Below are 47,385 nucleotides of genomic sequence, written 5' to 3'. Positions count from 1 at the left end.
AACGCCATCTCCATATCGAAGGCCAGGAACAGCAGCGCATAACCGGCATAGCGCGCATGATAGCGCACCCAGACCGGATCGCGCGACAGGGTGCCGGCGGTGGCGGGCACGTCCTTGCCGGGTTCCGCGCGCGCGCGCCCGATGGCCCGCGCCAGCCCGTAAAGGCTGAGCACGAGACCGAACACACCGACACTCAGCCCGAAAAGGATCGCGTATTGGGAAAGCTCCCTCATCCTTGGCACCTCCTATGGGGCTCTCGAATCCCATTCAGGTTAGGGGTTTGATCTCTGCGGCACAATCACGCCAGCGCCCGCGCTGCCGTCATGCAAGGACGCGGCGCGGTGCCGATCATTACAGATCTCCGAGACATCGGGTTACGGGACGTAGAGGGCAGAGGTCGCCATCCGGTTCCGTCAGATTGCGCTTGCGGCGGCGGGCGCCGATGACGGGGCCAGGCGGGTCCAGGCCTCGTATTGCGACAGGAACACCTGGCCGTTCAGGGCGGTAAGGAAATCGCTGCGGTGCAGCCGGTCCATCACCGGGCCCTTGACCTCGGAGAGATGCAGGCCGACGCCCATGTCGCGCAGCCGCAGGTTGATCGCCTCGAGGCTTTCCAGCGCGGAATAATCAACCTCGTTCACCGCCGAGAACATCAAGACCACGTTGCGGATGTCGCAGCCCTCGGTCACGCGTTTCTGGATCAGGTCTTCGAGAAAACGGGCATTGGCGAAATAGAGGCTTTCATCGACGCGCAGGCTCACCAGGGTCGGGTCGGTCTCGACCGAATGGCGATGGATATTGCGGAAGTGCTCGGTGCCCGGAACGCGGCCCAGTTCGGCGACATGGGGCCGCGAGGTCCGGTAGAGATGCAGCAGCACCGAAAGCGCAACCCCCGCGGCCACGCCGATCTCGACACCGAGGCCGAGGGTCAGCACAATCGTCACCGCGACGGCGGCGAAATCGGCGCGGGCATAGCCCCAGGTCTTCTTGAGGATCGAGAGGTCCACGAGGCTGAGAACCGCCACGATGATGGTCGCCGCGAGGGTGGCCTTGGGCAGGTAATGAACCAGCGGTGTCAGCGCCACGGCCGCAATCGCCAGCCCAAGCGCGGTGAAGATCCCGGCGGCGGGCGTCTCGGCCCCGGCGTCGAAATTCACCACCGACCGCGAGAAGCCGCCGGTGACCGGAAAGCCGCCGGTGAAGCCCGCGCCCAGATTGGCCGCGCCCAACCCGATCAGTTCCTGGTCCGGGTCGATGCGCTGGCGCTTCTTGGCCGCCAGGGTCTGCGCCACCGAAACGCTTTCGACAAAGCCGATGACCGAGATCAGGATCGCGGGCAGCACGAGGGCGCGCAGCAGGTCGGGGGACAGCCCCGGCAGGGTCAGGGGCGGCAGGCCCTGCGGCACCGTGCCGACAATGGCGACGCCGCGCTGGTCGAGACCCAGACCCCAGACCGCGAGCGTCGTCGCCACCACAGCCGCGACCGGCCCGGCCTTGGTCAGGATATCCGCAAGGGGGGCGGGCGCGCCCATTGCCCGCAGCAGGGGCTTGAGATGCACCCGCGCCCAGAAGAGGAACCCGGTGGCGGCAAGACCGAGCGCTACGGTGATCCAGTTGATCCGGTCCAGATGCGCGCCAAGCGAAAGCACGAGCTCGGGGAGGGTGTGGCCCTCGGCCGGGATGCCGAGGATATGCTTGAGCTGGCTCGCCGCGATCAGGATGCCCGACGCGGTGATGAAGCCCGCGATCACCGGATGGCTGAGGAAATTCGCCAGGAACCCGAGGCGCAGGACCCCCATCAGCAGGAGGAACCCGCCCGACAGCACCGCCAGCGTCAGGGCCGCGACGGCATAGCCCGCGGTGCCCTGATCCGCGACCTGCCCGACCGCCGAGGCGGTCAGGAGCGAGACCACCGCCACCGGCCCGACGGCCAGGGCCCGGCTGGTGCCGAAGATCGCGTAGAGCACGATGGGGGCGATGGAGGCGTAGATGCCGGCCTCGGGCGGCAATCCCGCGAGCAAGGCATAGGCGAGCGATTGCGGGATCAGCATGATCGTGACGACGAGCGCCGCGATCATGTCATTCGAGAACGCCGTGCGGTCATAGGCGGGCGCCCAGTCGAGCAGGGGAACATGGCGGCGCAGGCTGCGGATCATTCAGGCGGCCCCGTGCAGGGTCCAGAGGCTCGAGGATCGCGCGCCCGACCGGCAATAGGCCAGCACCGGCGAGGGCAGCGCGCGCAGGGCCTCGGCGAAGGCGGTAACGTCGTCCGCGCCGATCTTGCCGGGGGCGACGGGGACAAAACGGGTGGCGATACCGGCCTTGCGCGCCGCGGCCTCGATCGCCGCGTAGGGCGGCTGGCCGGGAGCTTCGTCATCGGGGCGGTTGCAGATGATCGCACGGTAGCCCGCCGCGGCGATCGCCGCGACATCCTCGGGCATGATCTGTCCGGCCACCGCGATCTCGGGTGTCAGTCGTTTCAGGTCCATCTTGTCTCGTTCCGGATTGGGGAAGGCGCGGGCGCGGGCTGTCACAGCGCGTTCACCGGCACCTTCAGCATCGGATTTCCGTCCCTGTCGGTCGGAACCTCGCCCGCGCGCATGTTCACCTGCAACGACGGGATGATCAGCCGGGGCATGGCAAGCTGCGCATCGCGCTCGGTCCGGAACTTGACGAAGTCCGCCTTCGTCTTGCCCGCGCCGACATGGATGTTATGGGCCTTTTCCTCGCCCACCGTGGTCTCCCACGCGATGTCGCGCCCGTTCGGCCCGTAATCGTGGCACATGAAAAGCCGCATCTCGTCGGGCAGCGCCAGCACCTTCTGGATCGAATCGTAGAGCGTGCCCGCATCGCCACCGGGAAAATCCGCCCGCGCCGAGCCGCCATCGGGCATGAACAGCGTGTCGCCCACGAAAGCCGCATCGCCCATCACATGCACCATGCAGGCGGGCGTGTGGCCGGGCGTGTACATGGCAAAGGCCGGCATGTTGCCGATCTCGTAGGTGTCGCCATCCTCGAACAGGGCGTCGAACTGGCTGCCGTCGCGCTGGAACTCGGTGCCTTCGTTGAAGATCTTGCCGAAGGTGTCCTGAACCACCATGATCTTGGCGCCGATGCCGATCTTGCCGCCCAGTTTGCCCTGAATATACGGTGCCGCCGACAGGTGATCCGCGTGGACATGGGTTTCGATGATCCACTCCAGCTTGAGGCCCTGGGCCTCGATCTGGCGGATCAGCTCGTCCGCGTGATCATAGGTGATCCGGCCCGCGGCATAGTCTATGTCCATGACGCTGTCGACGATCGCACAGGCGTTGGAGGTGGGATCCTTCACGATATAGCTGATCGTGTTGGTGGCCTCGTCGAAGAAGGCCTGAACCTGGGGTTTGATGTCCATCCGGACGGGGTAACCTGTCATGATGTCACTCCTTTGGGTTTGGTCACGTGGCCTGCTGCGCGCGGCGCGCGGCGGCGGATTGGATCGCCCGTGCAAGGACGATTCCGGCGATGAGGGCGGCGGTGAAGGCGAAGACCTCCCACCGTCCGGTGCCGAGCGCGGGAAGCGCCCCGCCGGGACAGAACCCCACGATGCCCCATCCGACGCCGAAGAGGATCGAGCCGCCGATCAGCGGCGCGTCGATCCGGGCCACGCCCGGCAGCGAGAAGTCGCGCTCGAAGATCGGGGCCGCGCGTCCGAAGACCAGCTTGTAGCCGACGAAGGTCGTCACCAGCGCGCCGCCCATCACCAGGATCAGGGACGGATCCCATGTTCCGGCGACGTCGAAGAAATTCAGCACCTTGGCAGGGTTGGCCATGCCCGAGATCAAGATTCCGACCCCGAAGATCAGGCCGATGAGATAGGTTGCGATCAGCTTCATGGCTTACCCCCCGATCACGTGGCGGATGACGTAGACGGTGGCGAAGCTGGCGGCCATGAAGGTCAGCGTCGCCACGATGGAGCGCGGGCTGAGCCGCGCCATGCCGCAGACGCCATGACCCGAGGCGCAGCCCGACCCGAAGCTGACGCCGACCCCGACGATGAGACCGCCGATGACAAGTGCTGCGGTCGAGATCGGGACCTCGATGGCGGGCATCTCGCCCGAGACCAGCCAGACCAGGGCGGGCCCGGTGACCATTCCGGCCAGAAGCGCCGCGCGCCAGGCAAAGTCGCGGGACGTCGCGGGCTGGATCAGGCCGACCAGGATGCCGGTGGCCCCCATCACACGTCCAAGCGTCAGCATCAGCAGGGTCGAGGCGACACCGATCAGGATGCCGCCCGACAACGAGGCCAGCGGGGTGAACGCGGTCTCGATCATTGGTTCAGCCCGCAGGTCCGGAGACCGAAGACACGGTAGAGCGGACAATGGCCCGCCAAAGCCGTGACTGCCATGATCGCGGCCACGATCACGGCGAGCCAGCCCATCAGGCCACCGCCCGGAACACCGAGGCCGAACACCAGAACCAGCAAAAGCGTTGCGACCGCAAGGCGCGCGCCGCGGTCGGTCCTTCCCATATTCCTCGTCATGTCGTCTCCTCCTTCGGGAATCGTTTTCAAAGGTCTAGCAGACCGGCCCGGAAGAGTTTGGTGACTTGGTCACAGACCCTGAAATCGCGGGTTTCAGTCTTGCGCGCCAGAGGTCTTCACAAGACGGTCCAGCCCGTCCCGGTCGGTCAGGCGCACTTCGCCGCGGGCCTGTTCGATCCAGCCGCGACGGTGAAACTCGGACAAGGTGCGCGACACCACTTCGCGCGCGGTGCCAAGCTCGGTTCCCAGCATGGCATGGGTGGCGTGGACGATGCCGTCCGCATCGGCAAGCTCCAGCAGCCGCGCGGCCAGGCGCACATCCATGCGCTGGAATACGATATCGTCGATCAGGGTGAACAGGTCGGTGATGCGCCGCGAATAGGCGGTGAAGACGAAGGTGCGGAAGACGGGCGATCTCGCGACCAGGTCGTCGAAGACCCGGCGCGGGATCGCAACGGCGGTGACATCGGTCTCGGCGGTGCCCTCGGCCGAGTAATCCTCGAAAGCCAGCATGCAGGCCGTGGTCAGCACGCAGCTGTCACCGGCATGGACCCGGTAGAGGAACACGTCGCGCCCGGTCTCGGATTTCTGCTGCACCCGCACCGTCCCGTCCAGCAGCAGCCACAGGTTGTCCGCCGTCTGCCCCGGCGAGAATATCACCGTGCCCGAGGGAACCGAGACGATCTCGCTGCCGGCCTCGAGCTCGGCGCGCAGATCGTCCGGCAGCCCCCCGAGCCCTTTGAAATTGTCGATCCAGTTGGCGGTCTTCTGCCCCTTGGTCCCCATGCGATCGTCTCTCTTGGCGATACGGCCCGTCAGGCCGTCAGGATACTCCCTCCAGATAGGGGCCGCGGGCGCCAGTTTGAAACGTTTTTTCCGGTCGGTTCGTCGCAGGCCGGCTTTATGCCGGCTGGCGGATGCCGCCCAACTCCGAACCGGCGGGCAACCTGCCGAGAGGTCACACCCCGAGCCCATGTCGCCTGCCGCGACCGCCGCGCTATCGGACATCGCCGCCGCCTGTCGTGCGGCGCGATCCGATCAGCGCCTCGACGGTATAGACAAGGATGGCCATTCCGACGGCCCCCAGGGCGGCAATGCCGAGCAGCAGCATCACATCCACCGGGCCGCCGATGTCGGACAGGCGCGAGCGGGTCATCGCCATCACGAACCAGACGGCCAGCACCGCCCCCAAAGGCATCGACAGTTGCGCCAGCAGGAACTTCCGCCAGCTTACCGCCCGGTCCCGCACCAGGACGTAGATGTAGCCAAGCGTGATCAGCGCCACCGCCGCCACCATCAGCCAGAACAGGCTGCGCCCGAAGATCTCCTCGAAGACCGCGATCATGGTTTCATGGGTCAGCTCTTGCATGTCGTCTTCCTCCTCCTCAGGCCCGGCCGCGCAGCATGGCGTTGTAGGTGGGTTTCAGCGCGACCTCCTTCATCAGCCAGCTGATCCACAGCTCCTCCAGCGGCGCGATGATGCCGGGGAAGGACGGGACCAGGTTGTTGCGGTAGTCGAACTCGATCAGCATCGCGCGGCCGATCCGGGTGATCATCGGGCACGAGGTGTAGCCATTATAGGTGGCGGTGCCCTCGCGGCCCTCGATGGCGGCGACCAGGTGATCCTCGACCACCGGCACCTGCCACTTGACCGATGCGGCGGTCTTGCCCTTGGGCACGCCCGCGACATCGCCCAGGGCGAAGATCTCGGGGTGGCGCAGGTGGCGCAGCGTCTGCATGTCCACCTCGACCCATCCCTGATCGGTCCAGCGGTCTGCCCAGGCCAGCCCCGATTGCACCACGAAATCCGGCGCGCGCTGCGGCGGGATGACGTGGATATAATCATAATCGACCTCTTCGGTGCCGCCATCGACGGCGAATGTCGCGCGCCTGGCGCCCGCGTCGATCGCGGTCAGGGTCCGGTTCATCATCGTCTCGACGCCGCGATCCTCGAACAGCATCCGCACCTTCTCGGCCACGATGGGCACCCCGAAAAGCGCGGATTGCGGCGCGGCATAGATCATGTTCATGCGGCCCGCGTTGCCCGCCCGCCGACCGATATCGTCGATCAGAAAGGTGTGTTTCAGCGGTGCGCCCGCGCATTTCATCTCGGTCGCAGGGCGGGTGAAGAGGCCGGTGCCGCCCTCCTCCGCGAAGCGGCTGGCCGCAGCCCAGGTGCGCGCGGCGTGTTCCGGTCCGGCATAGAGCGCGCCAATCCCGTCCTGTCCCACCATGTCGAGGTTGAAGCCCTCGATGGCGTCGTGATCCAGCACCAGGCCGGGGGCCACGACAAGCCAGTCATAATCCAGCCTCTGCCCGCTTTCGGTCGAGACCGTCCTGGCCTCGGCATCGACGGCGGCCACCCGTTCGGGCAGCCAGGTAACGCCCTCGGGCAGCCACCCGGCGGTGTCCGAGACCACGTAACCCGCCGGTTTCAGCCCTGCCGCCACAAGCGTGAGGCCGGGCTGGTAGAGGTGATCGTGGCGCGGGTCGATCAGCGTGATCTCGGCCCCGTCCAGCCGCCGCACCAGCCGGTTGGCCAGCGCCGTGCCCGCCGCCCCTGCCCCGATGATGACGATCCGGGCCGAGGTCTCGACCGGTGCGACCTGCGCGTCGCCCGGGCCCGGCGCCAGCGCTGCCGCCGCCCCACCGGCCATCGCGATGTTGAGGAATTTTCTGCGGTTCATCTCAACCTCCTCTGCTGACTCGCGCAAGTATCGCCCGAGGACGCGCGCGCCGTCGGTGACAAGGTCACACATCCTTGCCGAAAGGGGCGGGACCGGGCCGGACGCAGACGGTGAACCGCCCTGCCCGTCTCAGGCAAAGCGCGCCCGCGTGCGGTTGGCGAAGGCCACCAGCGACAGCATCACCGGCACCTCGACCAGCACGCCCACCACCGTGGCCAGCGCCGCACCCGAGTTGAGGCCGAAAAGGCTGATTGCCACGGCGACCGCAAGCTCGAAGAAATTCGACGTGCCGATCAGGGCGCAAGGGGCCGCGATCCGGTGCGGTACGCGCAGCGCGAAGGCCGCCGTATAGGCCAGCGCGAAAATGCCGTAGGACTGGATCAAGATCGGCACCGCGATCAGCGCGATCACCTGCGGGCGGTCCAGGATCACCTGTCCCTGGAGCCCGAAAAGGATCACCACCGTCGCGATCAGGCCGACCATGGACCAGGGCTTGATGCGCTCGCGGAACGCCTCGATCCGGGCGGCGTGACCCAGGCGGCGGCGGGTCAGCAGCCCCGCCGCCAGCGGCAGCGCGATGAAGAGGATGACGGAAAGGACCAGCGTTCCCCATGGCACCACGATGTCGGTGACCCCGAGCAGGAAGGCCACGATCGGCGCGAAGGCGAAGACCATGACCACATCGTTCACCGAGACCTGCACCAGCGTGTAGCCCTCGTCGCCGCGCGTCAGCTGCGACCAGACGAAGACCATCGCGGTGCAGGGCGCGGCCCCCAGAAGGATCAGACCCGCGATATATTGCTGCGCATCGGCAGGCGCGATCAGGTCGGCGAAGACCACCTCGAAAAAGAGCACGCCCAGGGCCGCCATGGTGAAGGGCTTGATCAGCCAGTTGACCGCCAGCGTGATCGCCAGGCCCTTGGGCTGCTTGACCACGTCGCGCAGGCTGCCGGGATCGACGCCCACCATCATCGGGTAGACCATGGCCCAGATCAGCACCGCGACGACCAGGTTGACGCGGGCCAGTTCCGCCGCCGCGATTGCCGTGACAAGGCCGGGGGCCGCGCTGCCAAGTGCTATGCCCGCCACGATGGCCAGCGCGATCCAGAGCGACAGGTAGCGTTCGAAAAGGCTCATATCGCAGGCTCCTCTGCGGGGTCGGGGGTGAGGCGGCCCGCCGCAAACCCTGCGCCCGCCACCATCGCGCCGGCCAGCCCAAGCATCAAGGCCAGACCGCCCAGTTGATAGGAGAGGCCCGACAGGACCGTGCCCGCCAGCCGGCCCGCGGCATTGGCCATGTAGTAGACGCCGACATCCATCGTCACCCTCTCGGCGCGGGTGAAGGCGAGGATGAGGTAGGAATGCAACGAGGAGTTCACCGCGAAGACCGCGCCGAAGGCCAAAAGCCCCACGACCAGCGTCGCGGTCAGCCACGGGGCCGGACCGGGCGCCAGCAGCGCGGCGAGGCTGAGGGCGGCGGGGATGACCGCAAGTGTCCAGGCCCATCCACGGGCAGCGCGGATCAGCTCCGCCTCGGGGCGGGTGCGGGCGCGCAGGAGCCTCGGCGCGCTGGCCTGCACGGCGGCGTAGAGGATGGTCCAGGTGGCCATGAAGCCCCCGATCAGGAAGAAGGCGGCGCGGTTGCCCGCCTCGCTGCCATCCGACAGCACGGCGTAGAAATAGACGGGGATGCCGACCACGAACCAGACATCGCGCGCGCCGAAGAGGAACACCCGCGCCGCGCTGAGCCGTTTCACATTGGCCGAGGTGGAGAAGACCTCCTTCATCTGCACGCCCCGGCGGCCTCTGGGCAGCCCCGGCGGCATCGCCAGCCACACCGCCACCAGGATCACCGCCAGCACGGCGGCCATCGCCAGCACCGACGCGACAAAGCCGATCCCCGCCAAGAGCGCCGCGCCCAGGAAAAACCCCACGCCTTTCACGGCGTTCTTCGACCCCGTCAGGATCGCGACCCAGTGAAAGAGCCCGCCCTGCGCGGTCGGGGCGAGGTGCTTGACGGCGGATTTCGACGACATCTTGGCGAGATCCTTGGCCACGCCGCTCGCGCCCTGCACCGCCATGACGAACACCACCGACGCCGTCAGCGTCCAGCCGGGGTCAAGCTGCGCCAGCGCCACAAGCGCCGCAACCTGCAAGGCCAGCCCCGCGTAAAGCGTCGAGGTCAGCCCGAACCGCGCCGCGATCCAGCCCGCCGAGAGGTTGGTGATCATCCCCGCGACCTCGTAGAGCACGAAGAGCCAGGCCAGTTGCAGCGGCGAAAAGCCAAGCTCATGGAAATGCAGCAGCACCAGCATCCTGAGCGCGCCATCGGTCAGCATGAAGGCCCAATAGGCGGCGGTGACGGCGATATAGGCCGACAGCGACGGGGGCCGATCAGCCGGGTCGCTCACGGCGCGGCCCCGACCATCAGCGCCACATCGACCAGCCGATGCGCATAGCCCATCTCGTTGTCATACCAGGCATAGATCTTCACCTGGGTGCCGTTCACAACCATGGTCGAGGGCGCATCGACAATGCTCGAGCGGGTGTCGTTGGTGTAATCGGCCGAGACCAGCGGGCGCTCCTCGTAGCCCAGGATACCCGCAAGCGGCCCCTCGGCGGCGGCCTGAAAGAGGGCGTTGACCTCGTCCTCCGTGGTGTCGCGGGCCACCTCGAACACGCAATCGGTCAGCGATGCGTTCAGCAGCGGCACCCGCACCGCGTGGCCGTTCAACCGGCCCGTGAGCTCGGGATAGATCAGCGTGATCGCGGTCGCGCTGCCCGTGGTCGTGGGGATGAGCGAATTGAGCGCCGAGCGCGCGCGACGCAGATCCTTGGCCGGGCGGTCGACGATGGTTTGCGTGTTTGTCACGTCATGGATCGTGGTGATCGAGCCGTGGCGGATGCCGATCCCCTCGTGGATGACCTTGACCACGGGGGCCAGGCAATTCGTCGTGCAGGAGGCGGCGGTGACGATCCGGTGCGCCTCGGGGTCGTAGGTCTCGTGATTGACGCCATAGACGATATTGGCCGTCGGCCCGTCCTTGACCGGGGCCGAGACCACAACCCGCTTGACGCCGCCGTCGAAATAGGGGGCGAGCCTGGCCTGCGTCTTGAACACGCCGGTGCAGTCGATGACCACATCCACCCCGTCGAGCGGCAGCGCCCCGAGGTCGCGCGTGCCGATGAAGGGCAGCCGTGTGCCGTTGATCGTCACGGCCTCCGCGTCATGCGAAAACGCGGCGTCCCACCGGCCATGGACGGTGTCGAACTCCAGCAGATGCGCATGGGTCGCGGGGTCGCCGACGGCATCGTTGATCCAGGCGATCTCGGCGCCCTTCTCCAACAGCGGCTTCAGCGCCAGTTTTCCGATCCGGCCAAGGCCGTTCACAGCATAGACGGTCATTCGGTGTCTCCTCGGGGCAGATGCGCCAGGTCATCGACCGCACGTTGCAGGGAAATCCGGTCGAGCCGTTCCATCGGCAGTGCGGCAAAGGCCCGGATCCGGTGCAGAAAGGCGCTGTAGGCCTGGCGAAAGGCCAGGGCCTTTTCGGCGGGCGTGCCCTCCGCCTTGACCGGGTCCGGCACCCCCCAATGGCCGCTGACGGGCTGCCCTTCCCAGGCCGGGCAGGCCTCGTTCGCGGCCCGGTTGCAGACGGTGAAGACGAAATCGAAAACCGGCGCGTCGGGCCCCTGATACGTGGCGACTGTCTTGGCATGGAGGCCCGAGACATCGTGGCCGTTCTGGCGCAGCACCTCCAGAGCGAACGGGTTCAATTGCGATTCCGGGTCCGTGCCGGCGGAGAAGGCTTCGAACCGATCCCCCGCCAATGCGCGCAGGATCGACTCGGCAAAGATCGAACGGGCGGAATTTCCGGTGCAGATGAAGAGCACGTTGAACTTGCGGTTGGGCATGGTCTGGCCTTCCATGTGGGGAAAGATCGAAAGCGGCGCGCAGAGGTCCGGCCTGCCCCGGCAGCAATCGGTCAGGAGGTAGTCGAAAGTGCGCCGCACCTCCTCCATCGCGATGGCATAGCGCAGCGAGGATCCCGCCCGCTCCTGCGTGACCAGCCCGGCCTGCGTCAGCGCCGAAAGGTAGGAGGACAGCGTCGAGGGCTTGATCCCCAGAACCTCGGACAACTCCCCCGCCGGCAGCCTGTCGGGGTAGCGCCGCATGAGCAGCCGGAAGATGGCCAGCCGCTGCGGATGGCCCAGGGTCGTGAGGCGAGAGGGAATCAGTGTTTCCATATTTCACGGATATCGGAAATAGAGGAACGTGGCAACCCCGAGACGGCCCTGCCCGCCCCGTGTTCCCGCGCGCAGAACCCGACAATGCCGCCACTCCCACGCTGGTGCGCCCGCCCGGATTGCGGCTATTGCGCCATCTGGGCGTCGACCTCGCGTTCTTCGTTGATCATCGCCTGCAACTGGCGGCGGAAGCGCAACTGCCCGCCGTCGATGGGCAGGTCGATATGCGGGCTGGTCTTTTCATCCAATCCGATCTGCACCTCGTTCAGCACCGCGCGATCCTCCTCGAAGGCGTTGCGCACATCCTCGCTCATCATCTTCGACAGCGCCTCATCCCCCGGGCGGATGTTGCGCAGCTGGAACCAGTAATAGCGCGTGGTCTTCTCCGTCACCGGGGTCATGAAATTGTAGCTGTCCATGATGAAGGTCTGCGGGTGAAGCGGCCCGTCCTCGCCCCCCGTTCCCGCGGGCGTGAACACCGCCTTGATCAGCGCGTGGGAGGGGTAGCGCACCTCGTAGTGCTGCAGCCGGTCGCAATTGCCCTCGAACTCCACCACCTTCTTGTAGAACGGGGCCGGTTCGTGATCCATCATCCAGCGATGCACGATCACGCCGGTCTCGGTCTTCCTGACGCGCAGCGGCGTGTCCTTGGTGGCGGCGGCGGCAAAGGAGCTTTCATGCACCCATGCAACATGCGTCGGGTCCAGCAGGTTGTCGCACATGAGCAGGTAATTGCAGTCAAGCTCCATCGCCGCACCGCGATTGATGCCCCAGTCCGGGTTGTCGAAATTCTCGATCTCGAAGATCTCATGGGGATCGGCCAGCGCCGGGTTGCCCATCCAGATCCAGACCAGCCCGTATTTCTCATGGCAAGGATAGGCACGGACCTTGGCATTGGACGGGATGCGCCCCGCCCCCGGTGCCCACACACATTGCCCGGCGCAATCGAAGGTCAGCCCGTGATAGCCGCATTCGACCGTATCGCCCTTGATCCGCCCCTTCGACAGCGGCAGCTTGCGGTGCGGACAGGCATCCTCAAGCGCGATGACCTCACCGGCCTCGTTGCGGAAGATGCAGATCTTCTGGTTCAGGACCATGATCTGTTGCAGGTCCCGCGTGACCTCCTCGCCCCAGGCGGCGACATACCATGCGTTTTTCAGGAACATCGGTTTACCCCTTCAAGATACCCGGCAGGTTCAGCCCGTTTTCCCGCGCGCAGTCCAGCGCGATCTCATAGCCCGCATCGGCGTGGCGCATCACGCCCGTGGCCGGGTCGTTCCACAGCACATTGGCAATGCGCCGGTCGGCATCCTGCGTCCCGTCGCAGCAGATCACCATGCCGGAATGCTGGGAGAACCCCATGCCGACGCCGCCACCGTGATGCAAGGAAACCCAGGTGGCCCCGCTGGCCACGTTCAGCATCGCATTGAGCAGCGGCCAATCGCTGACCGCATCCGAGCCATCCTTCATCGCCTCGGTTTCGCGGTTGGGCGAGGCGACGGAACCTGAATCCAGATGATCCCGGCCAATGACCACGGGCGCCTTCAACTCGCCCGTCCGCACCATTTCATTGAAGGCGAGGCCAAGCTTGTGGCGCACGCCCAGACCAACCCAACAGATCCGCGCGGGCAGACCCTGGAAACTGATCCGCTCGCGCGCCATGTCCAGCCAGTTATGCAGGTGCGGGTCGTCCACCAGCTCCTTCACCTTGGCGTCGGTCTTGTAGATATCCTCGGGGTCACCGGACAGGGCGCACCAGCGGAACGGGCCGATGCCACGACAGAACAGTGGCCGGATATAGGCGGGCACGAAACCGGGGAAGGCGAAGGCGTTTTCCAGCCCCTCCTCCAGCGCCACCTGGCGGATGTTGTTGCCGTAATCCAGCGTTGGCACGCCTGCGTTCCAGAAATCCACCATCGCCGCGACATGGGTTTTCATGCTGGCGCGGGCGGCCTTTTCCACCTCTTTCGGCGCGCTCTCCTGTTTCTCGCGCCATTCGGCGACGCTCCAGCCCTGCGGCAGGTAGCCATGCAACGGGTCATGCGCGCTGGTCTGGTCGGTCACCATGTCGGGGCGGATGCCGCGCCGCGCGATCTCGGGGAACACGTCGGCGGCATTGGCGATGAGACCGACAGACTTGGCCTCGCCCGCCCTGGTCCAACGCTCGATCATCTCCAGCGCCTCGTCGAGGCTATGCGTGATCTCGTCAACATAGCGGGTGCGCTTGCGGAACGCGGCGCGGGTCTCGTCGCACTCCACGGCCAGGCAGCAGGCCCCGGCCATGACGGCGGCCAGCGGCTGCGCGCCGCCCATGCCGCCAAGCCCGCCGGTCAGGATCCATTTTCCGGTCAGATTGCCGTCGTAATGCTGACGCCCCGCCTCAACGAACGTCTCGTAAGTTCCCTGCACAATGCCTTGAGAACCAATGTAAATCCACGATCCGGCGGTCATCTGGCCATACATCGCCAGGCCCTTCTTATCCAGCTCGTTGAAATGGTCCCAATTGGCCCAATGCGGCACCAGGTTGGAGTTTGCGATCAGCACGCGCGGCGCATCCTTGTGGGTGCGGAAGATGCCGACGGGCTTGCCGGACTGGACAAGCATGGTCTGGTCGTCTTCCAGCTCCTTCAGCCCCGCGACGATGGCGTCGAAATCTTCCCATGTCCGCGCGGCGCGGCCGATGCCGCCGTAAACCACCAATTCATGCGGGTTTTCGGCCACATCGGGGTGCAGGTTGTTCATCAGCATCCGCATCGGCGCCTCGGTCAGCCAGGATTTGGCGGAAATCTCGGTGCCGGTATCGGGATAGACGTCGCGGATATTGTGGCGGGGATTGGTCATGAGGCACCTTTGAGGCTTGGGGCCAGAACGGCCAGGTCGGTCAGGATTTGGGCGACCGTGCCGCGCAGGCGGGCGGCCTTGTCCGGGGAATAGGTCCAGGGCGGGGCTTCGGCGGCCAGATAGGTGGATTGGGCCAGTTCCATCTGGATCGCGTGGAGGTTTTCGGCAGGCCGCCCATAGTGGCGCGTGGTCCAGCCGCCCTTGAAGCGTCCGTTTAACGTCGATGTGTAATCATTTGTGCTTGTACATATATCCTGCACTCTTCTCTCAACACTTGAAGCACAGGTCGCGCCGCTATTCGTGCCAATATTGAAATCCGGCAGACGGCCCTCGAAGAGGAACGGGATATGGCTGCGGATCGAGTGGCAATCATAGAGGATCGCCACCCCGTGGAGGTCGCGCACCCGGTCAAGCTCGGCCTGAAGCGCGGTGTGATAGGGCGTGTGAAACGCCGCGCGCCGCGCCGCGACCTCGGTGTCATCGGGGGGGACATCCCAGATCTCGCGCCCGTCGAAATCGGTCAGCGGCACGAGGCCCGTGGTGTTCTGACCGGGATAGAGGCTGCCCCCCTCGGGGTCGCGGTTGGCGTCGATGACATAGCGGTGAAACGTGGCGCGCACGGTGGTCGCGCCGGACAGAAGCCCGTCATAGAGCCTGTCGATATGCCAATCAGTGTCGGCCAGCAACCGACCGGTATCGTTGAGTTTTTCGGCCACGTCCCCCGGCACGTCTGTCCCGGTATGGGGCAGGCCCAGGACGATGGGGCTGTCGCCACGGCTCACCTCGACCGGGGTCATTCCGCGCGCCCCAGAACGTAGGCCGACAGGTCCACCGCGCCGATCAGCGCGCCGGTTTCGACCAGTTCCGCCGCCGCCGTGATCAGCGGGGCCATGTAACGATCCTCGCCCAGTTCCGGCACCGCCTCGCGCAGCTTGGCGATGGCCGAATTCAACGGATCGGAGGTCTGCAAGGGCGCGCGAAAGCCGATGCCCTGCGCGCCGCAAATGGCCTCCACCCCCAGGATCACCGAGAGGTTCGTGTTCATCCGGCCAAGCCGCCGCGCGGCATGGGCGGCCATCGACACGTGATCCTCCTGGTTGGCCGAGGTCGGCGTGGAATCCGTCGTGCAAGGGTTGGCTAGGTGCTTGTTTTCGCTCATCAAGGCGGCGGTTGTGACCTCGGCGATCATCAGACCGGAATTGAGACCGGGATCGGGGGTCAGGAAGGGCGGCAGGTCGAAACTGAGGTTGGGATCGACCATCAGCGCCACCCGGCGCTGCGCAATCGCGCCGATCTCGGAGATGGCAACGGCGATCTGGTCGGCGGCGAAGCCCACGGGCTCGGCGTGGAAATTGCCGCCCGAGACGATCAGCCCCTCCTCGACCAGCACCAGAGGGTTATCCGTGACGGCGTTGGCCTCCACCTCCAGCGTGCGCGCGGCATGGTGCAGCAGGTCCATGGCGGCCCCCGTCACCTGCGGCTGGCAGCGGATGCAATAGGGATCCTGCACGCGGGTATCGCCCTCGCGGTGGCTCTCGCGAATCTCGCTGCCCTCCATCAAGGCCCGCTGCGCCCGCGCCACCTCGATCTGGCCCTTGTGGCCGCGCAGCGTGTGGATGGCGTCCTGCAGAGGCGCGGTGGAGCCCATGATCGCGTCGGTCGAGAGCGCGCAGGTCAGCACGGAATTCGCGGCGTTGCGGAACGCGCCCCAGAGGCCCACCAGCGCGCAGGCGGTGGAAAACTGCGTGCCATTGATCAGCGCCAGCCCCTCCTTGGGGCCGAGCGTGATGGGGGTCAGACCGGCCTTTTCCAGCGCATCTGCACTGGCCATCCGGTCACCCCGATAGATCGCCTCGCCCGCGCCGATCATCGTCGCGGCCATATGCGCCAGCGGCGCAAGGTCGCCCGACGCGCCCACGGATCCTTGCGCGGGGATCACAGGGGTGACGCCCTTGGCCAGCATTCCTTGAATGATCTCAATTGTTTTCCAGGCGCAGCCCGAAGCGCCGCGCCCGAGCGACAGCAGTTTCAGCGCCATCATCAGCCGGGTCGTGGGGGTGTCCAGCACCTCGCCCACGCCACAGCAATGGCTGAGGATGAGGTTCCTTTGCAGCGTCGCGGTGTCCCTGGCGGCGATCTTGACGCTGGCGAGCTTGCCGAATCCGGTATTGACGCCGTAAACCGCGTCATCCCCCGCGGCGGCCTTGGCGACCAGCGCGGCGGCGGCCTCGACTCCACCCTGCGCGGCGGGGTCCAGTTCGACGGGGGCCTCACCGGCCCAGATTTCGTGCAGCTCGGCCAGCGTCGCGGCGCCGGGGGCCAGGCGGATCATAGCTGACCTCCGAAAATGCGTTTATGCAGCGGGTTGAAGCCGATGCGATAGGCCAGTTCGGCGGGCGTCTCGACATCCCAGACCGCCAGATCGGCGCGGTGTCCGGGCACGATACGGCCCCGATCCGTGCAGCCCAGGGCGCGGGCGGCATGGGCGGTGACGCCAAGCAGCGCCTCCAGCGGCGTCATGCGGAACAGCGTGCAGCCCATGTTCATGGTCAGGAGCAGCGAGGTCAGCGGCGATGAGCCGGGGTTGCAATCGGTGGCCAGCGCCATCGGCACGCCGTGATCGCGGAAGGCCTGGATCGGCGGGGCCTGCGTCTCGCGGATGGTGTAGAAGGCACCGGGCAGGATCGTGGCGACGGTGCCGGAGGCCGCCAGCGCCTTGGCGTCCTCTTCGGTCGCGTATTCGACATGATCGGCCGAGAGCGCGCCGTATTTCGCGGCCAGCGCCGTGCCGCCGATATTCGAAAGCTGCTCGGCATGGAGCTTCACCGGCAACCCAAGTTCATGTGAAACCTTAAAGACGCGCTCTATCTGCTTTGTATTGAATGCAATTCCTTCACAGAATCCATCCACGGCGTCGACCAGACCGGCCCCATGCGCGGCGCGCAGTGCGGGGATGGCGACCTCGTCGATATAGGCGTCGTCACGGCCCTTGTAATCGGCGGGCGTGGCATGGGCGCCGAGGAAGCTGGTGCGCACCTCGACAGGTCGCGCGTCACCGATCGCGCGGGCGACACGCAGCATTTTCAGCTCGGTCTCGATATCCAGACCGTAGCCCGATTTCACCTCGATCAGCGTGACGCCCTCGCCGATCAGCGTCTCGACCCGGCGCAGGGCATCGGCCAGCAGCGCCTCCTCGGATGCCGCGCGCGTGGCTTTCACGGTCGAGACGATCCCGCCGCCCGCCTTGGCGACCTCCTCGTAGCTGGCCCCGTTCAGGCGCAGCTCGAACTCCGCCGCGCGGTTGCCGCCGAAGACGACATGGGTGTGGCAATCAATCAGCCCCGGCGTGACCAGCCGCCCGCCAAGATCGGTCTCCACTTGCCGGGCATGTTCAGGCGGAATCCCACTGGCCTTGCCCACCCAGGCGACGCGCGCGCCTTCCAGCACAATCGCCCCATCCTCGATCACGCCGAAACTGGCGTTGTCAGCGAGGGTCGCAATCGTCGCATTGGTCAGGATCATGGGCTCGACTCACTTGTATCATGCGGTTTCCCCGTTATTATGTCTGCACATAATACGAGTCAAGGTGAGACGACATGCAGGATATCTGGGCCGAGCGCGCATTGCTGCCGGAGGGATGGGCCGAAGAGGTCCGGGTTTCAGTCGCGGAGGACGGGCGGATCGCGGGCGTCGGGATCGGGGCGGATGCGGGGGGCGCCAAGCGCACGGGCCTGCTGCTGCCCGCCCCCGTCAACGTCCATTCCCACGCTTTCCAGCGCGCCATGGCCGGGTTGACCGAACGGCGCGGCCCCGATCCGCGCGACAGTTTCTGGACCTGGCGGCAGCTCATGTTCCGCTTTCTCGACCGGCTGACGCCGGATCATGTGCAGGCCATCGCCGCCTTCGTGCAGATGGAGATGCTGGAGGCGGGCTACGCCACCAACGCCGAGTTCCATTACCTGCATCACCAGCCCGGCGGGGTGCCTTACGACGATCTGGCGGAGATGTCGAGGCGCATCGCGGCGGCGGCGGATCAGACCGGAATTGGCCTGTGCCTCTTGCCGGTGCATTACCAGTTCGGCGGCTGCGACGGGCGCGACCTGGGCCCCGGCCAGATCCGCTTTGGCAATGACCGGGAGCGGTTCGACCGGCTGCACGCGGGCGCGGTGGAGGCGCTGGCCCCCCTGCCCGCCGATACCACGCACGGCGTCGCGCCACATTCGCTGCGCGCGGTCGGGGTGGACGATCTGAAAAGCTATGGCGCGCGCTATGCCACCGGCCCCATCCATATGCACCTGGCCGAACAGATCCCCGAGGTCGAGGAGGTCGAGGCCCATTGGGGCGCGCGGCCGGTTGAATGGGCGCTGGAGCATATGGGGCTGGACGGCCGCTGGTGCCTCATTCACTGCACCCAGATGGAGCCGCAGGAGACGCAAGGGCTGGCGGAAACCGGCGCGGTTGCGGGGCTCTGTCCGATCACGGAAAGCAGCCTTGGCGATGGCATCTTCGACGGGGTGCGCTGGTTGGGTCATGGCGGGCGCATCGCCATCGGATCGGACAGCAATATCCGCATCGCATTGGCCGAGGAGCTGCGCACGTTGGATTATAGCCAACGCCTGCGCGATCACAGCCGGGCGGCGCTGGCGACGGCGGAGAAGTCCACCGGGCGGCGGCTATACGACACCATGCTGGCGGGCGGCGCGCAGGCGGCGGGGCGCGAGACCGGGGCGCTGGAAAAAGGCAGATGGGCGGATATGGTGGCGCTGGATGCAGGCTCGATCCATCTGGAGGGGCGCGCGGGCGATACCGCGCTGGACGCGTGGATATTCGCGGGCGATGACCGGCTGGTCACAGATGTCTGGGCCGCCGGGCGGCATCGGGTCAGGGACGGACAGCATGTCGCGCGCGAGGCGATCACCAAAGCCTATCGCCGCACGCTGGCCGACCTGAAGGACGCGCTATGACCGAGGCGATCCGAACCTGGCAGGGCGTGATGGAGGAGGTCCGCCGCCGCATCCACGCCCGCGACTGGCCGCCCGGCGCGCTCATTCCGAACGAGGCCGATCTGGCCGCCGAATTCGGCGTCGCGCGGGCCACCGTCAACCGCGCCCTGCGCACATTGGCCGAGGCCGGATTGCTGGATCGCCGCCGCAAGGCCGGCACCCGCGTGGCGTTGCAGCCCGTGGCCAAGGCGACGCTGGATATCCCGGTGCTGCGGCTGGAGGTCGAGGCGCGCGGCAAGAAGTATGGCTATCGGCGCCTTGCCCGCACCGAGGCCCTTCCACCCGACGACATCGCCACCGCGATGCAGACCGGGGACGCGCCGCTTTTGCATATTCGCGCGCTGCATCTGGCGGGTGACGCGCCTTACGCGTTGGAGGATCGCTGGATCAATCCCGGCGTCATTGCGGCGGCGCGGGACGAACCCTTTACCCGGATCAGCGCCAATGAATGGCTGCTGGCCAATGCGCCCTACACCCATGGCGAGATCGGGTTCTCCGCCACCAATGCGGATGCGCGGGAGGCGGCGGAATTGGGCTGCGCGACGGGCTCCGCGCTCTTCGTGCTGGACCGTCTGACCTGGGACCATGCCCGCGCCATCACCCGTGTGGCGATTTTCTACGCACCCGGCCACCGGATGCGAACCGGGCTTTAGCCGCGCACGGCCTCCATGAAGCGGTCGCGGATGCTCACCGGGTCCTTGGTGATCACCGGCACCTTGATATTGCCGCTCTCGCATTTCGCCACGATCACGGTCATCTTGGCGCTCGCAATCGCGGCCTCCAGCGTGGCTTTCACCTCTTCGGCCGCACATTCCACCACGGTCTCGCACCCGCAGGCGGTGGCGACAGCGGCCAGCGAGGTCTTGCGCCCCGCATAGGTCGGCTGATCGCCGGTCGAGCCATAGCTGCCATTGTCGATGATGAGCAGGATGAAGTTGTCGGCCACGTTATTGGCAATCGTCGGCAGGGTGCCGAAATTGGTCAGGACCGAGCCATCGCCGTCGATGGAAATCACCGTCTTCTCCTGCGCCAAGGCCAGCCCCAGCCCGATGGAGGAGGCCAGCCCCATCGTGCCGAGCATGTAGAAATTCGTCGGCTGGTCGTCGATCATGTGCAATTCCTGGCTCGGCAGGCCGATATTGCAGATCACCAGCTGGTCACGCAAGACGGGCGCGATGTCGCGCAGGATGTCGGACCGGATCATCTCAGTATCCTCCCCAGAATGTGGCATCGGTCAGGATCGCCACGGGTTTCGAGCACATGAAGGTGTATTTCAGGATCGCGTCCAACTCCTCGACATCGTCTTCCTTGTGGAAATGATAGGTCGGGATGTGAAGCTGGTTGAGCAGCGCCTTGGTATGGACGGCCATTTCCGCCTGGCAGGCCACCGGTTCACGCAGCTCACCGCGATAGGAGATCAGCATCGGCAGCGGCATCCGGTAGAATTGGGTCAGCGTCACCAGCGTGTTGATTGTGACGCCGATCGCGGTGTTCTGCATGATGATGGCGGGCCGCTTGCCGCCCATATAAGCGCCTGCACAAAGCCCCATCCCCTCGTCTTCCTTGTTGGCGGGGACATGCGCGATTTCGGGGCGGGCCTCGACCTCCTCGATCACGCCGGCCAGCTGCTTGCAGGGCACGGTGGTGACAAAGGAGATGTCATTGGCGATCAGATCGTCGACGATCCTTGTGTGGATACTCATCGGGTGTCCTTTTCAGGGCTGTCAGGCGGGGTGGGCCTTGAGGTCAAACTCTTCGCCGGGGAAGTATTTTGCAAGCCGGATATCGGCGCTGCGGGCGTGGCCCTCCATGCCTTCCAGCCGGGAAATGCGGGCGGTGGCCTCGGCGATGGGGCGGGCACCGTCGCGGGTGGCGCGCTGCCAGGTGACGATCTTCATGTATTTATGCACCGAGAGGCCGCCGGTATAGGCCGCAGCGCCCGAGGTCGGCAGCACATGGTTGGTGCCCGTGGCCTTGTCGCCGAAGGCCACCGTGGTCTCCTCGCCCAGAAAGAGCGAGCCGTAGCAGGACAGGCGATCGCGCCACCAATCCAGATCCTCGGCCTGCACGGTCAGGTGTTCGGGCGCGTAATCGTCCGAGGTCGCGGCCATTTCCTCGCGGGTGCCGCACAAGATCACCTCGCCATAATCGCGCCAGGCCGCCTCGGCGCTTTGGCGGTTCATCTCGGGCAGGTCGGCGATGAGGCCGGGGACCAGCGCCATGACCTCCTCGGCCAGCGCGCGGCTGTCGGTGACCAGCCAGACGGGCGAATTGTAGCCATGCTCGGCCTGCCCCACCAGATCGACGGCGACCATCATCGGGTCGGCCTCGGCATCGGCCAGGATCAGGCTGTCGGTCGGGCCCGCGATCATGTCGATCCCGACGCGGCCATAGAGGTGGCGCTTGGCCTCGGCGACGAACTGGTTGCCGGGACCGACGAGGATATTGGCGGGCGGCAGGCCGAAGAGGCCGAAGGCCATCGCCGCGACGCCCTGCACCCCGCCCATGGCCATGATCGTGTCGGCCCCGGCCAGATGGGTGGCATAGATGATCGCGGGCGCGATGCCCTGGCCCGCGCGCGGCGGCGAACAGGCGGTGATGTGGTTGCAGCCCGCGACCTTGGCGGTGGTCACGGTCATGATCGCGCTGGCGATATGGCTGTAACGCCCGCCCGGCACGTAGCAGCCCGCCGCCCGCACGGGGATGCTCTTCTGCCCCGCCATCAGGCCCGGCACGATCTCCATCTCGCAATCGGTCAGCGACGCCTTCTGCATCTCGGCAAAGCGGCGCACGTTATTTTGGGCAAAGCGGATATCAGCCTTCAGCTGCTCCGGCACCAGCGCACAGGCTGCCGCGATGTCCTCCTCGCTCAGCAGGATCGGCCCGTCATGGCGGTCGAACTTCGCGGCATAGTCCCGCGCGGCCCTATCACCGCCCGCCTCGATCTCGGAGAGGATCGCGCGCACGGTCTCCTGCACCTCGCCCGCATCGGTATCCGGTCTGTGTGTCGCCTGTTTCAGATAGATGCGCCCCATCACCGTCCCCTTGGCCTGATCTGGCGTTTTGGTAGGCGGTGACTCGCGTGCTTGCAAGTGATACCGGCGCGGCTTGAGTTCATTTCGGAAAATCGAAAAGCCGGTGTAAAATAAGGGAAAAACGGCGCCGGTTTCAGCCAAGCCAGCGGTCGAGATTGGCTGCCACGAAGGCATCATCCGTCAGCTCGGGATGCTCGGACAGCAGGCGGTCAAGGCGGGCCTCCTGCCCCGGCCCCATCGCCTCATCAGGATCCAGGCACCAGGTTCCCTCCAGAAGGCCCTGCCGCCGCAACACCTCATGCAGCGCGGCGATGCACCCGGCGAAATCGTTCTCTACGTCGAAGAGGACGCCGTTGGCCTCGGTGGTGAGCGCATCCATCGCCAGCCACTCCGACACGCTCCGCGCTTCCGGCCTGTCCCGGATCTCCTCCATCAGTTCCACGGCCTTGCGTGTCCAGACGCACCAGTGGCCCAGAAGACCGCCCCGGAAGCGGACCGGGACCGCACCACCGTCGCGCGGGATGCGGAATTCGGTCAGAAGGTCGGCCACGATGTGATCGTCATTGCCGGTATAGAGCGTGACCCGGTCCTCGGCGCCTGCCGCCACGACGCCATGGACGACATCGAGTGTGTGATAGCGGTTGAAGGGCGCGGCCTTGATCGCCACGACGTTCTCGATGGCCGCGAACTGTTCCCAGAAATTCCGCGACAGGCGACGCCCGCCCACGGCAGGTTGCAGGTAGAAGCCGAAAACCGGCATGGTCGCCGCGACGGCGCGGCAGTGATCGACAAGCGCGTCTTCCGCGAGGTCGTCCAGCCCCGCAAGGCCGAGCAGCACCGCGTGATAGCCAAGTGCCCGTGCGGTTTCGGCCTCGGCCACGGCCTGGTCGGTGCGCCCCATGACGCCGCCGACGAGAAACGGGCGCGATCCATGCGCCTCCGCTTCCTCGGCGGCAAGCTCCAGGACACGGGCATAGAGGCCCTGCTGGCGGATCGCGAACTGGGTCGTGTGGACGCCGACCGCCAGGCCGATCGCGCCTGCATCGAGGTAATAGCGCGACAGGGCGCGCTGCCGCCGCGCGTCCAGCACCCTCGCAGCCGTCAGGGCCAACGGATGGGCAGGGATGACGCCGCCACGGCGGAACCGGGCAAGAACGTCCTGGGGGATGTCGGAGATCAGCAAGGGCGGTCCTTTCTCACGGTCGGAGATATCCGAAGATAACGTCAATCGCCTGCCGTCGCCGATCCTCCAGCATGTCGCCATCGGATTGAAGCTTGAAGATCGCGGAAAGCGTGTAGCGGTTGGACACGGGGAAATAGCAGATCGAGGCGATGGTGATGTAGAGGTGCTGCGGGTCGACATCCGACCGGAACACCCCGCTGTCGGTGCCGCGGGCCAGAACCTCGGACAGCGCCGAGACCACGGGGCTGTTCAACTGCCGCGCAAGGTCCGGGTCGATGTGGCGCCCGCGATGCAGGTTCTCCTCGTTCAGGAGCTTGATGAATTCGGGGTTGGTCGCGACGTAGTCGAACGAGAACTCGACGAACCGCCGGATCGCGTCCAGCGGGTCGAGCCGGGCGAGATCAAGCTCCGCCTCCGCTGCGCGGATGAGGGCGTAATTGTGCTCCAGCACCGCGGTGAAAAGCGCGTCCTTGGAGCCGAAATAATGGTAGAGCATCGCCTTGTTGCAGGCCGCACGCTCGGCGATGGCCTCGATCCGCCCGCCGCCGAGGCCGCTTTCGGCGAACTCGGCCCGCGCGGCATCAAGGATCGCGGCGCGCGTGGCCTCGGCATCGCGTGTGCCGCGTTTGCGTCTGGTGGCTTCAATACGCACCGTCACGAACCTCGAAATGCGTGGGTTTCCCAAGCGAGCCCCGCCCCGCCGCGACCCAATCCGCCGTCCAGTCGATCACCTTGGCAAGCGGGACCGAGGGATAGCCGAAATGGCGCTGTTGCAGCGCGGTATCGACCAGCCAGGCCTTGTCCTGTTCGGTGCCGGAAAAAACCGGGGCCTTGTCGAAGGCCTGTCCGAACCGTTCGGCGATGCGGCGCACCGAGGCGGTTTCGGGACCGGAGAGGTTGAGGATCGTCGGCGGAGTGTCGGCAAGCGCGATCGCCCGCAGCGCCACGTCATTCGCGTCGCCTTGCCAGATCACGTTGCAATGGCCCATCTCCAGCGGGACGGGATCGCCGTTCAACACGGCCTGGGCGATGTCGTGCAGCACACCGTAGCGCATATCAAGCGCGTAGGAGAGGCGCAGGATCACCGATCTCGTGCCATCCAGCTGCGCGCGATGTTCGAACACCCGTTCACGGCCAACGCAGGAATTGGCGTATTCGCCGGGCGGGTCGACCCGCAGGCTCTCCGGCGCGCCGCCCGAGGTCACGCCGACGAAGGGATAGACGCAGGCGGTGGAATAGACGAGGAAGCGGGAGCCGCGGAATACCTCGGCCACGATGGAGGGGCAGATCACGTTCATCGCCCAGGTCAGCGCCATGTTGCCCTCGGATCCGAACTTGCGTCCGGCCAGGAAAACGGCGTTCGCGGTCTTCTCCAGCCCGTTCACGGCCTCCCGGTCCATCAGGTCGCAGGCCACGGTCTCGACCCCCCAGGAGTCCAGCCTTTCGCGCAGGCCGGATTCCGAGAACCGCGCAACCCCGATGATGCGCTTGTCGGGGGCGGCCCGCTTGGCCATGCGCGCCAGCGTCGGGCCGATCTTGCCCCCCACCCCGAGGAAGGTGATGTCCCCGTCAAGCGCCGACAACGCGTCGCAAAGCGCGGCAGAGGGGCGCGACAGCGCCTCTTCCAATGCCTCCAGGTCGGCGAACCCCTCGGGAAAATCTGACATCTGCTTCTCCTCTCAATTGGTGCGGCGTTCAAGCCGGTCGAATGTCCAGTCGCGGGGCGCGACACGCGCCTCCATATCCGGCGGCGGAAACCCCATTCCGGGGCGCTGGAGACTGCCGATAGACAGCATTCCGTCGCGGATCGCCAGCCGCCCTCCGACACGGGCGTCGGGCTGGTAGAGATCGGGATGATCCGCCAGCCCGGCCGAGACATCGCGCGGCGACAGGTGGGCCATGCCGTTGAAGAAGTGATGCGCGTTGCGTTCGACATGGGGAATGCCGAGAGCCGCGACCACCGCAAGATCGGCGTTCAGCCCCGCGACCGGAAGCACGCTCAGATCCTCGGCCGACTGGAACAGGGACACGCCGCGCAGATTGCCGTGATACCTGGCCAGCATCGCGTTCATGACCGAGCGCAGGATCCCCTTGCAGTTCTTGTGGCTCACGCCGCGATACCCCAGGTCGATGGCACGGCGGAAGGCGTCGGGCGCGTCGTCGCTTTCGTCGATCAGAAGCGGCAGGCCGATCGCGTCCAATGCGCGTGGGTCCAGATGCCCCAACAGGGCCGCGCCCCGTTCGACCGGCTGCTCCACGAACAGGATCGCGCGGCGAAGCGCCTCCAGGTCGGGATCGCGCCGCACCGCCTCCATGAAGCCGGCAAAGGCATCGACCGAGGCGAATTGCTCGTTGCCGTCCAGCGTCAGGCGGATGGTGTTGTCGGTGCGGCCCATCAGCGACGCGATGCGGCGCAGGCGGGCCAGGTCGGCATCGGTGTCGCCCGCGATCTTCACCTTGAGATAGCGAATGCCGTCTTGCAGGTAATCGGCCAGCGTTTCCGGCAGCCCGTCGTTCAACCGCTTGTCGCGCGGCAGATCGGCGTCGTCGATCGGGTCGAGCATGCCCACCGTGTGCCGCACCGCCACCCGGTCGCGCGGCGGCGAGCCAAGCGCCGCGCCCGGGTCCATATCGGCCAGTTCGGGGAAGACGTCACCGGGGGCAAGGCCGGTGGTGCCACCCTTCAGCAACTGGTGGACGGTAAGCCCCAATGCCCGACCAACCCCGTCGATCATCGCGCGTTCGACCATCGACGTGCCATAGCCCGCCATCAGCGCGTTATGCCCCTGCCCCTCCGCGGCGCCGCGCATCTCGGCGTCGAGCCGTTGCCAGAGCGTGAAGATGTCGCCCTCGGGGAATGTCTCCGCGCGCGACACCGCGTCTTGCAGGATCGACAGCAGGTCGGCGACATTCTGGGCCGCCGATTTCTCGGGGCGTTTGTCGAACCACTTGTAGGCCAGGATCTCCGAGGCGTAGCCGGTGATCTTGCGGCCATCCACGGTCAACTCCAGCGCCAGGGTCGCGGCAACGGCGGCCTCGATGGTGACGGACCCGAACCGGAACGGCATCCGGGCAAACACGTCGTCGAGGCCGATCCGCGCGCCTCCGATCCGAACCCGCGCCGCGCTCATGGTCCACCTCCGACAGCTTCCCTCAGCCCACGCATATACCCTGCCGCGATGGACGCCGCCGCAAGGCCCGATGGCTCGTAAACGAAGGGCTCGGCGCTCACGTAGCCGCTGTAACCCGATCGCGCCAGCACCTGCATGACCGGGCCAAAGCGCATCTCTCCCTGTCCCGGCGCGCGGCGGTTCGGGTCGTTGACATGGACATGGCCGATGCGGCCCGAGGGAAGCCATTCCTCCAGCACCTCATGCGCGGGCCGATCCTCGCTATCTGCCGCCGCGCAGGTGTCGAGCATGGTCATCAGGCCGGATGCCTCGATCTCGTCGATGAAGGACGCGCAGTCCGCGACCGAGTTGAGGAAAGGCGTCAGCGTCGGCGAAAGCGGCTCGATGCAATAGCGGAGGTTCGCGGCCGCTGCGGCGCGTCCGGCCCGCGCAAGGCAGGCGGCGGCAGCGCGGCGTGCCGTGGCCCCATCGGGGGCATCCGCGGGGTTGCGGGCATCGGGCGAGCCATGCACCAGCATCTCGCCGCCCAGATCGGCGCAGAGCTCGACCATGGCCTCCATATGGGCCCCGGCCACCTCGGCGCGCGCCGGATCGGTGATCGACATGCCCACGGGCACATTCATCAGCCAGTGCAGACCCGCAACCTCAAGCCCTGCATCCGCCGCCATGTTGCGCACTTCGCGCCGCCGCGCGGCAGGCAGACGCGCGGGATCGTCCGACAGCGTGAAGGGCGCGATCTCGACCGCGTCGAAGCCCAGATCCGCGATGATCCGGCATTGTTCGGCGAACTCGAACTCTCTCAAGACCTCATTGCAAAGCGCAAGACGTATCATCCGGGCAACCTCACCAGAAAAATCTCCTCGAATATCAGTTGGATGCCGAAGGCCGCCGCCAGCGCCAGCGCCGCCGCCCCGGCCAGAAGCGCCGGAACCGACAGGGCCCGGTCGGGGTTGGCAAGCTCGGTCGCCACGACAAATGCGAAGATGAAGGCCGCGGTTGCCGGCACGAAGGGCAGTGAACCGAACAACAGCATCCCGTAGAGCAGCGCCAGCGAGATCGTCAGGGCCGTCCGCAGCACCGCGCCCCTGTCCCAGGCGTGGATGGTGATGCCGCTGCCGGTCCCGCCGCCCCGGATCGCGCGCAGGGTCAGCGTCAGCCCAAAGATGAGGAGTGCTGCCGAGATCAGCCCCGGCGTGACCCCCGGCGCGGTGTTCGGATCGATCCCGCGCGCCTCGAAGCGTGGCATCCGAAGCGACTCGACCAGGCCCGCCATGCCCAGGATAACGACGAAGACGCCTGCAATGAGATCGACCCGAGCGGGGGCGTTTCGCGCGGTCATTTTGCGGCCTCCAGGTCCGGGGCGACGGGGGTGAGGGGGCGTGCCGTCCGGGCAAGAGACACGGCAATGGCATCGGTCACACCCGCAAGCGCGACCGCCCCTTCGGCAAGGTCGCATAGCGGCGGTGCGCCCTTGTCCAGCGCCTCAAGAAACGCCGCGAAGACAGAGCTCAGCAGGGACATGGTGGTCAGGTCGGGGACGTCTTCGGTCGTCAGCGGACCGGGAACGGGATGCCAGCCGCCTGGTTGCAAGGCATAGCGCGCCGGGGCATGGGTCAACCTGTTGCGGTTGTAGTCGAGATGCAGGATGCCGCCATCGCCGCAGAGCAAAAGCTCCTTCCGCGTCATCGCGCCCGGCACGACGCTGTCGGCCGTAAGGCCGCCGCGCAGGAGGCCGAGCCGCAATTCCCCCCGCACCCCGCTTGCATGCCGCGTGTCGATGCGGATGTCATCCGCCACCGGGCCACCCAGATGGGCGGTAGCGCAGGCATCGACCCCGACGATCGGGCTTCGCGCAAGATGGCGCATGAGATCGAGGAAATGCACCCCGTCATTCTGGATCAGGGAACTGTCCGCGCGCATCCGTTTCCAGCCCGAGAAATCACCGCACATCGCCACCAGCCGCCCGATCGCGCCCTCGGTCAGAAGGTCGCGGGCGCGCAGGGTCAGCGGATGGGCGCGCAGGATCATGTTGACCTGAACCGGAATGGCCCCGGCCAGATCGGCCAGCCGCGCGGCCTCGGCGCGGGTGCGGGTCGCGGGTTTCTCCAGCAGCACGGGCAGACCCGCGCGCAAGGCCATCGCGGCCTCATCCGCGTGGCTGTGCGGGGGTGAAACGATATCGACGAGATCGGCATCCTGCAGGGCCTCGGACATGGTGCCAAAGACATGGGTTGCGGCAATCCCGTCGGCAACCGCCCGGTCACGCGCCCCGGCATCAGGATCGGCAACGCGTAGCGCGACCCCAGGCAGCCTGGACCAGGCCGCGGCGTGCAGCGCGCCGAACGCCCCGTAGCCGACGATGAGGATCCGGCGCGTCATGACATGCCTCCGACCCGCGCCCGGATCCAGCCGTAGATGCGGCGCGTCGGCAACAGCCCCGCCAGCAGGATCAGCACGACCAGCAACGCCAGGACCGCCGAGATCGGGCGCGTCAGGAACGGCATCAGGTCGCCCTGCGTCAGCGTCAGGCTGCGGCGCAGGTTGGCGTCGAGGATCGGGCCGAGCACGACGCCCAGAACCATCGGTGCCACCGGGAACCCGGTCTCGCGCATCAAGAACCCGATCAGGCCGAAAACCACCATGAGCTGAACCTCGAACATCCGGTTCGAGATCGCGAAGGCGCCCACCACGCAGAGCGTGAATATCACGCCAAGCAGCCATTCGCGGCGGACCTTCAGGATCAAGAGCAAGGGCCGCGTGAGCAGAAGGCCGAGCACCAGGATGCCGACGCTGGCCCAGAACACCATCGCCACGATGGAATAGAAGAAATCGGGCTGTTGATACATGATCAGCGGGCCCGGTCGGATGCCGTGGATGATCATCGCGGCCAGTAGCACCGCCGCCGGGGCCGAGCCCGGAATGGCCAGGGTCAGGACCGGGATGAGCGCGCCGGGCACGGCTGCCGAATTTCCTGTTTCGGCCGCAAGCAATCCCTCGACCGAGCCCTTGCCATACTCCTCGGGCTTGCGGCTCAGCCGTTTGGCCGCGGCATAGGAGACCCACGATCCCATATCCTCGCCGACGCCGGGCACCACGCCCATGAACGTGCCGATCAGTCCCGAACGCAGCCAGGTGATGCTGTGCCGGAAGGCCTGCAGGCTGGATTTCAGAACCCCGCTTGCATTGTTCGCAACGCGCTGGCCCGCCGCGCCCCGCATCACCGAGAAGACCTCGGCGCAGCCAAAGGCCCCGACGAGGATCGGCAGAAGGCCGAGCCCGCCCGCAAGGTTGGGATCGCCATAGGAAAACCGGGCATAGGCGTGGATGCTCTCTTGCCCGACCATGGCGATGAGGAGGCCGAAAAAGCCGGATATCCAGCCCTTGAGCCCGTCCTCCATCGCCGTGAGCTGACCGCACAGAACGATACCGAACACGGAGAGCCAGAAGAACTCGAAGGAGCCGAAATCGAGCGCGAATTCGGCCAGCCAGGGCGCGAGAACGGCCAGCGCCAGCATCCCCACGGCGGTGCCGAGGAACGAGCCCGTGGTCGCCACGGCCATGGCGCGACCGGCATGGCCGCTGCGCGCCAGTGGAAAGCCCTCCAGCGATGTCGCCGCGTTGGCGGGCGTTCCGGGAATGTTGAGCAGGATGGCCGAGCGGCTGCCGCCATAAATCGCGCCGACATACATGCAGATGAGGATCAGGATCGCCTGGTCGGGTTCCATCGACAGCGTCAGAGTGGTCATCAGCGCAACGCCGAGCGTGGCCGTCAGACCGGGGATCATGCCCACGACAATACCCAGAAGGCAGGCCCAGAAGACCGTGAGAATCCGGGGCGATGCGCCGATCTCGGCGACCGCGCCAAGCATGTGAGAAAGGTTTTCCATCAGCCTTCGGGGCAGGTTGGGGGCGGCGTTGCCCGTGGCAGTGCGTCATTCAGGGATGTCTGCGACGGTCCGGCCCGGACGCATCGGTCCGGGCCGGGGGATCGTCTTATTCGTCAGGCCGCGGGATGCCGAACTCGGACGGATCGTTCGGGCCCGCGCCACTGTCGAATTGCTGCCAGGCATTGATCTGCAGGAAGGGCATCGCCGCCGCCTGCGCCGCCTCGCCATGCGAGGGGTTGAACAGCGCCGCGCGTTCCGAGGCATAGGCCCGCATCCGCTCGCTTTCGGGGATGACCGTCGCCCAGACCTCGTCCATGGTCGCGATCACCTCCGCAGGGGCATCGGCGGGCAGGAACAAGCCGAAATAATTCGGGGCCACGGCGACATCGGGCAGCCAGTCGGTGATTGGCGGCACGCTGCCAAAGCCTTCCAGTTCCAGCGCGGTATCGGCCACGACGGCCAGCGGGCGAAGGCGACCGGCGCGGATCATGTCGACCTGTTCGACGGCGGTCTGTGCCGTCATCTGGGTCTCGCCAGCCACGGTCGAGGTGACGGCGGGCGCGCCGCCTTCATAAGTGATCTGCTGGTAGTTGATGCCGCCCGCCGCGGTGTCGATCGCGTCGAGGCTGATCGCGCCCGCCGAGGTCAGGCCCGCGGACGATGCCGTGATCGCGACATCCGTGGTTTGCAACGCCTCGAGCAACTCGCCGAAATCCTGGTAGGGCGAATCCGCCGGGACGGATACCAGCGACGGGTTCGCCACGTGCAGGTAGAGCTGCCAGTCGGCAATGGGAACGTCGAGCATGTCCATGACCGGATAGGCCCCCAGATCCGCCGCGGCCCCCGCCGCGAACATCATGCCGTCATGCGGTGCCTCCCAGACCGACCGCGTACCGACCGAGCCGGACGCGCCGGGCTGGTTCACGACCACGAAGGTCTGGCCGATCGCCTCGGTCAGAACCTCGGCCACGACTCGCGTGACACTGTCGGTGGATCCCCCCGCCGACCATGGCACCACGATGGTGACCGGCTCGGATGGCTGCCAGTCCTGGGCCATCGCCGTGCCGGCCAGGCTTGCCGCCAATACGGCCCCTATCGCCAAACTCTTGTGCATTGTCTTCACCTCCTCCGTTGTTAAACAACCTTTCGGTTAATTATTGAGCGAGACCCGCGCGACCTGTCAAGTCTCCTTGTCGGGCGATGCCGCCTCCGGCGATTGGCGACGGTCAGAGAAGGTCGAGCAGCGCCAGGGCCACGACGGCCAGCATGGCGCAGGCCATCGTGACCCGGAGGATGCGGTTGGCCGTATCCGACAGATCCAGCCGATGCAGGACGACCCCCATCCACAACCACAGAAGATGCACCGGCAGCCAGATCAGATTGATGATGAGGAGCTTGACCGCCACCTCCGCGGCAATGCTGGCGGGAAGAAACGCGAAGCCGCTGAAAAGCGCGGTGCTGACCACATAGACCTTGGGATTGAGCACTTGCAGCAAGATGCCATCGAGGGCGCCCGGCCTGCGTAGCCGCGCCGCGAAGCCGAATCGACTGCCCGACAGGGCGATGCGGGCGGCGAGAAATACGAGGTAGCCGAGCGACAGGAACAGCAAGACCGAATGCGTCACGGGATTGGCCAGCAGGACCGCCGCGAGACTGCTGGCGACGGCCAGCGAAACCAGGGTCGATCCGACGAAGAGCCCGGCCACATAGCGCAGACCCGCACGAAACCCGAAGCCGGCCCCGACAGCCGCCGCGGACAGGACGCCCGGTCCCGGCGTGATCATGAGAAAGAAGGCGGCCGCTGCGAATGTAAGCATCGCGCTGCGTAGCACGGTCGCCGGTGCCGCGCCATCTGGTTGCGGCCCGGACCGCGACCCGCACCCGTGGAGCGGGAACAGGGGATACCGGCCAAGTCATTGATAAATGGCGGACCCTAGAGGATTCGAACCTCTGGCCTCTGCCTTCGGAGGGCAGCGCTCTATCCAGCTGAGCTAAGGGTCCATGCAGGCGCGGGTATACAAAGCCCTCTGCCGCCTCGCAATGCCAAAAACACGCATGCATCCGGCCCCAACTTCTTTGTTCTTCAAATATCCAAATCTCGCAAGATGCCCCGGGGCGGGCGGTACGCCCTTGAACGCGCCTGCCACGCCCGGGGCGCCCGCCAGGGCGGCCCGCGCGGGTCGGCGCCCGGAGGGCGGCGAAACCGGCGTCAGGCAAAGAGGTCGTGGCAGAGCTCCAGCGCATCGACCAGTGCATCGACCTCGTCGACCGTGTTATACATGCCGAAACTGGCGCGGCAGGTGGCGGTGACGCCGAGGTGGCTCATCAGGGGTTGGGCGCAATGGTGGCCCGCGCGCACCGCGACGCCCTTCTTGTCCAGCACGGTCGAGATGTCATGCGCATGCGCCGCCCCCTCCAGCGTGAAGGAAAAGATCGCGCCCTTTCCCGCCGATTGCCCCTGCACGTTCAGCCAGTTGAGCCCCGCCAGCCGGTCACGCGCATAATCGCGCAAGCCCTGTTCATGCGCGGCGATGTTCTCCATGCCCACGCCCATCATGTAATCGAGCGCCGCGCCAAGCCCGATCTGCTGCACGATTCCGGGGGTTCCGGCCTCGAATTTCATCGGCGGGTCATTGTAGCTGACAGCCTCGCGCGTGACCTCGCGGATCATGTCGCCGCCGCCCAGGAAGGGGCGCATCTCGGCCATGCGCGCGGCCTTGATGTGGATCGCACCCGAGGCAGACGGACCGTAGAGCTTGTGGCCGGTGATGGCGTAGAAATCTGCCCCGATAGCATCGACATCGACCGGCATGTGTACCGCAGCCTGGGAGCCGTCGACCAGCACCGGCACGCCCTTTCCCTGCGCGCCCCGGACCACCGATTTCACATCCACCACGGTGCCAAGCACGTTGGACATATGTGTGATCGCGATGAGCTTCGTCTTCGGCGTGATCGCGGCCAGCACCGCGTCGGGGTCCAGGTCGCCACCCGCATCGGTCTCGACCCAGACCAGCTTGACCCCCTGTCGCTCGCGCAGGAAATGCCAGGGCACGATATTGGCGTGGTGTTCGGCGACGGAGAGGATGATCTCGTCACCTGGCCCCATCCGGGGCGCGGCCCATCCGTAAGCCACGAGGTTGATGCCCTCTGTGGTGCCGGAGGTGAAGACGATCTCATCCTCATTGGCCACGTTCAGGAACCGCGCGATGGTGCCGCGCACGGCCTCGTATTTCTCGGTCGCGAGGTTGCTGAGGTAATGCAACCCCCGGTGGACGTTGGAATATTCCTCGGCGTAGCCGCGCGTCACGGCGTCGATCACGGCCCTTGGTTTCTGCGCCGAGGCGCCATTGTCCAGATAGACCAGCGGCCGCCCGTTCACCTGCCGCGACAGGATCGGGAAATCGGCGCGGATTTTGTCGATGTCATACATGGGGGAAACCTTACCCGACCCGGATGCCCAGGACGCCAAGCAGGATGTTGAAGACGAAGGCCAGCGCCATCAGGCTGAGCGCGATGCCCAGGAAGACGCGGCCGATGGAGGTGAAGCCGTGCAGGGCCTGGATGAACTGCGCCAGCAGCCAGAAGAACAGCGCCAGCGCGAAGAGGGTGATCACGTCCGCCACGGGCGGCACGATCATGAGCACGACAAGCTGGACCAGGCTGACCAGCAGAAGGATGAATTGCAGCCAGACGACCAACGCCAGCGCGCCCGCGAAATCGCCGGTGCCGCCAAAGCGTTGCCCGACCTGCGTGATCATCACCGTCAGGACGATGCCGATGATCCCCTCGACAATCGTGAAGCTGATCGCGGTGGAACTGGTCATCGCGGCCTCGGGGTCGGGATAGACCTCGAAGACAATGATCTTGAGGATCGCCGACAGCACCAGTTGCAGCAAGAAGAACTGCCACAGCACCGGCATCGGCAGGCGCAGCCCGAGGATGAAGGCGGCGCCGCCCTTGGGATCGCTGATGGTCTGCCGTGCAAGACGCAGCAGGACGACAGGGTTGAGCAGCCCGTTCATGATGCGGCCCCGGCGGGCGCGGCTTCCGCCTCGATCAGGCAGGCCGACCAGATCACCACGAAGGCCAGCGCGACGGCGGCCTCGATCGCGAAGACGGGTGTGGCGTCATTGGCCAGCGTGACCAGCGCCCGGACGAGGAAGAGCGGCGAGACGGTCAGAACCGTCCAGAAAAGCGCCAGCCGCGCGGCAAAGCCGGTGCCCTGCCCGCCCACCACGCGGGCCAGAATGTGGCTGAGCATCGCCAGACCGTAGAGCAGCAGCGGGGCCACGAAGAGCCAGCCGAAAAACGCGATGCCAAGCCGCGCCTCAAGCGGTGCGTCGCCGACCAGATCAGCCTCGACCGAGATCAGCGTCGGAACATGGCTGATCGCGATGATCAGGCAACCGAGCATGACATAGACCAGGCCCCGCGCCTCGGGCCGGTCATCGCGCAGCGACGACGCCATCAGGCCCCGCATAACGCGACGCGGGTGCCTGTATGTGCGCAGGATCTGGGCGGTGACAGCCACGTCGATTACCCCCGGTGTCGGTCCAGCCAGGCTTGCAGCCGGGTCAGAATATCGGCGCGCAGGCTCTCGTCCTCGATCTCGTCGATGGCCTCGGCCAGGAAGGCCAGCACCAGAAGGTCGGTCGCCTCATCCTCGGGCACCCCGCGCGAGCGCAGGTAGAACAGCGCCTCCTCGTCGATCGCGCCAGTGGTGGAGCCGTGGCTGCATTGCACGTCATCGGCGTAGATCTCCAGTTCCGGCTTGGCCTGGAAGCTGGCATTGTCATCCAGCAGCAGCGCCTGGCTCAGCTGGTAGCCATCGGTGCGCTGCGCGTCCTTCTTGACCAGGATCTTGCCCTGGAACACGCCCTCGGCGCCGTTGCGCACGACCTTCTTGAAGACCTGCCGGCTTTCGCAATCGGTCGCGTCATGGGTGACGAACACGGTGTCGTCATGATGAAACGGCGCGTCCTTGCCATCGCCAAGCGCCGCGCCCGCGATATGGGCAATGGCCTCGTTGCCGGTAAACTCCACCACCTGTTCGTTGCGCGTCAGCACACCGTTCACCGTCATGGTGAAGCTCTTGTAGCTGGAGCGTGCGCCAAGCCGGGCGAACATATGCGTGGCGGCGCGGCGTTCATGGTCGCGGCCTTGCAGGCGGATATGGTGGAACCGGGCATCATCGGCGACCTCGACCTCCATCACCTTGGAAAAGCGCGCCGCGGCGGGTCCGTTTTCGAGGATCGTGACCTCCGCCCCCGGCTCAACCTTCACCAGATGGTGGAGGATCGCATCGGAAACCTCTGATTTATGGAGATAAGTCAGGTTGATCGGCTTGGAGGGCCTGCCGGTCACGCGGATCACGACACCATCCTGCGCCAGCGCGGTATTGAGCGCGGCATGGGCGCGGGTCACCGGGCTCTGGCCACGGGTTTCCAGCTCGCCATAGGCGTCCCTCGCCCAATGGATGTCGCGTGCCTGCGCGTCTGACAGACGTTCGATCTCGACGCCTTCCAGGGCCAGGTCGTCGCTGGCCTCGGCATCGAAAACACCATCGACAAAGACGATGCGCAGCCGGTCAATCTCCGAGAACGGCGCGCTTTCATCGGTGACGAAGCATTGCGCGCGCGGCGGCTCGGGCAGGTTCAGCGTGGTGGGATCGGTGAATTTCCAATACTCGTCGCGCTTGCCGGGAAGGCCGCCCATGGCGCGCAGCCGCGACAGCGCATCCTCGCGCGCCTCACGCGCCCAAGCCGCACCTTCGGGCATCGCATGGGCCGCAAGCCGCGCCTCAAGCGGGTCTTGTTTCTGGGCCGGATGTGCCATTACGCCACCTCCGCCAGGATATCCGCATAGCCGTTTTCCTCGACCTCGAGCGCCAGCTCCGGGCCACCCGATTTCACGATCTTGCCGTCCGACATGATATGCACGACATCGGGTTTGATATGGTTCAGAAGCCGTTGATAATGCGTGATAACCAGGAAGCCCCGGCCCTCGCTGCGCAGCGCGTTCACGCCATCGGCGACCAGCTTCATCGCGTCCACATCGAGGCCGGAATCGGTCTCGTCGAGGATGCACATGGCCGGCTCCAGCATCGCCATCTGCAAGATCTCGTTGCGCTTCTTCTCGCCGCCCGAGAAGCCCACATTCACGGGCCGTTTCAGCATCTCGGCGTCGATCTTCAATTCCTTCGCCTTGGCGCGAATCTCCTTGAGGAACTCGGTCGCCGACATCTCGGCCTCGCCCCGCGCCTTGCGCTGCGCGTTCACGGCGGTGCGCAGGAAGGTCATGTTGCCGACGCCGGGGATCTCGACCGGGTACTGGAACGCCAGGAAAAGACCCGCCGCGGCGCGCTCCTCGGGCTCCATCTCCAGCAGGTCTTCGCCCTTCAGCGCGACCGAGCCGTCGGTCACGACATAGCCGTCGCGACCGGACAGGACATAGGACAGCGTCGATTTGCCGGACCCGTTCGGCCCCATGATCGCATGCACCTTGCCGGCCTCGACCGTCAGGTCGACACCCTTCAGAATGGCTTTATCCTCTTCTTCAAGAGAGACGTGCAGGTTATTGATCTCAAGCATTTTTTCTTTCCTCTTACGAGCGTGTATTTGCCGGGGGGCAGCGCGGGGATCCCGCGTCAGGCCTCCTCTTTCGATTTCGATCTCTGGTGATGGCGGAAATGCGCGATGTACTCTTCGGGCAGGTCCGCCGGGGCCGCGCCGCGCGCGATCAGGTGGTCGATGCAGGAAAGCGCCAGGTCGGGGCTTTCAAAGACACTGTCGGCAGCCAGCGCCAGGAAGATCAATTGATCGTCCGACAGCGCAATGCCCAGGTCGCAATCGCGGATATAGACCGCGTCGCCATCCAGAAGCTGGCTGGTCAGGCGCGAGCGGACCACCGCGTCCTCATGCTCATGCGGCATCATCACCGATTTGGTGAACAGGAACTTGTGCAGCTTGAAGCCCTGCGCGCGCAGTTCAAGGTCGAGGTCGCCAAAGAGGGGCTCATCGGTATACATGCGATGGAACCGGACCTCGGTGACGACGGCGACCGCCTCGCTGAGCTTGGAGATCCCGCCGCGCAGCACCTCCAGCTCGGCCCCCTGCAGGTCCATCTTCAGAAGGTCCAGCGGCGGCAACTCGGCCAGCGTGTCCAGCGTCACCGGGTTGAGCGGCACCTGGGTGATCTTGTCGTTGATCCAGCCCTCCTTGCCGATGGAGCGCAAGGCGGCGGCATCCAGCGGAAAGAGCGAGGTGAACCCCGGCGCGGGATGGACATGCAGGATGCGCGCGCCCGGCAGGCCGACCGCCTCGCAGAAATAGGTCTCATGCGCCGATTTCGCGGCGTCGAGCTTGGCGAATTGCTCGGGGCTCGGCTCGAACCCGTAGATATGGGCCAAGCCGTCATCAAGAAGCCCCTGGTAGGGCGGCTCGGAAAGCGGGCTGGCGCCCACATCGCAAATCGCCATGTCGCGCGAAGGGGCCAGCGCCCCGGTCAGCACCGCGCGGCGTTTGTTGTTGAACTCACCCATTCAGCCTTGCCCCTTGCCCAAATCGCTGCCGCCCGAGGGGTGCGAAAAATCTTCCCTAAAGATTTTTCCACCCCCAAGAGTTCTCACGAAAACTCTTCTACCCGACCGAGCCTTCCAACGAGATTGCCACCAGTTGCTGCGCCTCCATGGCAAACTCCATCGGCAGCGCCTGCAACACCTCCTTGCAGAAGCCGTTGACGACAAGCGCCACCGCCTCCTCCTCGTCCATGCCGCGCTGGCGGCAATAGAACAGCTGGTCGTCATCGACCTTGGAGGTCGTGGCCTCATGCTCGACCCGGGCCGAGTTGTTCTTGACCTCGATGTAGGGAACCGTATGCGCGCCGCAGTCGCCGCCAATCAGCAGGCTGTCGCATTGCGTATAGTTGCGCGCATCCTTGGCCTTGGGGTGCATCGAGACGAGCCCGCGATAGGTGTTCTGCGCATGACCGGCCGAGATCCCCTTGGAGACAATGCGGGATTTCGTGTTCTTGCCCAGATGCACCATCTTGGTGCCGGTATCGGCCTGCTGGTAATTGTTCGTGATGGCGATGGAATAGAACTCGCCCTGGCTGCCATCCCCGCGCAGGATGCAGGAGGGGTACTTCCAGGTCAGCGCGCTGCCCGTCTCCACCTGCGTCCACATCACCTTGGAGCGGTCGCCCCGGCAATCGGCGCGCTTGGTGACGAAGTTGTAAATGCCTCCGACGCCGTTCTCATCGCCCGGATACCAGTTCTGCACCGTCGAATACTTGATCTCGGCATCCTCCAGCGTCACCAGCTCGACCACGGCGGCGTGCAGCTGGTTGGTATCGCGCGACGGCGCGGTGCAGCCTTCGAGATAGCTGACATAGGAGCCCTTGTCGGCGATGATCAGCGTGCGCTCGAACTGGCCGGTATTCTCCGCGTTGATGCGGAAATAGGTGCTGAGCTCCATCGGGCAGCGCACGCCGGGCGGCACATAGACGAAGGAGCCATCCGAGAACACCGCGCTGTTCAGCGTGGCATAGAAATTATCGGTGATCGGCACGACCGAGCCGAGGTATTTCTTGACCAGGTCCGGATGATCGCGGATCGCGTCCGAGATCGAGCAGAAGATCACACCTGCCTCGGCCAGCTCCTTCTGGAAGGTGGTCCCGACGCTGACAGAATCGAACACTGCATCGACGGCCACCTTGCGACCCTCGGCGGGCGCGGCCTCGGCCCCTTCGACACCGGCCAGGATCATCTGCTCCTTCAGCGGAATACCCAGTTTCTCATAGGTCGCCAGCAGCTTCGGGTCGACCTCGTCCAGACTCTTGGGTTTCACGGCCATGCTCTTGGGCTTGGCGTAATAATACTGGTCCTGGAAATCCACCTTGGGATAATGCAGCATGGACCATTCCGGCTCGTCCATCAGCTTCCAGCGCTTGAACGCCTGCAGGCGCCAGTCGGTCATCCATTCGGGCTCGCCGTTCTTTTCCGAGATCAGGCGCACGATGCCCTCGTTCACGCCCTTGGGCGCGTAATCCATCTCGATCTCGGTTTCCCAGCCGTATTTGTACTTGCCGCCCATCGCCTGGACGGTTTCCACGGTCTCCCGGTCGACGCCTTCGCGCACTTCGGTTTCGGCTATGGCCATGTCTCGGCTCCCTCATGTCGGTCCGGCGGGTGTGCCGGCGTGGGTCTCAGGCGGCACGCGCCCGGTGTTTCTTTCGGGCAGCGGTCCAGGCGTCGGCAAAACGCAAGACCTCTTCCCGTGTCGTCGCGGGGCCGATCGAGATGCGGATGGCGCTGCCCGCCTGCCGCTCATCGAACCCCATCGCGCGCAGGACGGTGCTGGCTTTCACCTTGCCGCTGGAACAGGCCGAGCCCGCCGAAATGGCAAAGCCCGCCAGGTCCATCTGCATCACCTGCGTCTCGCCTTTCCATCCCGGCGTGATCAGGCAGGTGGTGTTGGGCAACCGTCGTGCGTCTTTCCCGACCAAAATAGTCTCTTTTCCGCCGAGGTCCAGAGCCATTTCTAGAATATTTCTAAGTTCGGCAACCTGATCCCAGAGACCGGCATCCAGATCTTGTGTGGCCGCCTGTGCCGCAGCCCCAAATCCTGCAATCCCGATCAGGTTCTCGGTGCCGGATCGCCGCCCCATCTCCTGGCCGCCACCCTTGATCCGGGCCGCAACATCCAGGCCCCGCTTCAAGACAAGCGCCCCGATTCCCTTCGGTCCGCCGATCTTGTGGGCCGAGATCAGCGCCATCTCGACCCCCGACCAATCGAATGCCACGGGCATTTTGCCGAAGGCTTGCGTCATGTCCGACAGCGCGAGGCCCCCGGGCAGGCCCTGCACGATCCCGGTCTCGGAATTGGCCAGTTGCAGCACCGATCGGGCCGGGTCGCTCACTGCAACCGCGCCATCCCCATCGACCGCCAGATCCTCCGCGACCCAGGCCCGCACGGCGTCATGCTCGACGCTTGATCCCGACAGACCCCGCCCCGCCAGCGCCAGCGCCGCGCCTTCCGTGGCCCCCGAGACGAACACGATATCGCTGGCCTGCGCGCCCATGGCCTCGGCCACCTGCGCCCGCGCCCGCTCGATCAGCGCCTTGGCCGCGCGCCCCTCGGCATGGACCGAGGACGGGTTGCCCACGACATCCATCGCCGCCGCCATGGCCACACGCGCCTCCGCCCGCAAGGGCGCCGTCGCGTTCCAGTCCAGATACACCCGTCCGCCCGTCATTTCCGCCCCAGTTTCATTTTGCCAGAAATACCTCCGCCGGAGGCTCCGACATCCGCCACGCGCACAGGCGTCGATCCCAACGGGCTCACCTCTCCACACGCACCAGAAACGTCTTGCCGCGTCAGCGGCGCCGCTGGATCACGCGCCCTCACTCCTCGTCCACCACCTGCAGGATCGAGGGGACGGCGGGGCATGGCATCAGGTCGTTCTGCACCACATCCGACAGCCGCGCCTGGTGCAGGAAGACATAGACCTGCGCCGACAGCCCCTCCCACAGCCGGTTGGTCATGCTCTGCGCCCGGCTGCCCGACGCCCCGCCCGAGGCCCCTGCCCCGGTATGCAGCGCGCTCACTGTCTCATCCACGGCGGCCAGCACATCCGCCGCGCGGATCTCGGTCGCGGGGCGCGCCAACCTGTAGCCGCCGCCGGGCCCGCGCACGGACTCGACCAGTTCCGCCCGGCGCAGCTTGACGAAAAGCTGCTCCAGGTAGGGCAGCGAAATATCCTGCCGTTTCGAGATGTCCGACAGCGAGGACAGCGCGCCGTCCGGCTGCAGGGCCAAATCGACCAGCGCCACCATCGCGTAGCGGCCCTTGGTGCTCAGTTTCATCGGAAATCTCCCACCCCGTCCCGTCCGGATCGCCCGAAAGATTGACCTTTGCGGACAGGCGGCTTAACTGCGATCAACGCCGGTTGTTTTCGACCGGACAGATATTGGAACCATTCTAGATAGCGCGCCCCGGCCCGTCAATCGGCCCCGGCGCGCCGATCGGATACATGATCAGAGGTTGGATCAAGGATGCCCGAGGTTATCTTCCCAGGACCGGAAGGCCGGCTGGAAGGCCGCTACCACCCGCAAAAAGCCAAGGACGCGCCGATTGCCATCATCCTGCACCCGCATCCGCAGTTTGGCGGGACGATGAACAACCGCGTGGTCTACAACCTGCATTACGCGTTCCACAACATGGGCTTTACCGTTCTGCGCTTCAATTTCCGCGGTGTCGGGCGCAGCCAGGGCGAATATGACCAGGGTATCGGCGAGCTGTCCGATGCGGCCTCCGCGCTGGATTACCTGCAATCGATGAACCAGAACTCCAAGCATTGCTGGGTCGCGGGGTTTTCCTTCGGGGCCTGGATCGGGATGCAGCTTCTGATGCGCCGCCCCGAGATCACCGGCTTCATCTCGGTCAGCCCCCCCGCCAACATGTATGATTTCAGCTTCCTCGCGCCCTGCCCCTCCTCGGGCCTGATCATCAACGGCTCGGCCGACCGGGTCGCCAAACCGCAGGACACGCGCATCCTCGTCGACAAGCTGCACGAACAGAAGGGCATCACCATCACCCATGAGGAGATGGAGGGCGCCGGCCATTTCTTCGAGGATCCGCATATGGACCCGATGATCGGCAGCGTTCAGGATTATGTCCGCCGCCGCCTGACCGAAACCACACGCTGAGGCCGCGGGAATGGATTTCGTAACCCAACTGGCCGACGAGTTGGCCAAGGACGCGCTGAAGGCCGAACGTGAACTGGACGATGACCGGCTGATTGACCAGCTCTCCAACACGCTCAAGGCCTCCTCGATGACCTTGCAGGAGGCGTTCATGACCTCCGTGCGCATCCGCCGCTCCGAGATCGCGGGCCGCAAATGGCTGGAGGCCCGGATCGCCAAAGCCAAATCCGGTGACTGACCTCGACGCACAGGTCGCGTTCCTCTTGGAGGCCGACCGGCTGAAATCGGTCAATCGCGCCTCCTACATCACTGACCGGTCGCGCCACGAGAACAGCGCCGAACATAGCTGGCATATCGCGCTTTTCGCCATGGTGCTGGAGGGCGAGGCCCCCGAAGGCGTCGATATTTCGCGGGTCATCCGGATGCTGATCCTGCACGATCTGGTCGAGATCGACGCGGGCGATGCGCCCATTCACGGGGCGGTCGATGTCGCGGCGATGACCGCAAGGGAAGAGGCCGCCGCCACCCGCCTCTTCGGGATGCTTCCACCTGCACAAGGCGCGGCGTTCCGCGCGCTCTGGGAGGAGTTCGAGGCCGCCCGCACACCTGACGCCCGCTTCGCCAAGGCCCTGGACCGGTTTCAGCCCCCGGTGCTGAACCTCGCCACGGATGGCGGCAGCTGGCCCGATTTCGACGTGACCGAAGACATGATCACCGCCCGCGTGGCCCCCGCCATCCAGCGCGGCGCACCCGCCCTTTGGCAGTGGCTGGCCCCCAGGATACGCGCCTGGTTCAGGTCCTGACCGACGCCCGGTGTCGCGTGCGCCGGGAAGACGCCCGCGGCACCCCCGCCCGCGACAGCGTGCCACTTGGTATACAACCGCATACCGTCTAGGCAGGTCGCCCCGGATGCGGTAGAAGGCGCGCAACCCGAATCCCTCCCAACCAGCGAGAGAGACCCAGATGGCCCAGTCCAACACCCCCGACATCATCTACACCAAGGTCGACGAAGCGCCCGAGCGCGCCAGCGCCTCGCTTCTGCCGATCATCCAGCGCTTTGCCTCCGCCGCCGATATCTCCATCGGCACCAAGGATATCAGCCTCGCCGGTCGCATCCTCGCCGCCTTCCCGGACAAGCTCGGCGCGGATCAGCGCGTGACCGACGATCTGGCCGAACTGGGCGAACTGGTCAAAACGCCCGAGGCCAACGTGATCAAGCTGCCCAATATCTCGGCCTCGGTGCCGCAGCTTGTCGCCGCCGTGACCGAGTTGCAGCGCCAGGGCTATGACATCCCCGACTATCCCGAGGCGCCTTCGACCGATGCCGAACGCGCCGCCCGCGCGGCCTATGACAAGCTCAAGGGCTCGGCGGTGAACCCGGTCCTGCGCGAAGGCAATTCCGATCGCCGCGCCGCCCCCGCCGTCAAGCGCTTTGCCCAGAACAACCCGCACCGGATGGGCGACTGGTCGTCCGACAGCAAGACCCGCGTCGCCTCGATGGACGGCGATGATTTCTTCTCGAACGAGACATCCGCCACGCTGGACAAGGCTGCCACCGCCAGGATCGTGCTGGAAAGCGCGTCTGGTGAGACCGTGCTGCATGAGGGCGTCAGCTATCCCGCCGGCACCGTGGTCGATGCCACCTACATGAGCGCCGACGCGCTGGATGCGTTCCTGAAGGACGAGATCGAGAAGACCAGATCCGACGGCACCCTCTTCTCGCTGCACATGAAGGCCACGATGATGAAGGTCTCGGACCCGATCATCTTCGGCCACGCCGTGCGCGCCTGGCTGGCCCCGGTCTTCGAGGCCCATGGCGCGCGCATGGCGGAGCTTGGCGTAAACCCCAATTCCGGTCTTGGCGACCTCCTCGAGCGGGTCAAGGGCGACGCGGAAATCATGGCGGCCATCGAAGAGGTCCGCGCCGAGCGTCCGCCGATGTACATGGTCAATTCCGACAAGGGCATCACCAACCTGCATGTGCCCTCGGACGTGATCATCGACGCCTCCATGCCCGCCCTGATCCGCGCCGGCGGCAAGGGATGGGGCCCGGATGGGAACGAGCATGACACCACCTGCGTCATCCCCGACAATTCCTATGCCCCGGTCTATGACGAGGCCATCAATTTCTTCAAGACCAACGGCAAGCTGAACCCGGCCACCGCGGGCACGGTGCAGAACCTCGGGCTGATGGCGCAGAAGGCCGAGGAATACGGCTCGCACCCGACGACCTTCGAGATCCCCGAGGATGGCACCGTCAAGATGGTGCTGGAGGATGGGACCGTGCTGCATTCGCATGACGTCAAGACCGGCGATATCTGGCGCTCTGCCTCGGCCCGCAAGGCACCGATTGAAGACTGGGTGGCGCTGGCCATCGAGCGGCAGAAGGCGACGGGCTATCGGTCGATCTTCTGGCTCGATGACTCCCGCGCCCATGATGCGGAGTTGATCGCCTACGTGAAGCCGATCCTTGAAGCGAAAGGCGTCGCCGACCGCTTCGAGATCATGGCCCCGCGCGAGGCCACCCGCGCGTCGCTGGAGACCATCACCAAGGGCGAGAACACCATCGCCATCACCGGCAACGTGCTGCGCGACTACCTGACCGACCTCTTTCCGATCCTGGAGCTTGCGACCAGTGCCAAGATGCTGTCGATCGTCAAGCTGATGAATGGCGGTGGCTTGTTCGAGACCGGCGCGGGCGGCTCGGCGCCGAAGCATGTGCAGCAACTGGACGAGGAAAACCACCTGCGGTGGGACAGCCTGGGCGAGTTCTGCGCGCTTGGCGAAAGCTTCAAGTTCCTGGCCGATGCGAAGGGCAATGACCGCGCCCGCGTCCTGGGCGAGGCGGTCGAGGAGGCGACGCAGGGCATCCTCGATCATGGCCGGTCCCCCAGCCGCAAGGTGGGCGAGCCCGACAACCGCGACAGCCATTACTGGTTCGCGCGTTACTGGGCCGAGGCGCTGGCCGCGCAAACCGACGACGCGGCCCTGGCCGAGGAGTTCGCCCCGGTGGCCAAGGCACTGGCCGAGAACGAGGCCGCGATCACCGGAGAGCTGGCCGAGGTGCAGGGCAAGCCCGTCGACACCGGCGGCTATTACCACCCCGATGACGACAAACTGACCCGGGTGATGCGCCCGAGCGCGACACTGAATGGCATCATCGGCTGACACGTGCTAGCGCAATGAAAACCGCCCGTCCCCGGATCGGGGCGGGCGAGATCAGGGAGAGCCGGACCATGACCAAGATCAAAGTAGACAACCCCATCGTCGAGATGGATGGCGACGAGATGACCCGCATCATCTGGGCCTTCATCAAGGACAAGCTGATCACGCCCTACCTGGATATCGACCTGCTCTATTACGATCTCGGCATCGAAAGCCGCGACGCGACCGAGGACCAGATCACCATCGACGCCGCCGAAAAGACCAGGGAGGTCGGCTGCGCCGTCAAATGCGCCACGATCACCCCGGATGAGGCGCGGGTCGAGGAGTTCGGCCTCAAGAAGATGTGGCGCAGCCCCAACGGCACCATCCGCAACATCCTGGGCGGCGTCGTCTTCCGCCAACCGATCATCTGCAGGAACGTGCCGCGCCTCGTGCCGGGCTGGACCCGGCCCATTGTCATCGGCCGTCACGCCTTTGGCGATCAGTACAAGGCCACCGACATGAAGTTCCCCGGCCCCGGCAAGCTGACGATGAAATTCACGGGCGAAGACGGCACGGTGGATGAGCGCGAGGTGTTCGACGCGCCCTCGGCAGGCGTGTTCATGGGGATGTACAACCTCGATGACAGCATCCGCAATTTCGCCCGCGCGTCCTTCAATTACGGGCTGAACCTGGGCTGGCCGGTATACCTGTCCACCAAGAACACCATCCTGAAACAATATGATGGCCGGTTCATGGAGATCTTCCAGGAGATCTTCGACGCCGAGTTCAAACCCGCCTTCGACGAAAAGGGCATCGAATACCAACACCGCCTGATCGACGACATGGTCGCCTGCGCGATGAAGTGGAATGGCGGTTTTGTCTGGGCCTGCAAGAATTATGATGGCGATGTGCAGTCGGATACCGTCGCGCAGGGCTTCGGCTCGCTCGGCATGATGGCCAGCCAGTTGATGACCCCCGATGGCAAGATCGTCGAGGCCGAGGCCGCGCATGGCACCGTCACCCGGCACTATCGCCAGCATCAGGCAGGCGAACAGACCTCGACCAACTCCATCGCCTCGATCTACGCCTGGACCGGCGGCCTCAAGCACCGCGCCAAGCTGGATGAGAACAGCGCCCTGATGATCTTCGCCGAGACGCTGGAAAAGGTCGTGGTGGACACGGTCGAATCGGGTTTCATGACCAAGGATCTGGCGCTGCTGGTCGGCCCCGATCAGGGCTGGCTGACCACGATGGGGTTCCTGGAGAAGATCGACGAGAACCTGAACAAGGCGCTTGGGGCCTCGTCATAGGTCGAGCGGGCAAAGCTCCACCCCGCCTGCATCGAACCGCGCCATCATTCCGGGCGGCATTCTAGTGGATGTTCGTTCGATCCCTCCGAACAAGGTTGGTGCTTGGCAACGCCAACCGGCGCGGACTGGATCGAATGGACAACCTGTTGAATGCTCGCGCCTAGCCGCGATTGTGGATGCGCCCATGCAGGCGCGTGATGATCGTGCTTGCGGTCTTTTCGAACAGGAACGGAAACACCGCGTGGACCGCGGCCGCCAGCCCCGCCAGGAGCAACCAGGCGGAAAACCCGCCCGCAAACCGCGCATGTTCCAGATAGGTCTCGTCCACGCTTTCGGGATGGTCGGTGAATAGGCGGGTGATCATCGGGATGTCTCCTTGTCCAGGTCATGCGCGCGGGTGATTTCATGCGCCATGATGCCTTGCGAGGGACGGAAAGACATCTCTGCTTTCCCGAAGTTTCCCCTGTTCCTTGGGATGCTGTTTCGTTTATCTTGGGATCATGGAGACACTGGACACATCAGACCGAAAAATCCTGAACGCGCTGCAACGTGACTGCACGTTGTCGCTGGATCAGCTGGCCGAGCTTGCGGCGCTGTCGCGCAATGCCGTCTGGCGCCGGATCAAGGCGATGGAGGCGCGCGGCATCATCCGCGCCCGCGTCGCCTTGCTCGATCCCGGGACGCTTG

At 65.8% G+C, this 47,385-nt stretch carries 50 protein-coding genes and 1 tRNA gene (1 of these 51 cut by a window edge); 8 read left to right on the top strand and 43 right to left on the bottom strand.

Annotated features, from left to right (window positions below):
• The 19 genes from AC13C7_RS07640 to hutI all read right to left on the bottom strand — a co-directional run.
• The coding region (locus AC13C7_RS07640) for an NADH-quinone oxidoreductase subunit A (protein WP_482867103.1) at window positions 1-233 on the bottom strand (233 nt) is incomplete at its 3' end.
• A gap of 180 nt (window positions 234-413) precedes the next feature.
• Window positions 414-2,156: a SulP family inorganic anion transporter gene (locus AC13C7_RS07635; RefSeq protein WP_482867102.1), complete on the bottom strand. Its 1,743-nt coding sequence runs from the start codon at window positions 2,154-2,156 to the stop codon at window positions 414-416.
• On the bottom strand, window positions 2,157-2,489 hold the full coding sequence (locus AC13C7_RS07630; protein ID WP_172319000.1) for a protein tyrosine phosphatase family protein: 333 nt from the start codon (window positions 2,487-2,489) through the stop codon (window positions 2,157-2,159). It abuts the gene before it with no gap.
• A 41-nt stretch (window positions 2,490-2,530) separates the two neighbouring features.
• On the bottom strand, window positions 2,531-3,415 hold the full coding sequence (locus AC13C7_RS07625; RefSeq protein ID WP_474888471.1) for an MBL fold metallo-hydrolase: 885 nt from the start codon (window positions 3,413-3,415) through the stop codon (window positions 2,531-2,533).
• A gap of 22 nt (window positions 3,416-3,437) precedes the next feature.
• Entirely contained in the window at window positions 3,438-3,875 is a 438-nt protein-coding gene (locus tag AC13C7_RS07620; RefSeq protein ID WP_172318996.1) for a DUF6691 family protein, read from the bottom strand.
• 3 nt (window positions 3,876-3,878) lie between these two features.
• Window positions 3,879-4,313, bottom strand: a complete 435-nt coding sequence (locus AC13C7_RS07615; RefSeq protein ID WP_172318994.1) for a YeeE/YedE family protein — start codon at window positions 4,311-4,313, stop codon at window positions 3,879-3,881.
• On the bottom strand, window positions 4,310-4,522 hold the full coding sequence (locus AC13C7_RS07610) for a YgaP family membrane protein (RefSeq protein WP_446118661.1): 213 nt from the start codon (window positions 4,520-4,522) through the stop codon (window positions 4,310-4,312). The genes AC13C7_RS07615 and AC13C7_RS07610 overlap by 4 nt, the downstream gene beginning before the upstream one ends.
• Window positions 4,523-4,615: 93 nt before the next feature.
• Window positions 4,616-5,308 carry a Crp/Fnr family transcriptional regulator gene (locus AC13C7_RS07605; RefSeq protein WP_446118659.1) on the bottom strand — a complete coding sequence of 231 codons (693 nt, stop codon included), beginning with the start codon at window positions 5,306-5,308 and terminating at the stop codon, window positions 4,616-4,618.
• Window positions 5,309-5,519: 211 nt separating this feature from the next.
• Entirely contained in the window at window positions 5,520-5,891 is a 372-nt protein-coding gene (locus tag AC13C7_RS07600) for a DUF5368 domain-containing protein (protein WP_446118657.1), read from the bottom strand.
• A 16-nt stretch (window positions 5,892-5,907) separates the two neighbouring features.
• On the bottom strand, window positions 5,908-7,209 hold the full coding sequence (locus tag AC13C7_RS07595) for an NAD(P)/FAD-dependent oxidoreductase (RefSeq protein ID WP_172318986.1): 1,302 nt from the start codon (window positions 7,207-7,209) through the stop codon (window positions 5,908-5,910).
• A gap of 129 nt (window positions 7,210-7,338) precedes the next feature.
• Window positions 7,339-8,346 carry an ACR3 family arsenite efflux transporter gene (gene arsB, locus AC13C7_RS07590; RefSeq protein ID WP_172318984.1) on the bottom strand — a complete coding sequence of 336 codons (1,008 nt, stop codon included), beginning with the start codon at window positions 8,344-8,346 and terminating at the stop codon, window positions 7,339-7,341.
• A complete protein-coding gene (gene arsJ / locus AC13C7_RS07585) occupies window positions 8,343-9,620 on the bottom strand; it encodes an organoarsenical effux MFS transporter ArsJ (protein WP_482867101.1) in 1,278 nt (425 codons plus the stop codon). Before arsJ ends, arsB begins: the two co-directional genes overlap by 4 nt.
• Window positions 9,617-10,615, bottom strand: a complete 999-nt coding sequence (locus tag AC13C7_RS07580) for an ArsJ-associated glyceraldehyde-3-phosphate dehydrogenase (protein ID WP_482867100.1) — start codon at window positions 10,613-10,615, stop codon at window positions 9,617-9,619. Before AC13C7_RS07580 ends, arsJ begins: the two co-directional genes overlap by 4 nt.
• The gene (locus AC13C7_RS07575; RefSeq protein ID WP_482867099.1) at window positions 10,612-11,457 is read right to left on the bottom strand and encodes an arsenate reductase/protein-tyrosine-phosphatase family protein; all 846 of its coding nucleotides are present in this window, start codon (window positions 11,455-11,457) and stop codon (window positions 10,612-10,614) included. The genes AC13C7_RS07580 and AC13C7_RS07575 overlap by 4 nt, the downstream gene beginning before the upstream one ends.
• Before the next feature lie 125 nt (window positions 11,458-11,582).
• On the bottom strand, window positions 11,583-12,623 hold the full coding sequence (locus tag AC13C7_RS07570; protein WP_172318976.1) for an aromatic ring-hydroxylating dioxygenase subunit alpha: 1,041 nt from the start codon (window positions 12,621-12,623) through the stop codon (window positions 11,583-11,585).
• Between the two features lie 4 nt (window positions 12,624-12,627).
• On the bottom strand, window positions 12,628-14,298 hold the full coding sequence (hutU, locus tag AC13C7_RS07565; protein WP_172318974.1) for a urocanate hydratase: 1,671 nt from the start codon (window positions 14,296-14,298) through the stop codon (window positions 12,628-12,630).
• Entirely contained in the window at window positions 14,295-15,095 is an 801-nt protein-coding gene (hutG, locus tag AC13C7_RS07560; protein ID WP_482867098.1) for an N-formylglutamate deformylase, read from the bottom strand. The genes hutU and hutG overlap by 4 nt, the downstream gene beginning before the upstream one ends.
• On the bottom strand, window positions 15,092-16,630 hold the full coding sequence (hutH, locus tag AC13C7_RS07555) for a histidine ammonia-lyase (RefSeq protein ID WP_482867097.1): 1,539 nt from the start codon (window positions 16,628-16,630) through the stop codon (window positions 15,092-15,094). Before hutH ends, hutG begins: the two co-directional genes overlap by 4 nt.
• Window positions 16,627-17,820: an imidazolonepropionase gene (gene hutI / locus AC13C7_RS07550; protein WP_482867096.1), complete on the bottom strand. Its 1,194-nt coding sequence runs from the start codon at window positions 17,818-17,820 to the stop codon at window positions 16,627-16,629. Before hutI ends, hutH begins: the two co-directional genes overlap by 4 nt.
• A 74-nt stretch (window positions 17,821-17,894) precedes the next feature.
• On the opposite strand from hutI, the gene AC13C7_RS07545 reads away from it, so the two are divergent.
• Window positions 17,895-19,262, top strand: coding sequence for a formimidoylglutamate deiminase (locus AC13C7_RS07545; RefSeq protein ID WP_482867095.1), 1,368 nt, complete (start codon window positions 17,895-17,897; stop codon window positions 19,260-19,262).
• Complete coding sequence (locus tag AC13C7_RS07540; RefSeq protein ID WP_482867094.1) at window positions 19,259-19,954, top strand: GntR family transcriptional regulator; 696 nt, start codon at window positions 19,259-19,261, stop codon at window positions 19,952-19,954. The genes AC13C7_RS07545 and AC13C7_RS07540 overlap by 4 nt, the downstream gene beginning before the upstream one ends.
• Here AC13C7_RS07540 and comE read toward each other — a convergent pair.
• The 23 genes from comE to iscR all read right to left on the bottom strand — a co-directional run bounded on the left by comE (window position 19,951) and on the right by iscR (window position 41,401).
• Window positions 19,951-20,505 (bottom strand): sulfopyruvate decarboxylase subunit beta, encoded by a 555-nt coding sequence (comE, locus tag AC13C7_RS07535; RefSeq protein WP_482867093.1) that lies wholly within the window; start codon window positions 20,503-20,505, stop codon window positions 19,951-19,953. The genes AC13C7_RS07540 and comE overlap by 4 nt on opposite strands.
• Before the next feature lies 1 nt (window position 20,506).
• Complete coding sequence (gene comD, locus AC13C7_RS07530) at window positions 20,507-21,004, bottom strand: sulfopyruvate decarboxylase subunit alpha (protein WP_172318953.1); 498 nt, start codon at window positions 21,002-21,004, stop codon at window positions 20,507-20,509.
• A 21-nt stretch (window positions 21,005-21,025) separates the two neighbouring features.
• Window positions 21,026-22,336: a histidinol dehydrogenase gene (hisD, locus tag AC13C7_RS07525; RefSeq protein ID WP_482867092.1), complete on the bottom strand. Its 1,311-nt coding sequence runs from the start codon at window positions 22,334-22,336 to the stop codon at window positions 21,026-21,028.
• Window positions 22,337-22,469: 133 nt separating this feature from the next.
• Window positions 22,470-23,519 (bottom strand): dihydrodipicolinate synthase family protein, encoded by a 1,050-nt coding sequence (locus tag AC13C7_RS07520; RefSeq protein WP_482867091.1) that lies wholly within the window; start codon window positions 23,517-23,519, stop codon window positions 22,470-22,472.
• Window positions 23,520-23,532: 13 nt separating this feature from the next.
• Window positions 23,533-24,177, bottom strand: coding sequence for a TetR/AcrR family transcriptional regulator (locus AC13C7_RS07515; RefSeq protein WP_446118261.1), 645 nt, complete (start codon window positions 24,175-24,177; stop codon window positions 23,533-23,535).
• A complete protein-coding gene (locus AC13C7_RS07510) occupies window positions 24,161-25,186 on the bottom strand; it encodes an NAD-dependent epimerase/dehydratase family protein (protein ID WP_482867090.1) in 1,026 nt (341 codons plus the stop codon). The genes AC13C7_RS07515 and AC13C7_RS07510 overlap by 17 nt, the downstream gene beginning before the upstream one ends.
• A 12-nt stretch (window positions 25,187-25,198) precedes the next feature.
• Window positions 25,199-26,650 carry a mandelate racemase gene (locus AC13C7_RS07505; RefSeq protein WP_482867089.1) on the bottom strand — a complete coding sequence of 484 codons (1,452 nt, stop codon included), beginning with the start codon at window positions 26,648-26,650 and terminating at the stop codon, window positions 25,199-25,201.
• Window positions 26,647-27,453: a sugar phosphate isomerase/epimerase family protein gene (locus AC13C7_RS07500; protein ID WP_482867088.1), complete on the bottom strand. Its 807-nt coding sequence runs from the start codon at window positions 27,451-27,453 to the stop codon at window positions 26,647-26,649. Before AC13C7_RS07500 ends, AC13C7_RS07505 begins: the two co-directional genes overlap by 4 nt.
• A 26-nt stretch (window positions 27,454-27,479) precedes the next feature.
• On the bottom strand, window positions 27,480-27,989 hold the full coding sequence (locus AC13C7_RS07495) for a tripartite tricarboxylate transporter TctB family protein (protein WP_446118253.1): 510 nt from the start codon (window positions 27,987-27,989) through the stop codon (window positions 27,480-27,482).
• Window positions 27,986-29,029: a Gfo/Idh/MocA family protein gene (locus AC13C7_RS07490; protein WP_482867087.1), complete on the bottom strand. Its 1,044-nt coding sequence runs from the start codon at window positions 29,027-29,029 to the stop codon at window positions 27,986-27,988. Before AC13C7_RS07490 ends, AC13C7_RS07495 begins: the two co-directional genes overlap by 4 nt.
• Window positions 29,026-30,537, bottom strand: coding sequence for a tripartite tricarboxylate transporter permease (locus tag AC13C7_RS07485; protein ID WP_482867086.1), 1,512 nt, complete (start codon window positions 30,535-30,537; stop codon window positions 29,026-29,028). The genes AC13C7_RS07490 and AC13C7_RS07485 overlap by 4 nt, the downstream gene beginning before the upstream one ends.
• Before the next feature lie 106 nt (window positions 30,538-30,643).
• The gene (locus AC13C7_RS07480) at window positions 30,644-31,651 is read right to left on the bottom strand and encodes a Bug family tripartite tricarboxylate transporter substrate binding protein (RefSeq protein WP_482867085.1); all 1,008 of its coding nucleotides are present in this window, start codon (window positions 31,649-31,651) and stop codon (window positions 30,644-30,646) included.
• Window positions 31,652-31,763: 112 nt separating this feature from the next.
• Complete coding sequence (locus AC13C7_RS07475; protein ID WP_172318931.1) at window positions 31,764-32,354, bottom strand: LysE family translocator; 591 nt, start codon at window positions 32,352-32,354, stop codon at window positions 31,764-31,766.
• Window positions 32,355-32,461: 107 nt separating this feature from the next.
• Window positions 32,462-32,538, bottom strand: a tRNA-Arg gene (locus tag AC13C7_RS07470).
• A 208-nt stretch (window positions 32,539-32,746) separates the two neighbouring features.
• Window positions 32,747-33,967 carry a cysteine desulfurase gene (locus AC13C7_RS07465; RefSeq protein WP_482867084.1) on the bottom strand — a complete coding sequence of 407 codons (1,221 nt, stop codon included), beginning with the start codon at window positions 33,965-33,967 and terminating at the stop codon, window positions 32,747-32,749.
• Window positions 33,968-33,977: 10 nt separating this feature from the next.
• On the bottom strand, window positions 33,978-34,559 hold the full coding sequence (locus tag AC13C7_RS07460; protein ID WP_482867083.1) for a YIP1 family protein: 582 nt from the start codon (window positions 34,557-34,559) through the stop codon (window positions 33,978-33,980).
• A complete protein-coding gene (locus tag AC13C7_RS07455) occupies window positions 34,556-35,068 on the bottom strand; it encodes a YIP1 family protein (RefSeq protein WP_482867082.1) in 513 nt (170 codons plus the stop codon). Before AC13C7_RS07455 ends, AC13C7_RS07460 begins: the two co-directional genes overlap by 4 nt.
• 5 nt (window positions 35,069-35,073) lie before the next feature.
• Entirely contained in the window at window positions 35,074-36,372 is a 1,299-nt protein-coding gene (sufD, locus tag AC13C7_RS07450) for a Fe-S cluster assembly protein SufD (RefSeq protein WP_482867081.1), read from the bottom strand.
• Window positions 36,372-37,127: a Fe-S cluster assembly ATPase SufC gene (sufC, locus tag AC13C7_RS07445; protein WP_482867080.1), complete on the bottom strand. Its 756-nt coding sequence runs from the start codon at window positions 37,125-37,127 to the stop codon at window positions 36,372-36,374. Before sufC ends, sufD begins: the two co-directional genes overlap by 1 nt.
• Window positions 37,128-37,183: 56 nt before the next feature.
• A complete protein-coding gene (locus tag AC13C7_RS07440; protein ID WP_446118233.1) occupies window positions 37,184-38,077 on the bottom strand; it encodes an FkbM family methyltransferase in 894 nt (297 codons plus the stop codon).
• A gap of 97 nt (window positions 38,078-38,174) precedes the next feature.
• A complete protein-coding gene (sufB, locus tag AC13C7_RS07435) occupies window positions 38,175-39,695 on the bottom strand; it encodes a Fe-S cluster assembly protein SufB (RefSeq protein ID WP_482867079.1) in 1,521 nt (506 codons plus the stop codon).
• 46 nt (window positions 39,696-39,741) lie between these two features.
• On the bottom strand, window positions 39,742-40,791 hold the full coding sequence (locus AC13C7_RS07430) for a cysteine desulfurase family protein (protein ID WP_482867078.1): 1,050 nt from the start codon (window positions 40,789-40,791) through the stop codon (window positions 39,742-39,744).
• A 148-nt stretch (window positions 40,792-40,939) separates the two neighbouring features.
• On the bottom strand, window positions 40,940-41,401 hold the full coding sequence (gene iscR, locus AC13C7_RS07425; protein WP_172321253.1) for a Fe-S cluster assembly transcriptional regulator IscR: 462 nt from the start codon (window positions 41,399-41,401) through the stop codon (window positions 40,940-40,942).
• Window positions 41,402-41,590: 189 nt separating this feature from the next.
• Here iscR and AC13C7_RS07420 point away from each other — a divergent pair, with 189 nt between their 5' ends.
• The 5 genes from AC13C7_RS07420 (at window position 41,591) to AC13C7_RS07400 (ending at window position 46,698) form a co-directional block, all read left to right on the top strand.
• Window positions 41,591-42,244, top strand: coding sequence for an alpha/beta hydrolase (locus AC13C7_RS07420; RefSeq protein WP_172321254.1), 654 nt, complete (start codon window positions 41,591-41,593; stop codon window positions 42,242-42,244).
• 10 nt (window positions 42,245-42,254) lie between these two features.
• Entirely contained in the window at window positions 42,255-42,479 is a 225-nt protein-coding gene (locus AC13C7_RS07415; RefSeq protein WP_172321255.1) for a hypothetical protein, read from the top strand.
• On the top strand, window positions 42,472-43,044 hold the full coding sequence (locus tag AC13C7_RS07410; protein ID WP_482867077.1) for an HD domain-containing protein: 573 nt from the start codon (window positions 42,472-42,474) through the stop codon (window positions 43,042-43,044). The genes AC13C7_RS07415 and AC13C7_RS07410 overlap by 8 nt, the downstream gene beginning before the upstream one ends.
• Before the next feature lie 160 nt (window positions 43,045-43,204).
• On the top strand, window positions 43,205-45,409 hold the full coding sequence (locus tag AC13C7_RS07405) for an NADP-dependent isocitrate dehydrogenase (protein ID WP_482867076.1): 2,205 nt from the start codon (window positions 43,205-43,207) through the stop codon (window positions 45,407-45,409).
• A gap of 68 nt (window positions 45,410-45,477) precedes the next feature.
• The gene (locus tag AC13C7_RS07400) at window positions 45,478-46,698 is read left to right on the top strand and encodes an NADP-dependent isocitrate dehydrogenase (RefSeq protein WP_172321258.1); all 1,221 of its coding nucleotides are present in this window, start codon (window positions 45,478-45,480) and stop codon (window positions 46,696-46,698) included.
• A gap of 160 nt (window positions 46,699-46,858) precedes the next feature.
• On the opposite strand, the gene AC13C7_RS07395 is transcribed toward AC13C7_RS07400, so the two are convergent.
• A complete protein-coding gene (locus tag AC13C7_RS07395) occupies window positions 46,859-47,062 on the bottom strand; it encodes a DUF6356 family protein (RefSeq protein WP_172321259.1) in 204 nt (67 codons plus the stop codon).
• A 136-nt stretch (window positions 47,063-47,198) separates the two neighbouring features.
• Here AC13C7_RS07395 and AC13C7_RS07390 point away from each other — a divergent pair, with 136 nt between their 5' ends.
• A protein-coding gene (locus AC13C7_RS07390) for an Lrp/AsnC family transcriptional regulator (RefSeq protein WP_214647518.1) crosses the window boundary here: on the top strand, window positions 47,199-47,385 show its 5' portion. It continues 272 nt past the right edge of the window; the window shows 187 of its 459 coding nt (coding positions 1-187); the start codon lies at window positions 47,199-47,201; its stop codon lies off the right edge, out of view.

Source organism: Alterinioella sp. B-7 (genome assembly GCF_056857775.1).
The sequence above is the reverse complement of the archived record's forward strand: the minus strand, read 5'-3'. Positions and strand labels throughout refer to the sequence as shown.

Excerpts from the sequence above, each read along its gene's own strand:
- AC13C7_RS07635 (WP_482867102.1), bottom strand. The coding sequence starts at position 2,156 with ATGATCCGCAGCCTGCGCCGCCATGTTCCCCTGCTCGACTGGGCGCCC.
- AC13C7_RS07630 (WP_172319000.1), bottom strand. The coding sequence starts at position 2,489 with ATGGACCTGAAACGACTGACACCCGAGATCGCGGTGGCCGGACAGATC.
- AC13C7_RS07625 (WP_474888471.1), bottom strand. The coding sequence starts at position 3,415 with ATGACAGGTTACCCCGTCCGGATGGACATCAAACCCCAGGTTCAGGCC.
- AC13C7_RS07620 (WP_172318996.1), bottom strand. The coding sequence starts at position 3,875 with ATGAAGCTGATCGCAACCTATCTCATCGGCCTGATCTTCGGGGTCGGA.
- AC13C7_RS07615 (WP_172318994.1), bottom strand. The coding sequence starts at position 4,313 with ATGATCGAGACCGCGTTCACCCCGCTGGCCTCGTTGTCGGGCGGCATC.
- AC13C7_RS07610 (WP_446118661.1), bottom strand. The coding sequence starts at position 4,522 with ATGACGAGGAATATGGGAAGGACCGACCGCGGCGCGCGCCTTGCGGTC.
- AC13C7_RS07605 (WP_446118659.1), bottom strand. The coding sequence starts at position 5,308 with ATGGGGACCAAGGGGCAGAAGACCGCCAACTGGATCGACAATTTCAAA.
- AC13C7_RS07600 (WP_446118657.1), bottom strand. The coding sequence starts at position 5,891 with ATGCAAGAGCTGACCCATGAAACCATGATCGCGGTCTTCGAGGAGATC.
- AC13C7_RS07595 (WP_172318986.1), bottom strand. The coding sequence starts at position 7,209 with ATGAACCGCAGAAAATTCCTCAACATCGCGATGGCCGGTGGGGCGGCG.
- arsB (WP_172318984.1), bottom strand. The coding sequence starts at position 8,346 with ATGAGCCTTTTCGAACGCTACCTGTCGCTCTGGATCGCGCTGGCCATC.
- AC13C7_RS07580 (WP_482867100.1), bottom strand. The coding sequence starts at position 10,615 with ATGACCGTCTATGCTGTGAACGGCCTTGGCCGGATCGGAAAACTGGCG.
- AC13C7_RS07575 (WP_482867099.1), bottom strand. The coding sequence starts at position 11,457 with ATGGAAACACTGATTCCCTCTCGCCTCACGACCCTGGGCCATCCGCAG.
- AC13C7_RS07570 (WP_172318976.1), bottom strand. The coding sequence starts at position 12,623 with ATGTTCCTGAAAAACGCATGGTATGTCGCCGCCTGGGGCGAGGAGGTC.
- hutU (WP_172318974.1), bottom strand. The coding sequence starts at position 14,298 with ATGACCAATCCCCGCCACAATATCCGCGACGTCTATCCCGATACCGGC.
- hutG (WP_482867098.1), bottom strand. The coding sequence starts at position 15,095 with ATGACCCCGGTCGAGGTGAGCCGTGGCGACAGCCCCATCGTCCTGGGC.
- hutH (WP_482867097.1), bottom strand. The coding sequence starts at position 16,630 with ATGATCCGCCTGGCCCCCGGCGCCGCGACGCTGGCCGAGCTGCACGAA.
- hutI (WP_482867096.1), bottom strand. The coding sequence starts at position 17,820 with ATGATCCTGACCAATGCGACGATTGCGACCCTCGCTGACAACGCCAGT.
- AC13C7_RS07545 (WP_482867095.1), top strand. The coding sequence starts at position 17,895 with ATGCAGGATATCTGGGCCGAGCGCGCATTGCTGCCGGAGGGATGGGCC.
- AC13C7_RS07540 (WP_482867094.1), top strand. The coding sequence starts at position 19,259 with ATGACCGAGGCGATCCGAACCTGGCAGGGCGTGATGGAGGAGGTCCGC.
- comE (WP_482867093.1), bottom strand. The coding sequence starts at position 20,505 with ATGATCCGGTCCGACATCCTGCGCGACATCGCGCCCGTCTTGCGTGAC.
- comD (WP_172318953.1), bottom strand. The coding sequence starts at position 21,004 with ATGAGTATCCACACAAGGATCGTCGACGATCTGATCGCCAATGACATC.
- hisD (WP_482867092.1), bottom strand. The coding sequence starts at position 22,336 with ATGGGGCGCATCTATCTGAAACAGGCGACACACAGACCGGATACCGAT.
- AC13C7_RS07510 (WP_482867090.1), bottom strand. The coding sequence starts at position 25,186 with ATGTCAGATTTTCCCGAGGGGTTCGCCGACCTGGAGGCATTGGAAGAG.
- AC13C7_RS07505 (WP_482867089.1), bottom strand. The coding sequence starts at position 26,650 with ATGAGCGCGGCGCGGGTTCGGATCGGAGGCGCGCGGATCGGCCTCGAC.
- AC13C7_RS07495 (WP_446118253.1), bottom strand. The coding sequence starts at position 27,989 with ATGACCGCGCGAAACGCCCCCGCTCGGGTCGATCTCATTGCAGGCGTC.
- AC13C7_RS07490 (WP_482867087.1), bottom strand. The coding sequence starts at position 29,029 with ATGACGCGCCGGATCCTCATCGTCGGCTACGGGGCGTTCGGCGCGCTG.
- AC13C7_RS07485 (WP_482867086.1), bottom strand. The coding sequence starts at position 30,537 with ATGGAAAACCTTTCTCACATGCTTGGCGCGGTCGCCGAGATCGGCGCA.
- AC13C7_RS07480 (WP_482867085.1), bottom strand. The coding sequence starts at position 31,651 with ATGCACAAGAGTTTGGCGATAGGGGCCGTATTGGCGGCAAGCCTGGCC.
- AC13C7_RS07475 (WP_172318931.1), bottom strand. The coding sequence starts at position 32,354 with ATGCTTACATTCGCAGCGGCCGCCTTCTTTCTCATGATCACGCCGGGA.
- AC13C7_RS07465 (WP_482867084.1), bottom strand. The coding sequence starts at position 33,967 with ATGTATGACATCGACAAAATCCGCGCCGATTTCCCGATCCTGTCGCGG.
- AC13C7_RS07460 (WP_482867083.1), bottom strand. The coding sequence starts at position 34,559 with ATGAACGGGCTGCTCAACCCTGTCGTCCTGCTGCGTCTTGCACGGCAG.
- sufD (WP_482867081.1), bottom strand. The coding sequence starts at position 36,372 with ATGGCACATCCGGCCCAGAAACAAGACCCGCTTGAGGCGCGGCTTGCG.
- sufC (WP_482867080.1), bottom strand. The coding sequence starts at position 37,127 with ATGCTTGAGATCAATAACCTGCACGTCTCTCTTGAAGAAGAGGATAAA.
- AC13C7_RS07440 (WP_446118233.1), bottom strand. The coding sequence starts at position 38,077 with ATGGGTGAGTTCAACAACAAACGCCGCGCGGTGCTGACCGGGGCGCTG.
- sufB (WP_482867079.1), bottom strand. The coding sequence starts at position 39,695 with ATGGCCATAGCCGAAACCGAAGTGCGCGAAGGCGTCGACCGGGAGACC.
- AC13C7_RS07430 (WP_482867078.1), bottom strand. The coding sequence starts at position 40,791 with ATGACGGGCGGACGGGTGTATCTGGACTGGAACGCGACGGCGCCCTTG.
- iscR (WP_172321253.1), bottom strand. The coding sequence starts at position 41,401 with ATGAAACTGAGCACCAAGGGCCGCTACGCGATGGTGGCGCTGGTCGAT.
- AC13C7_RS07420 (WP_172321254.1), top strand. The coding sequence starts at position 41,591 with ATGCCCGAGGTTATCTTCCCAGGACCGGAAGGCCGGCTGGAAGGCCGC.
- AC13C7_RS07415 (WP_172321255.1), top strand. The coding sequence starts at position 42,255 with ATGGATTTCGTAACCCAACTGGCCGACGAGTTGGCCAAGGACGCGCTG.
- AC13C7_RS07405 (WP_482867076.1), top strand. The coding sequence starts at position 43,205 with ATGGCCCAGTCCAACACCCCCGACATCATCTACACCAAGGTCGACGAA.
- AC13C7_RS07400 (WP_172321258.1), top strand. The coding sequence starts at position 45,478 with ATGACCAAGATCAAAGTAGACAACCCCATCGTCGAGATGGATGGCGAC.
- AC13C7_RS07395 (WP_172321259.1), bottom strand. The coding sequence starts at position 47,062 with ATGATCACCCGCCTATTCACCGACCATCCCGAAAGCGTGGACGAGACC.